The sequence below is a fragment of the Amycolatopsis sp. NPDC049253 genome (genome assembly GCF_040678995.1).
Taxonomy (GTDB): Bacteria; Actinomycetota; Actinomycetes; order Mycobacteriales; family Pseudonocardiaceae; genus Amycolatopsis.
In genome coordinates this window covers 170,302-226,798 of sequence record NZ_JBFAQX010000012.1, presented here as the reverse complement: position 1 = coordinate 226,798, position 56,497 = coordinate 170,302, and the positions used below count along the sequence as shown (strand labels likewise).

Annotated in this window: 52 protein-coding genes (2 of these 52 running past the window's edge); 22 read left to right on the top strand and 30 right to left on the bottom strand. The window is 69.8% G+C overall.

What is annotated here, in order from left to right; genetic code table 11:
• Both ilvN and AB0K15_RS26805 read right to left on the bottom strand, forming a co-directional pair.
• Positions 1-169, bottom strand: the beginning of a protein-coding gene (gene ilvN, locus AB0K15_RS26810; protein ID WP_220237608.1) for an acetolactate synthase small subunit. It extends 338 nt beyond the left edge of the window; 169 of the gene's 507 nt are visible here — the first part of the coding sequence; the start codon lies at positions 167-169; the stop codon falls past the left edge of the window.
• A complete protein-coding gene (locus tag AB0K15_RS26805) occupies positions 166-2,070 on the bottom strand; it encodes an acetolactate synthase large subunit (RefSeq protein ID WP_364055932.1) in 1,905 nt (634 codons plus the stop codon). The genes ilvN and AB0K15_RS26805 overlap by 4 nt, the downstream gene beginning before the upstream one ends.
• Before the next feature lie 333 nt (positions 2,071-2,403).
• On the opposite strand from AB0K15_RS26805, the gene AB0K15_RS26800 reads away from it, so the two are divergent.
• Positions 2,404-2,940, top strand: a complete 537-nt coding sequence (locus tag AB0K15_RS26800) for a PH domain-containing protein (protein ID WP_364055929.1) — start codon at positions 2,404-2,406, stop codon at positions 2,938-2,940.
• Positions 2,941-3,012: 72 nt separating this feature from the next.
• Positions 3,013-4,857, top strand: a complete 1,845-nt coding sequence (gene ilvD, locus AB0K15_RS26795) for a dihydroxy-acid dehydratase (RefSeq protein WP_364055926.1) — start codon at positions 3,013-3,015, stop codon at positions 4,855-4,857.
• Between the two features lie 288 nt (positions 4,858-5,145).
• Here the strand turns inward: ilvD and AB0K15_RS26790 are convergent, their stop codons facing one another.
• Both AB0K15_RS26790 and AB0K15_RS26785 read right to left on the bottom strand, forming a co-directional pair.
• A complete protein-coding gene (locus tag AB0K15_RS26790; RefSeq protein WP_364055923.1) occupies positions 5,146-5,721 on the bottom strand; it encodes a DoxX family protein in 576 nt (191 codons plus the stop codon).
• A gap of 67 nt (positions 5,722-5,788) precedes the next feature.
• Positions 5,789-6,697: a 2-hydroxyacid dehydrogenase gene (locus tag AB0K15_RS26785; protein ID WP_364055920.1), complete on the bottom strand. Its 909-nt coding sequence runs from the start codon at positions 6,695-6,697 to the stop codon at positions 5,789-5,791.
• A gap of 58 nt (positions 6,698-6,755) precedes the next feature.
• Between AB0K15_RS26785 and AB0K15_RS26780 the strand changes: the two genes are divergently transcribed.
• Positions 6,756-7,970, top strand: a complete 1,215-nt coding sequence (locus AB0K15_RS26780) for a PQQ-dependent sugar dehydrogenase (protein ID WP_364055917.1) — start codon at positions 6,756-6,758, stop codon at positions 7,968-7,970.
• Positions 7,971-8,615: 645 nt separating this feature from the next.
• On the opposite strand, the gene AB0K15_RS26775 is transcribed toward AB0K15_RS26780, so the two are convergent.
• The 4 genes from AB0K15_RS26775 to gatC are packed head-to-tail and all read right to left on the bottom strand — an operon-like array spanning position 8,616 to position 12,450.
• Complete coding sequence (locus AB0K15_RS26775) at positions 8,616-9,134, bottom strand: hypothetical protein (protein WP_364055914.1); 519 nt, start codon at positions 9,132-9,134, stop codon at positions 8,616-8,618.
• Complete coding sequence (gene gatB / locus AB0K15_RS26770) at positions 9,135-10,640, bottom strand: Asp-tRNA(Asn)/Glu-tRNA(Gln) amidotransferase subunit GatB (protein ID WP_364055911.1); 1,506 nt, start codon at positions 10,638-10,640, stop codon at positions 9,135-9,137.
• Complete coding sequence (gatA, locus tag AB0K15_RS26765; protein WP_364055908.1) at positions 10,637-12,154, bottom strand: Asp-tRNA(Asn)/Glu-tRNA(Gln) amidotransferase subunit GatA; 1,518 nt, start codon at positions 12,152-12,154, stop codon at positions 10,637-10,639. Before gatA ends, gatB begins: the two co-directional genes overlap by 4 nt.
• Entirely contained in the window at positions 12,151-12,450 is a 300-nt protein-coding gene (gatC, locus tag AB0K15_RS26760) for an Asp-tRNA(Asn)/Glu-tRNA(Gln) amidotransferase subunit GatC (protein WP_364055905.1), read from the bottom strand. The genes gatA and gatC overlap by 4 nt, the downstream gene beginning before the upstream one ends.
• 221 nt (positions 12,451-12,671) lie before the next feature.
• Here gatC and AB0K15_RS26755 point away from each other — a divergent pair, with 221 nt between their 5' ends.
• Positions 12,672-13,325, top strand: coding sequence for an amino acid-binding protein (locus tag AB0K15_RS26755; RefSeq protein WP_364055902.1), 654 nt, complete (start codon positions 12,672-12,674; stop codon positions 13,323-13,325).
• A 435-nt stretch (positions 13,326-13,760) separates the two neighbouring features.
• On the opposite strand, the gene AB0K15_RS26750 is transcribed toward AB0K15_RS26755, so the two are convergent.
• From AB0K15_RS26750 to AB0K15_RS26735, 4 genes are read right to left on the bottom strand one after another with little or no spacing between them, the layout of a single operon-like run.
• Entirely contained in the window at positions 13,761-14,252 is a 492-nt protein-coding gene (locus AB0K15_RS26750) for a GNAT family N-acetyltransferase (protein WP_364055899.1), read from the bottom strand.
• Positions 14,245-16,410, bottom strand: a complete 2,166-nt coding sequence (gene ligA, locus AB0K15_RS26745; RefSeq protein WP_364055897.1) for an NAD-dependent DNA ligase LigA — start codon at positions 16,408-16,410, stop codon at positions 14,245-14,247. Before ligA ends, AB0K15_RS26750 begins: the two co-directional genes overlap by 8 nt.
• A gap of 11 nt (positions 16,411-16,421) precedes the next feature.
• Complete coding sequence (locus AB0K15_RS26740; protein WP_364055895.1) at positions 16,422-17,138, bottom strand: hypothetical protein; 717 nt, start codon at positions 17,136-17,138, stop codon at positions 16,422-16,424.
• Between the two features lie 46 nt (positions 17,139-17,184).
• Positions 17,185-18,222: a methionine synthase gene (locus AB0K15_RS26735; protein WP_364055893.1), complete on the bottom strand. Its 1,038-nt coding sequence runs from the start codon at positions 18,220-18,222 to the stop codon at positions 17,185-17,187.
• Here AB0K15_RS26735 and AB0K15_RS26730 point away from each other — a divergent pair, their 5' ends adjacent.
• The 4 genes from AB0K15_RS26730 (at position 18,223) to AB0K15_RS26715 (ending at position 22,161) form a co-directional block, all read left to right on the top strand.
• Positions 18,223-19,059: a scramblase gene (locus AB0K15_RS26730; protein ID WP_364055890.1), complete on the top strand. Its 837-nt coding sequence runs from the start codon at positions 18,223-18,225 to the stop codon at positions 19,057-19,059.
• Between the two features lie 106 nt (positions 19,060-19,165).
• Entirely contained in the window at positions 19,166-20,209 is a 1,044-nt protein-coding gene (locus tag AB0K15_RS26725; RefSeq protein ID WP_364055887.1) for an MBL fold metallo-hydrolase, read from the top strand.
• A gap of 51 nt (positions 20,210-20,260) precedes the next feature.
• A complete protein-coding gene (locus AB0K15_RS26720) occupies positions 20,261-20,713 on the top strand; it encodes a GNAT family N-acetyltransferase (RefSeq protein WP_364055884.1) in 453 nt (150 codons plus the stop codon).
• Between the two features lie 164 nt (positions 20,714-20,877).
• Positions 20,878-22,161 carry a DUF222 domain-containing protein gene (locus AB0K15_RS26715; RefSeq protein ID WP_364055881.1) on the top strand — a complete coding sequence of 428 codons (1,284 nt, stop codon included), beginning with the start codon at positions 20,878-20,880 and terminating at the stop codon, positions 22,159-22,161.
• Between the two features lie 9 nt (positions 22,162-22,170).
• On the opposite strand, the gene mnmA is transcribed toward AB0K15_RS26715, so the two are convergent.
• The 4 genes from mnmA to AB0K15_RS26695 form a co-directional block, all read right to left on the bottom strand.
• Entirely contained in the window at positions 22,171-23,262 is a 1,092-nt protein-coding gene (gene mnmA, locus AB0K15_RS26710) for a tRNA 2-thiouridine(34) synthase MnmA (RefSeq protein ID WP_364055878.1), read from the bottom strand.
• 3 nt (positions 23,263-23,265) lie between these two features.
• Positions 23,266-24,462, bottom strand: a complete 1,197-nt coding sequence (locus tag AB0K15_RS26705) for a cysteine desulfurase family protein (RefSeq protein ID WP_364055875.1) — start codon at positions 24,460-24,462, stop codon at positions 23,266-23,268.
• A gap of 64 nt (positions 24,463-24,526) precedes the next feature.
• Positions 24,527-25,897, bottom strand: a complete 1,371-nt coding sequence (locus AB0K15_RS26700) for an MFS transporter (protein WP_364055872.1) — start codon at positions 25,895-25,897, stop codon at positions 24,527-24,529.
• Positions 25,898-25,942: 45 nt separating this feature from the next.
• Positions 25,943-27,229 carry a LuxR C-terminal-related transcriptional regulator gene (locus tag AB0K15_RS26695; RefSeq protein WP_364055869.1) on the bottom strand — a complete coding sequence of 429 codons (1,287 nt, stop codon included), beginning with the start codon at positions 27,227-27,229 and terminating at the stop codon, positions 25,943-25,945.
• Between the two features lie 149 nt (positions 27,230-27,378).
• On the opposite strand from AB0K15_RS26695, the gene AB0K15_RS26690 reads away from it, so the two are divergent.
• Positions 27,379-28,284: an NADP-dependent oxidoreductase gene (locus AB0K15_RS26690; RefSeq protein WP_364055866.1), complete on the top strand. Its 906-nt coding sequence runs from the start codon at positions 27,379-27,381 to the stop codon at positions 28,282-28,284.
• A 500-nt stretch (positions 28,285-28,784) separates the two neighbouring features.
• On the opposite strand, the gene AB0K15_RS26685 is transcribed toward AB0K15_RS26690, so the two are convergent.
• From AB0K15_RS26685 to AB0K15_RS26670, 4 genes are all read right to left on the bottom strand, one after another.
• Positions 28,785-29,708 carry a lysophospholipid acyltransferase family protein gene (locus tag AB0K15_RS26685; RefSeq protein ID WP_364055863.1) on the bottom strand — a complete coding sequence of 308 codons (924 nt, stop codon included), beginning with the start codon at positions 29,706-29,708 and terminating at the stop codon, positions 28,785-28,787.
• Positions 29,705-30,487, bottom strand: coding sequence for a GNAT family N-acyltransferase (locus tag AB0K15_RS26680; RefSeq protein WP_364055860.1), 783 nt, complete (start codon positions 30,485-30,487; stop codon positions 29,705-29,707). The genes AB0K15_RS26685 and AB0K15_RS26680 overlap by 4 nt, the downstream gene beginning before the upstream one ends.
• A 163-nt stretch (positions 30,488-30,650) precedes the next feature.
• The gene (locus AB0K15_RS26675; RefSeq protein WP_220237584.1) at positions 30,651-31,610 is read right to left on the bottom strand and encodes an electron transfer flavoprotein subunit alpha/FixB family protein; all 960 of its coding nucleotides are present in this window, start codon (positions 31,608-31,610) and stop codon (positions 30,651-30,653) included.
• 28 nt (positions 31,611-31,638) lie between these two features.
• Positions 31,639-32,424, bottom strand: a complete 786-nt coding sequence (locus AB0K15_RS26670; protein ID WP_364055856.1) for an electron transfer flavoprotein subunit beta/FixA family protein — start codon at positions 32,422-32,424, stop codon at positions 31,639-31,641.
• Positions 32,425-32,667: 243 nt separating this feature from the next.
• Between AB0K15_RS26670 and AB0K15_RS26665 the strand changes: the two genes are divergently transcribed.
• Positions 32,668-33,504: a DegV family protein gene (locus AB0K15_RS26665; RefSeq protein WP_364055853.1), complete on the top strand. Its 837-nt coding sequence runs from the start codon at positions 32,668-32,670 to the stop codon at positions 33,502-33,504.
• On the opposite strand, the gene AB0K15_RS26660 is transcribed toward AB0K15_RS26665, so the two are convergent.
• Positions 33,485-33,910: a hypothetical protein gene (locus AB0K15_RS26660; RefSeq protein ID WP_364055850.1), complete on the bottom strand. Its 426-nt coding sequence runs from the start codon at positions 33,908-33,910 to the stop codon at positions 33,485-33,487. The genes AB0K15_RS26665 and AB0K15_RS26660 overlap by 20 nt on opposite strands.
• Before the next feature lie 53 nt (positions 33,911-33,963).
• Between AB0K15_RS26660 and AB0K15_RS26655 the strand changes: the two genes are divergently transcribed.
• Genes AB0K15_RS26655 through AB0K15_RS26645 form a run of 3 tightly spaced genes read left to right on the top strand, consistent with a single transcriptional unit; the run spans position 33,964 to position 36,770 of the window.
• Positions 33,964-34,737 (top strand): class I SAM-dependent methyltransferase, encoded by a 774-nt coding sequence (locus AB0K15_RS26655; RefSeq protein ID WP_364055847.1) that lies wholly within the window; start codon positions 33,964-33,966, stop codon positions 34,735-34,737.
• Positions 34,734-36,266, top strand: a complete 1,533-nt coding sequence (locus tag AB0K15_RS26650; protein ID WP_364055844.1) for a glycoside hydrolase family 57 protein — start codon at positions 34,734-34,736, stop codon at positions 36,264-36,266. Before AB0K15_RS26655 ends, AB0K15_RS26650 begins: the two co-directional genes overlap by 4 nt.
• 15 nt (positions 36,267-36,281) lie before the next feature.
• Positions 36,282-36,770 (top strand): glutathione peroxidase, encoded by a 489-nt coding sequence (locus AB0K15_RS26645; RefSeq protein WP_364055841.1) that lies wholly within the window; start codon positions 36,282-36,284, stop codon positions 36,768-36,770.
• A 77-nt stretch (positions 36,771-36,847) separates the two neighbouring features.
• Here the strand turns inward: AB0K15_RS26645 and AB0K15_RS26640 are convergent, their stop codons facing one another.
• A complete protein-coding gene (locus AB0K15_RS26640) occupies positions 36,848-38,650 on the bottom strand; it encodes a sugar-binding domain-containing protein (RefSeq protein ID WP_364055838.1) in 1,803 nt (600 codons plus the stop codon).
• Between the two features lie 79 nt (positions 38,651-38,729).
• Here AB0K15_RS26640 and AB0K15_RS26635 point away from each other — a divergent pair, with 79 nt between their 5' ends.
• From AB0K15_RS26635 to AB0K15_RS26625, 3 genes are all read left to right on the top strand, one after another.
• Positions 38,730-39,983, top strand: a complete 1,254-nt coding sequence (locus AB0K15_RS26635; protein ID WP_364055835.1) for a glycosyltransferase family 4 protein — start codon at positions 38,730-38,732, stop codon at positions 39,981-39,983.
• Between the two features lie 434 nt (positions 39,984-40,417).
• On the top strand, positions 40,418-41,047 hold the full coding sequence (locus AB0K15_RS26630) for a phosphoribosyltransferase family protein (RefSeq protein ID WP_364055832.1): 630 nt from the start codon (positions 40,418-40,420) through the stop codon (positions 41,045-41,047).
• A gap of 151 nt (positions 41,048-41,198) precedes the next feature.
• Positions 41,199-41,777, top strand: coding sequence for a metallophosphoesterase family protein (locus AB0K15_RS26625; RefSeq protein WP_364055829.1), 579 nt, complete (start codon positions 41,199-41,201; stop codon positions 41,775-41,777).
• A gap of 51 nt (positions 41,778-41,828) precedes the next feature.
• Here AB0K15_RS26625 and AB0K15_RS26620 read toward each other — a convergent pair whose 3' ends face one another.
• Both AB0K15_RS26620 and AB0K15_RS26615 read right to left on the bottom strand, forming a co-directional pair.
• The gene (locus tag AB0K15_RS26620) at positions 41,829-42,611 is read right to left on the bottom strand and encodes a class I SAM-dependent methyltransferase (RefSeq protein ID WP_364055826.1); all 783 of its coding nucleotides are present in this window, start codon (positions 42,609-42,611) and stop codon (positions 41,829-41,831) included.
• 58 nt (positions 42,612-42,669) lie between these two features.
• Entirely contained in the window at positions 42,670-43,128 is a 459-nt protein-coding gene (locus AB0K15_RS26615) for a nuclear transport factor 2 family protein (protein ID WP_364055823.1), read from the bottom strand.
• 93 nt (positions 43,129-43,221) lie between these two features.
• Between AB0K15_RS26615 and AB0K15_RS26610 the strand changes: the two genes are divergently transcribed.
• Complete coding sequence (locus AB0K15_RS26610; RefSeq protein ID WP_364055820.1) at positions 43,222-43,755, top strand: TetR/AcrR family transcriptional regulator; 534 nt, start codon at positions 43,222-43,224, stop codon at positions 43,753-43,755.
• A 424-nt stretch (positions 43,756-44,179) separates the two neighbouring features.
• On the opposite strand, the gene aceB is transcribed toward AB0K15_RS26610, so the two are convergent.
• Complete coding sequence (gene aceB, locus AB0K15_RS26605) at positions 44,180-45,787, bottom strand: malate synthase A (protein WP_364055817.1); 1,608 nt, start codon at positions 45,785-45,787, stop codon at positions 44,180-44,182.
• A 69-nt stretch (positions 45,788-45,856) separates the two neighbouring features.
• Complete coding sequence (aceA, locus tag AB0K15_RS26600) at positions 45,857-47,146, bottom strand: isocitrate lyase (protein ID WP_285969732.1); 1,290 nt, start codon at positions 47,144-47,146, stop codon at positions 45,857-45,859.
• Between the two features lie 229 nt (positions 47,147-47,375).
• Between aceA and AB0K15_RS26595 the strand changes: the two genes are divergently transcribed.
• Together AB0K15_RS26595 and ilvA are read left to right on the top strand one after the other, a co-directional pair.
• Positions 47,376-48,803, top strand: a complete 1,428-nt coding sequence (locus AB0K15_RS26595) for a short-chain fatty acyl-CoA regulator family protein (protein WP_364055813.1) — start codon at positions 47,376-47,378, stop codon at positions 48,801-48,803.
• A gap of 486 nt (positions 48,804-49,289) precedes the next feature.
• Positions 49,290-50,546, top strand: coding sequence for a threonine ammonia-lyase IlvA (gene ilvA / locus AB0K15_RS26590; RefSeq protein ID WP_364055810.1), 1,257 nt, complete (start codon positions 49,290-49,292; stop codon positions 50,544-50,546).
• Between the two features lie 45 nt (positions 50,547-50,591).
• Here the strand turns inward: ilvA and AB0K15_RS26585 are convergent, their stop codons facing one another.
• The 3 genes from AB0K15_RS26585 to AB0K15_RS26575 form a co-directional block, all read right to left on the bottom strand.
• A complete protein-coding gene (locus tag AB0K15_RS26585; RefSeq protein ID WP_364055807.1) occupies positions 50,592-50,936 on the bottom strand; it encodes a nuclear transport factor 2 family protein in 345 nt (114 codons plus the stop codon).
• A gap of 46 nt (positions 50,937-50,982) precedes the next feature.
• Entirely contained in the window at positions 50,983-52,437 is a 1,455-nt protein-coding gene (locus AB0K15_RS26580; protein WP_364055804.1) for an alpha/beta fold hydrolase, read from the bottom strand.
• A gap of 100 nt (positions 52,438-52,537) precedes the next feature.
• Complete coding sequence (locus tag AB0K15_RS26575) at positions 52,538-53,263, bottom strand: FCD domain-containing protein (RefSeq protein ID WP_364055801.1); 726 nt, start codon at positions 53,261-53,263, stop codon at positions 52,538-52,540.
• Between the two features lie 77 nt (positions 53,264-53,340).
• Between AB0K15_RS26575 and AB0K15_RS26570 the strand changes: the two genes are divergently transcribed.
• Positions 53,341-54,219 carry a carbon-nitrogen hydrolase family protein gene (locus AB0K15_RS26570; RefSeq protein ID WP_364055798.1) on the top strand — a complete coding sequence of 293 codons (879 nt, stop codon included), beginning with the start codon at positions 53,341-53,343 and terminating at the stop codon, positions 54,217-54,219.
• On the top strand, positions 54,219-55,553 hold the full coding sequence (locus tag AB0K15_RS26565) for an APC family permease (RefSeq protein WP_364055795.1): 1,335 nt from the start codon (positions 54,219-54,221) through the stop codon (positions 55,551-55,553). The genes AB0K15_RS26570 and AB0K15_RS26565 overlap by 1 nt, the downstream gene beginning before the upstream one ends.
• Positions 55,554-55,683: 130 nt before the next feature.
• On the opposite strand, the gene AB0K15_RS26560 is transcribed toward AB0K15_RS26565, so the two are convergent.
• Complete coding sequence (locus tag AB0K15_RS26560; RefSeq protein ID WP_364055792.1) at positions 55,684-56,439, bottom strand: acyltransferase; 756 nt, start codon at positions 56,437-56,439, stop codon at positions 55,684-55,686.
• A gap of 53 nt (positions 56,440-56,492) precedes the next feature.
• On the opposite strand from AB0K15_RS26560, the gene AB0K15_RS26555 reads away from it, so the two are divergent.
• Positions 56,493-56,497, top strand: the beginning of a protein-coding gene (locus tag AB0K15_RS26555) for a nucleoside hydrolase (protein ID WP_364055789.1). It continues 943 nt past the right edge of the window; 5 of the gene's 948 nt are visible here — the first part of the coding sequence; its start codon is at positions 56,493-56,495; its stop codon lies off the right edge, out of view.

Sequence of the window (56,497 nt, the reverse complement as noted above, 5' to 3'; positions counted from 1 at the left end):
GTAGCTCTTCAACGGCGACCACGATCGTCATGCGGGACACCTCGGGGTTTTCCGTAGGGCCCACGGCAAGGGACTCGATGTTGAAACCGCGGCGGGAGAACAGGCCGGACACCCGGGCGAGCACGCCGGGCTTGTTCTCGACCAGCACGCTCAACGTGTGGACGGTCATCGGTCTTCTCCTTCCGCAGCGGCTTCGGCGGCTTCGAGGGTCTCGACGGCTTCCTGCGAAACCTCGTCGTCGTCGAACAGCGGCCGGATGCCGCGGACGGCCATGATCTCGTCGTTGCTGGTGCCCGCGGCCACCATCGGCCACACCTGGGCATCCTTCCCCACGACGAAATCGATCACGACGGGGCGGTCGTTGATCTCCATCGCGCGGCGGATCGTCGCGTCGACGTCCTCCTTGGTCTCACAGCGCAGCCCGGCGCAGCCGAGGGCCTCGGCCAGCAGCGTGAAGTCGGGGATGCGGTGCTTGTGAGTACCGAGATCGCTGTTGGAGTACCGCTCCGAGTAGAAGAGGCTCTGCCACTGCCGGATCATGCCGAGGTTGCCGTTGTTGATCACGGCGACCTTGATCGGCGCGCCCTCGATGGCGCAGGTGGCGAGCTCCTGGTTGGTCATCTGGAAGCAGCCGTCACCGTCGATCGCCCACACCTGCGTGTCGGGCAGGCCGAACTGCGCACCCATGGCCGCCGGAACGGCGAAGCCCATGGTGCCGAGGCCACCGGAGTTGATCCACGTACGCGGCTTCTCGTACTTCACGAACTGCGCCGCCCACATCTGGTGCTGGCCGACGCCGGCGGTGAAGACCGCGTCGGGGCCGGCGAGCTCGCCGATGCGCTCGATGACGTACTGCGGCGACAGCGAACCGTCGTCGGGCCACTCGTAGCCGGCCGGGTAGGTGTCGCGCCAGGAGTCGACCTGCGTCCACCAGTCGGTGAGGTCCGGCCGGTGCCCGTGCTCGAACTCGGCCTTCACGGCGGCGATGAGCTCGCCGATGATCTCGTTGCAGTCGCCGACGATCGGCACGTCGGCCTTGCGGTTCTTGGAGATCTCGGCCGGGTCGATGTCGGCGTGGATCACCTTCGCGTCGGGCGCGAACGACGACGTCGCGCCGGTGACGCGGTCGTCGAAGCGGGCACCGAGCGCGATCAGCAGGTCGGCGCGCTGCATCGACGCGACCGCGGCGACGGAGCCGTGCATGCCGGGCATGCCGACGTGCTGGCGGTGCGAGTCGGGGAACGCGCCGCGTGCCATCAGCGTGGTGGCGACCGGGATGCCGGTCAGCTCGGCCAGCTCCAGCAGCTGCTGCGACGCCTCGGCCTTGATCACGCCGCCGCCGACGTAGAGGACGGGCCGGCGCGCGTTCGCGATGAGCTTCGCGGCTTCGCGCACCTGCTTGCCGTGCGGACGCAGCGTCGGGCGGTAGCCCGGGAGACGCATCTCGGGCGGCCAGGAGAACGAGGTCATCTCCTGCAGCACGTCCTTGGGGATGTCCACCAGCACCGGGCCTGGTCGGCCTGTGAGCGCCAGGTGGAACGCCTCGGCGATGGTCCGCGGGATCTCCGCCGGATCGGTGACGAGGAAGTTGTGCTTGGTGATCGGCATGGTGATGCCGCAGATGTCGGCTTCCTGGAACGCGTCGGTGCCGATCAGCGCACGCGACTGCTGCCCCGTGATGGCGACGACCGGCACGGAGTCCATGTTGGCGTCGGCGAGCGGCGTGACGAGGTTCGTGGCGCCCGGGCCCGACGTCGCCATGCAGACGCCGACCTTGCCGGTCGCCTGGGCGTAACCGGTGGCGGCGTGCCCGGCGCCCTGCTCGTGGCGGACGAGGACGTGGCGGACCTTCGTGGAGTCGAGCAGCGGGTCGTACGCCGGGAGGATGGTGCCACCGGGGATGCCGAAGACGACTTCGGCGCCGACGGCCTCGAGCGAGCGGACGAGCGACTGCGCGCCCGTGACCCTTACCGGGGTTCCCGCCGGCGGCGCCGGCTTCGGACGTGCTCCGGGGACACCGGGCGCGGTCGGCCCGGGCTTCGCGTCGCTGCGCGACGTGGCACTGGTCATCGGTTCTGCCTCGTGGGTTCTCGGTGTCACTCGTTCGGGTTGTCTGTGGCCGTACTGCCGGTCGGAAACCGGTTCTACGCAACAAAAAACCCCCGCCGACCGTAAGGTCGCACGAGGGTCGCGCGTCGACGCAGCGGACTCTTCCTAAGCGTCGACGCGCTGAGGAAGTACGAGGCCGGTCTGCGTTGTCACGGCGCTGACGTTAGACCGGCGTCCGCGCGAGTGTCAACTCTGCGGGACGGCGGTTCCGCATGCTGGACCGCCAGTACTGCTCTGCGGGCGGCCCCGCGACCCCGGCGCAAGCACGCCGGAGACGCGGTGCACCATTCATTGGTGGCCGAAAAAGAGCAGGACCAGCGCGCGGACGAAGGCCGGAAGGCCGTGTTCAAGATCCCCAGCACGGCGTACATGGCGATCGCGCTCCTGACCGTGTGTGTGACACCGATCGCACTCGGGGAGATCAACGGGCTGCAATGGCTGTACATCTTCCCGATCGCGCTGTTCGTCTTCGTCGTGCGCACGCGCACCGTCGCGACGCGCGAGGGCCTGGCGGTGCGGACGGTGTTCGGCAAGCGCGACCTCCCGTGGTCGGCGCTGAAGGGGCTCGCCATCACCGGCAAGGCTCGCGTGCGTGCCGTGCTGGGCGACGACACGCAGGTCACGTTGCCCACGGTGCGGACGCGCCACCTTCCGGTGCTCGCCCTCGTGAGCGAGGGGAAGATCAAAGACCCCTCGGGTGTGCTGAGTGACGAAGAACTGAAGCCGGCCGGCGAAAAAGCCGCCGCGAAGCCGGCCGAGAAGGCCCCGGAGCAGACCTCCGAGGCCGCGCCCGCCGAGACCGGCGGTTCAGCGGCCGAACCCAGCGAGTAGAATTGGTAGGACCAGTTTGCGGAGCGGTCTCGTGACTCCGCCTGGACCAGCCTTCTGACCTGGGAGAATGCCGTGCCGCACCTCCGTTCCCGGACCACCACCCACGGCCGCAATGCGGCGGGCGCGCGCTCGCTGTGGCGTGCGACCGGTATGACCGACAGCGACTTCGGCAAGCCGATCGTCGCGATCGCCAACTCCTACACGCAGTTCGTGCCGGGCCACGTGCACCTCAAGGACCTCGGGGAGATCGTCGCCGAGGCGGTGAAGGAGGCCGGGGGCATCGCGCGGGAGTTCCACACGATCGCCGTGGACGACGGCATCGCGATGGGCCACTCGGGCATGCTCTACTCGCTGCCCTCGCGCGAGATCATCGCGGACTCCGTGGAATACATGGTCAACGCGCACCAGGCCGACGCGCTCGTCTGCATCTCCAACTGCGACAAGATCACGCCGGGCATGCTCAACGCCGCCATGCGCCTGAACATCCCCACCGTGTTCGTCTCCGGCGGGCCGATGGAAGCCGGCAAGGCCGTGGTCGTCGGCGGCGTCGCCCAGGCGCCCACCGACCTGATCACCGCCATCGCCGCGTCGGCGAGCAGCGAGGTCGACGAGGACGGACTGACCGAGGTCGAGCGTTCGGCCTGCCCGACCTGCGGATCCTGCTCCGGCATGTTCACCGCGAACTCCATGAACTGCCTCACCGAGGCGCTGGGTCTGTCGCTGCCGGGCAACGGCTCCACTCTGGCCACGCACGCCGCGCGCCGCGAGCTGTTCTCCAACGCCGGCCGCACGGTCATCGACCTGTGCAAGCGCTGGTACGGCGAGGACGACGCCTCGGCGCTGCCGCGGTCGATCGCCACTCGCGAGGCGTTCGAGAATGCGATGGCGCTCGACATGGCCATGGGCGGGTCGACCAACACCGTGCTGCACATCCTCGCCGCCGCCCAGGAGGGCGAGGTCGACTTCACCATCAGCGACATCGACGACATCGGCCGCCGCGTGCCGTGCCTGTCCAAGGTCGCGCCGAACTCCGACTACCACATGGAAGACGTCCACCGGGCCGGCGGCATCCCCGCCATCCTCGGCGAGCTCTACCGCGGCGGGAAGCTGAACACCGGCGTCCACTCGGTCCACTCCCCCGACCTCGACTCGTGGCTGAAGGAGTGGGACATCCGCGCGGAGTCGCCGGCGGAGAAGGCGCTGGAGCTGTTCCACGCGGCGCCCGGCGGGGTGCGCACCACCAAGGCGTTCTCGACGGAGAACCGCTGGTCGTCGCTCGACACCGACGCCGCCGGAGGCTGCATCCGCGACGTCGAGCACGCGTACACGAAGGACGGCGGCCTCGCGATCCTGCGCGGCAACCTCGCCGAGAACGGCGCCGTGATCAAGGCCGCCGGCATCGACGAGGACCTGTGGCACTTCGAGGGCCCCGCGCGGGTGCTCGAGAGCCAGGAAGAGGCCGTGTCGGCGATCCTCAACAAGGAGATCCAGCCGGGTGACGTGCTGGTCATCCGCTACGAAGGCCCCGCCGGCGGGCCGGGCATGCAGGAGATGCTGCACCCCACCGCGTTCCTCAAGGGCTCGGGCCTGGGCAAGAAGTGCGCGCTGATCACGGACGGGCGCTTCTCCGGCGGCTCGTCGGGCATCTCCGTCGGTCACATCTCTCCGGAGGCGGCGGCGGGCGGCCTGATCGGCCTGGTCGAAAACGGCGACCGCATCCTGCTGGACGTCCACGAACGCCGCCTCGAGCTGCTGGTCGACGCCGAGATCCTGGCGGAGCGCCGGTCGAAGATGGAGGCGGCGGAGCGGCCATGGCAGCCGAAGGAGCGCCAGCGCCCGATCACGGCGGCGCTGCGCGCGTACGCCCGGATGGCGACCTCGGCCGACACGGGCGCGGTGCGGGACCCGAACAAGTGAGTCTTCGCTCGCGAGTCTGAAGTGCGGGAGGGCCGTCCACCTGGGGTGGGCGGCCCTTTCGTTTGTCGCCGCGTCGTTTGTCGCCGCGTCGTTTGTCGCCGCGTCGTTTGTCGCCGCGTCGTTGTCGCCGCGTCGTTTGTCGCCGCGTCGTTTGTCGCCGCTCAGTGGCGACGCCGTATTCGCGCAGGTCAGCAGTGGTCTAGGCAGCGTTTTCATCGGCGAGGGCCGTCCACCCGGGTGCGGGTGAACGGCCCTGTCCTCTGTTGCCGCTGAACGGCGATCCGCAGGTCAGCGCGTCAACACGATGACCACGACCGACGCCGCCGCGGCCAGCAGCAGCGAGACGATGCCCAGCGGCAGCGGCCGCTTGCGCCACGGCGTGTTCTTCTCCAGGGAGATGCGGCCGGCGCCGGTGAAAATCAGGGCGAGGGCGACGATGCCGATGAGGAGCTCGAACTCCCAGCCGCGGCCGTCGCCCTCGAAGAAGCCACCGTGGAACTTCGCGTAGACGACGTTCGCGGCGACCCCCAGGATGCCGGCGGCCGCGAGCGGCGTGAAGAGGCCTACGAGCAGCAGGGCGCTGCCGCCGACCTCGACGATGCCGGTGATCCAGGACAGCAGCGTGGTCTGCTTGTGGTAGCCGAACGTCTCGAGCAGGTGGGCGAAACCCGTGATGCCGGGTCCGCCGAACGCTCCGAACAGGTGCTGCAGGCCGTGGGCCCCCACGATCACGGCCAGCCCCACGCGCAGGATCAGCAGACCGAGGCCGAGGCCGCCCTGGCGCACTTCGTCGTCGTTGTTGCTCGTCGAGTCCTCGACCCCGGACAGCAGGCCGGTCTGGTAGTCGTCCCCTTGACTGGTCACGCGCGAAGGGTAGGGGATCCCGACCCCGGCCGCGAGCGAGCGCGCCGAGGTCAGGGGCCCCTTCGCGTCAGTATTCGCCGTGCACGATGTTGTCCGGCAGCTCGCCGCCCGCGTAACGCGCGATCTCGGCCGCGGCGACGGCGTACGAGCGTCGCCGCACACCGGCGACAGCCCCGCCGACGTGCGGCGTGAGCAGCAGACCCGGCGCGTGCCACAGCGGGTGGTCGGCCGGCAGCGGCTCGGGGTCCGTCACATCGAGCGCGGCGCGCAGGCGGCCCGCGGTGAGCTCGGCGAGGAGCGCGTCGGTGCGCACGACCGGTCCCCTCGCGGCGTTGACGAGCACGGCGCCGTCCGGCATCGCGGCGAGGAACTCGGCGTCGACCATGCCCCGCGTGCGTGACGTGAGGGGGACCATCAGCACCACGATGTCGTGGTGCGGCAACAGCTCGGGCAGCTCGGCGACGCCGTGGACCCCGTCGCGCGCCGACATGCCGACCATCGTGCAGCGGACGTCGAACGGTTCGAGCCGGCGCCGCAGCTGCCGGCCGAGGTCCCCGGCGCCGACGATCAGCGCGTGCCGGCCCTGCAGCGTTTCGGCGGAGCGGCGTTCCCAGTGACGTTCGCGGTGGGCGTCGGCGAAGACGTCCAGCTTCCGGTACATCGACAGCAAGACGGCGACGACCCATTCGGCCGTGCTGCCGCCGTGGGCGCCGCGGCAGGTGGAGAGCAGGACGCCGTCGGGGAGCTTGCCGACCCAGTCCTCGGCGCCGGCGGAGAGCAGCTGCACGAGCTTGAGGTTCGGCAGCTCGCGCCACAGCTCGTCGCCCGCCGGGTGCCGGCCGGGGATGAGAACCTCCGCCTTCGCGGCTTCCGGCGGCACGGGGTCGCCCCACTGGTAGCGCACGGCCTGCACCATCGGGAGCTCCGAGAGCGCCTCGACACCCTCGTCGTCGGGGACCAGCACAGTCAGCGTCATGATCGCCACGTTAGCCACTTACTCCGCGCTCACGCGTGGGCACCTAGGCTGGAGCATCATGCGTACCCGGTACCGGTGGTCGGCGCCGCTGGCCCTCCTCGCCGCTGGCGGACTCCTGCTGTCGGGCTGCGCGCGGTTCGACGACACCGCGGCCGGCCAGACGTTCAGCGCCGCCCCGGTGCCCAGTCCCGAGTCGCCGCCGCAGGTGCAGGACCCGAACGACCCTTCCGGCGACGGTCAAGGCGGCGTCGGTCAGGGCGGTCAGCAGCAGTCGCCCACGCCGATCCCGCCGCCGCAGGGGTGCAAGGACTTCGACAAGGCCGTCATCGCCACGTGCCTCGACACGGTCGCGGCCGTCGCCGGCCTCCCGGGCGACGGCTCGACGCCCGCGGCTCTCGCCGGTGAACGGAAATCGGGCCGCGTGGTTCTCGCCACAGCCGGCCGCGACGCGGCGCCGTTCGAGCAGCTCGACGTCGTCGCCACCGGTGACGGCGGCCTGACCTCGCTGGCGCTGTCGCCGAGCTACGTCGAGGACCAGCTGGTGTTCGCGTACATCACCACGGCGACCGACAACCGCGTCGTGCGCTTCGCGAAGGGCCAGCCGCCGAAGCCGGTGCTCACGGGCATCCCGAAGGGCGCGACCGGCAACCGCGGCGCCCTCGTCGGCGACGGCCGCGGCTCCCTGCTCGTCGCAACGGGCGACGCGGGCAACCCCGCGGCCGCGGCCGACCCGAAGTCGCTGGCGGGCAAGGTGCTGCGCATCGACACGTCGGGCAGCCCGGCCGCTGGCAACCCGACCGCGGGCTCCGCCGTGTACGCCTCGGGCCTGCACGCCCCCGGCGGCCTCTGCACCTCCCCCGGCGGCAAGCGCGTGTGGGTCACCGACCAGACCGCCGGCCCCGACGCGCTGTACCGCGTCCAGGCGGGCCAGCCCTTGTCGACGCCCGCGTGGACCTGGCCGGACAAGCCGGGTGTCCGAGGCTGCGCCGACTTCTCCGACCTGGACGGCCTCCTGAGCATCGCGTCGTCCGTCGGCCTGCAGAACCTGCCGGTCAACCCGGACGGCGCCGTCACCGGCCAACCCAACGTCAGCCTCGACGGCAAGGGCAAACCCCCCACGACGTACGGCCGCCTCGCCGCCATGAGCATGATCAGCCCCCAGCTGGCGGTCGCCGGCACCACCAACAAGGACGGCGGCAAACCCGTCTCCAGCGACGACCGCGTCGTCCTCATCACGATCGTCCAAACCGACGGCGGTCCGGGGAAAGACTGAGCCCCGGCTCCGGTCTGACCTGGGGGTTTGTGGTTGTCGCCGTTGAGTGGCGACGGCTTGATTCCGGGCTGATCTTCGCCCGGCTCGCTGCCTCAGCCGACGGCCCGAGCGCGTCGCCATCCTGCGACCAACGTCCGGACTCCACGTCACCTCCCGACCCCGCGAGTCCTTTCGCCGCCCGGCGGTGATTGGGCCCCCGAACCTCGGCACCACAGTGGTTGCCACTTCGCGGCGAATTGTGGTCGCCGTTCCCAGGCGAGCGGGCAGTCGCCGTTGGGAGGCCAATCCCGGTTGCGGTTCCCAGACGAAGCAGCAGTCGCCACCCGGTGGCGAATCGCTTTGCCTTTCCCTGGCGAAGTGGCAGTCGCCTGCACTGGCGAATTGCATTGCCGATCACCAGCGAAGCAGCAGCACTCGCTGCCCAGCGGCGAATCGCGGTTGCCGCACTCAGACGAGCAACTGACAATCGCCGCTCAGTGGCGAATCGCGTTGCTGATCACAGGCCAAGCACCAGCAGTCGCCACCTAGCGGCCAACCCCAGTGCCGCACCCAGACGCGCCGGCTATCGCCGTTCAGAGGCGAATCGCGGCGCCGTTCAGCGGCGAGGTGTCCGTCGCCGTTCAGAGGCGACGGCGGTTTCGCCCCTCAACGGCGAGAGCGCGGAGCCCGGCTTTCGGCGCGGGCCGCCCGGATGTCAAGGATCGACGCGGCGATCGACACCAGCACGGCGAGCAGCGCGATGTACCGGCCAACCCCCGGGTTGATCATCACGCCGGCCGTTTCCAGGAACGCCCGCTGGTCGCTGTCGAAGACCCAGTCCAGGGTCGTCCAGCCGATGACCATGAGCAGCAGCGAGGCGAGGCCCGCGACGAGCCACAGGTGCGGCAGGCCGCTGACCCGGGCCTTCCTGACCTGCCCGAAGAACACCACCACGAGCCCGACCAGAACCAGCACCAGCGGCGGGAACCACGAGAAGAAGTCCGAGTGCCAGGCCGAGCGCACGACGTCGTCGTGGGGCAGGGTGTTGAAGGCGTCGCGGACGTCGGCCGTGGCCGTGTCGGCGGTGAGGACCGTCCAGGGAAGAAACACCGCCACGAGCGCGAGCAGCCCGGCCCCCAGGCCGAGCCACTCGCGCCACGTGACGCGTTTGACGGAGAACGCCACTCAGGAACCGACGCGCTCGATGATGAGCTCGCGCACGCGCTTGGCGTCGGCCTGGCCCTTGGTGGCCTTCATGACCGCGCCGACGATCGCGCCCGCCGCGGCGACCTTGCCGCCGCGGATCTTGTCCGCGACGTCCGGCTGCGCGGCCAGAGCCTCGTCCACGGCGGCGATCAGCGCGGAGTCGTCGGAAACGACCTTCAGCCCGCGCTTGTCCACCACCTCACGCGGCGATCCCTCGCCGGCGAGCACGCCCTGCACGACCTCCTTGGCGAGCTTGTTCGTCAGCTCACCCGAGGACACGAGCGCGATCACCTCGGCCACCTGCACCGGCGTGATCGCCAGCTCCGCGAGTTCGACCTCGCGCGTGTTGGCCTCCTGTACCAGCGTGTTGACCCACCAGCCGCGGGCCTCGTCCGGCGTCGCGCCAGCCTCGACTGTCGCCGCGACGAGGTCGACGGCCCCGACGTTCAGCAGGTCGCGCAACGCTTCGTCCGACAGGTTCCACTCGGTCTGGATCCGCTTGCGCCGCTCGGCGGGCATCTCCGGCAGCGTCTTGCGCAGCTCCTCGACCCACTCGCGCGACGGCGCGATCGGCACCAGGTCGGGCTCCGGGAAGTACCGGTAGTCCTCTGCGGTCTCCTTGGTGCGCCCGCCGGAAGTGGTTCCGTCGGCCTCCTGGAAGTGCCGCGTCTCCTGCTTGATCGAGCCGCCGCCCGCGAGAATCGCCGCCTGGCGCGTCATCTCGTACCGCACGGCGCGCTCGACGCTGCGCAGCGAGTTGACGTTCTTCGTCTCGGTGCGCGTGCCGAACTCGGTGGCGTCCTTGTCCATCAGCGACACGTTGGCGTCACAGCGAAGGGACCCCTGGTCCATGCGGACGTCGGACACCTCGAGCGCCCGCAGCAGATCGCGCAGCGCCGAAACGTACGCGCGCGCCACCTCCGGCGCCCGCGCGCCCGTGCCCTCGATCGGCTTCGTGACGATCTCGATCAGCGGCACGCCCGCGCGATTGTAGTCGAGCAGCGAATAGTCCGCGCCGTGGATCCGGCCGGTCGCGCCGCCCATGTGCAGCGACTTGCCGGTGTCCTCCTCCATGTGCGCGCGCTCGATCTCCACGCGCACGACCTCGCCGTCGTCGAGCGTGACGTCGAGGTAGCCGTTGAAGGCGATCGGCTCGTCGTACTGCGAGGTCTGGAAGTTCTTCGGCTGGTCCGGGTAGAAGTAGTTCTTCCGCGCGAAGCGGCACCACTCGGCGATCTCGCAGTTGAGCGCCAGCCCGATGCGGATCGCGCCCTCCACGGCCTTGCCGTTCACCACGGGCAGCGCGCCGGGCAGCCCAAGGCACGTGGGGCACGTCTTCGTGTTCGGCTCGCCGCCGAACTCGTTGGCGCAGCCGCAGAACATCTTCGTCTTCGTGTTGAGCTCGACGTGGACCTCGAGCCCGAGCACCGGGTCGAAGCGCTCGACGACGTCGGCGTAGTCCATCAACTCGGCCACGGCAGTCACTTCGTTCCTCCCAGCTCCGGGACCTTGTGCACGAGCGACCCGCCGGCGGCGGCGTCGCGTGCGGCCTCGTAGGCGGCGCCGACGCGGTAGAGCCGGTCGTCGGCGAGCGCCGGGGCCATGATCTGCAGGCCGACCGGCAGGCCGTCCTCGTCGGACAGTCCACTCGGGACGCTCATGGCGGCGTTGCCCGCGAGGTTCGACGGGATGGTGCAGAGGTCGGCGAGGTACATCGCCATCGGGTCGTCCACGCGTTCGCCGATCTTGAACGCCGTGGTCGGCGTTGTCGGCGACACGAGCACGTCCACCTGCTCGAACGCGGAGGTGAAGTCCTGCGTGATGAGCGTGCGCACCTTCTGGGCCGAGCCGTAGTAGGCGTCGTAGTAGCCCGACGAAAGCGCGTACGTGCCCAGCATGATCCGGCGCTTCACCTCGGCGCCGAAGCCCTTTTCGCGCGTCAGCGACATGACCTCTTCGGCGCTGTGCGTGCCGTCGTCGGCCACGCGCAGGCCGTAGCGCATCGCGTCGAACCGCGCGAGGTTCGACGACGCCTCACTCGGCGCGATCAGGTAGTACGCGGGCAGCGCGTAGACGAAGTGCGGGCACGAGACCTCGACCACTTCGGCGCCCAGCGCGCGAAGCTGCTCGACGGCGGCCTGGAACGACCGCAGCACACCGGCCTGGTAGCCGTCGCCGGCGAACTCCTTCACCACGCCGACGCGCACGCCCTTGAGGTCGCCACTGGCCCCTTCACGCGCCGCGGCGACGACCGGCGGGACCGGTGCGTCGATCGACGTCGAGTCCATCGGGTCGTAGCCGGCGATGACCTCGTGCAGCAGCGCGGCGTCGAGCACCGTCCGCGCGCACGGGCCGGCCTGGTCGAGCGACGACGAGAAGGCGACGAGGCCGTAGCGCGAAACCCCGCCGTAGGTCGGCTTCACGCCGACCGTGCCCGTGACCGCGCCCGGCTGGCGGATCGAGCCGCCGGTGTCCGTACCGATGGCCAGCGCGGCCTCGAACGCCGCGATCGACGCCGACGAGCCACCACCCGAACCACCGGGGATGCGAGCGTGGTCCCACGGGTTGTGCGTGGGGCCGAAGGCGGAGTTCTCCGTGGACGAGCCCATGGCGAACTCGTCCATGTTCGTCTTGCCGAGGATGACGATGCCGGCCTCGCGCAGCCTGCGCGTGACGGTCGCGTCATACGGCGGGATCCACCCCTCCAGCGTGCGCGAACCGCACGTTGTGGGGACGCCCTCGGTGGTCAGCACGTCCTTCAGCGCCAGCGGCACGCCCGCCAGCGACGACGCGGGCTGCTCCCCCGCTGCCAGCTTCTCGTCGACGGACTTGGCCGCGCCCAGCGCGCCTTCCGTGTCGACGTGCAGGAACGCGTGCACATGGTCGTCAACCTCGGCGATCCGGTCCAGGTGCGCCTGGGTGACCTCGACCGCGGAGACCTCACGCGCGTGGATCTTCGCCGCCAGCTCGGCGGCGGTCAGCTTGACGAGTTCACTCACTGTTCTTCTCCCAGAATCCGCGGCACCCGGAACCGGCCCTCCTCGGCGGCCGGCGCGCCGGCCAGTGCCTGCTGCTGCGTCAGGCAGGGGCGGAGCTCGTCCTCGCGGAAGACGTTCGTCAGCGGCACGGAGTGCGAGGTCGGCGGAACGTCAGCCGCGGCGACCTGGCTCACCTTCGCCACCGAGTCCAGGATCTGGTCGAGCTGGCCCGCGAAGACGTCCAGCTCGTCATCGGTGACGGCCAGCCTGGCCAGCTTGGCGAGGTGCGCGACCTCGTCTCGGGAAATGTTGGGCACGCGGGTGACTCCCGGGGTGTGCTGTGCGGGTGCGGTCGGAAGCTGCAAGTCTATGGTGGCGGCGCCGGACGGCTCGACCGGGTTATGGCCGGACCTGCTGCGACCCGGGGTGTCCCGTTCGCCGGACAGCGGTCCCCAAGAAGTACCCGGTCTGTCACAATCGGCGCCCGGTTACCGCGTTCCGCGACAAGGCGGAACGCCTGAGGCGAGAGGGGCGTGTGGTGTCGTTCCTGCTGCGGGTCCAGCTTCCGGACTCCCCCGGCACCCTCGGCGCCGTCGCGACGGCGCTCGGCACCGTCGGCGCCGACATCCTCAGCGTCGACGTCGTGGAGCGCGGCGGCGGAGTCGCCATCGACGACCTCGTGGTCGAGCTCCCGTCCGGCCGGCTGCCGGACGCCCTCATCACCGCGGCCGAAAGCATCGAAGGCGTCGAGGTCGACGCGGTGCGCCCGTACGCGGGGGTGCTCGACACCCACCGCGAGCTGGAGCTCGTCGAGGAGATCGCGGCCCAGCCGAAGTCCGGGCTCGACCTGCTGGCCGAGGGCGTGCCGAAGATCATCCGCGCCGGCTGGGCCGTGGTTGTGGAGCACCGGGAAACGGGCACGCGCCGACTGGCTTCGTCGAGCGCGGCGCCGGAGAACCCCTTCACGGACCTGCCCTGGCTGCCGCTCGAGCGCGCCACCGTTCTCGACGGTGAAGAGGACTGGATCCCGGAGACGTGGAAGGAGCTGGGCACGGAGCTCGCGGCGACGCCGCTGGGCAAGCCGGGCAAGGCTCTTCTCGTGGCGCGCCCCGGTGGCCCCAACTTCCGTGCCGCGGAGGTCGCCCGCCTGGCCCACTTCGCCGGCATCGTCGCCGTCGTCCTGGACGGGTGACGGGTCCCGGAATCCGCCGCTGAGCTGGGATTCGCCGCGCAACGGCGACGGCTTCCTGCGGCGATTGACGGTTCTCGTCGGGTCGAGGTTCAGACCGTTCGGCGGGGTCGCCGCTGAGGGGCAACGACGCTTCAGCCGAGAAGCTCCGATCGAGCACGTGCGAGCACGGCCGCCCGTCGGTGGCACCTACTTCGGGGTGTCGCCGACGCGCGGCAACGCCCCTAGCCGCCGGCGCACCTCGGCCTCACCGTGCCCAGGCCGCTCGCCCGGACCTTCGCCGTCGCGGGTGCGTTGTCGAGAACCTCAGCACCCCGCCGCTAGGCGAGAGGCGTCGCCACAATCACACCGGCGATCAGGCCCGGCCGATGTCCTTCCAATGCCCAGAGTCGAACCGTCGCCACTCAGCGACTAAAGACCCTGACCAGCAGAAACACCCTACAAATCGTACTCATACGCGATCAAGGTGATGTTCGGAAACGGGTTCCAATCCCGCTCCGGCAACCGGCGAAACCCGATGCGCTCGTACAGCCGATGAGCCGTCCGCATCCGATCGAGGCTGCTCAACACGACTTTCCGCAACCCCAGGTCCCGTGCCCGCTCCAGCACCGCCCGCGTGAGCGCCTCGCCGATCCCCCGCCCACGCGCGGAACCGGCGACAGCCAGCATCCGGAACTCCAGCTCACCCTCACGCGAGATCTCCGCGTACGACGTGCCCGGCCGCACCACCGCGACCGTCCCGACCACCGCGTCGCCATCGACAGCCACCAGCAGCTCGGCGTGCTCGGCCCGGTGCGCGACGTCGCGCAGCTCGTTCTCGTACCCGACCTCGTCGGAAAGCAGACCGTCCAGGCGGTACGCCTCGACCGTCAGCTCCCCCACCGTCGCGAGCTCCTCGGCTCGCGGCGGCCTGATCTCGACGTCACCCATCGGAAGGTTCCTCGGTGGTACCGGTGTCCAACGCCACCTCGGCAGCCGCGTCCGGACCCCGCTCCAGCAGCACGCGGAAGCCGTCCTCGTCGAGCACCGGCACCTTGAGCTGCACGGCCTTCTCGTACTTCGACCCCGGCGCCTCACCCGCCACGACGAACGCCGTCTTCTTCGACACCGACCCCGCCGCCTTGCCGCCGCGGGCCATGATGGCTTCCTTGGCCTCGTCGCGGGAAAACCCGTCGAGCGAGCCGGTGACCACGATCGACAGCCCTTCGAGGTGACGCGGGATCGAGTCGTCGCGTTCCTCTTCCATCCGCACGCCGGCGCGTCGCCATTTTTCGACGATCTCCCGGTGCCAGTCGACCTCGAACCACTCCTGCACGGCGTGGGCGATGGTCGGCCCGACGCCGTCGACGTCGGCGAGCTCCTCCTCACTCGCCTCCTCGACCCGCTGGATCGACCCGAACTCGCGCGCCAGCGCCTGCGCCGCCGTCGGCCCGACGTGGCGGATCGACAGCGCGACGATCACCTTCCACAACGGACGATCCTTCGCCACGTCGAGGTTCGCCAGGAGCTTCCGTGCGTTGGCCGAGAGGTCGCCGGCCTTGGTGCGGAAGAGTTCCACCTCGGACAGCGCGTCCTCGCTGAGGTCGAAGACATCGCCCTCGTCGGCGACCACGCGCGCGTCGAGCAGCGCGACCGCCGCCTCGTACCCGAGCACCTCGATGTCGAACGCGCCGCGCCCCGCCAGGTGGAACAGCCGTTCCCGCAGCTGCGCGGGGCAGAAACGGGTGTTCGGGCAGCGGATGTCCTTGTCGCCTTCCTTCTGGTAGGCGAGTTCCGTGCCGCATTCCGGGCAGTGCGTGGGCATGACGAACTCGCGCTCGTCGCCCGTGCGCGCGTCGACGACCGGTCCCATCACCTCGGGGATGACGTCGCCCGCCTTGCGGATCACGATGCGGTCGCCGATCAGCACGCCCTTGCGCTTGACCTCTTCCGCGTTGTGCAGCGTCGCGCGCGCCACCGTCGACCCCGCGACCTTCACCGGCTCCGTGACGGCGAACGGCGTGACGCGCCCCGTGCGCCCGACGCCCACCTGGATGTCGAGCAACGTCGTGATCGCCTCTTCGGGCGCGTACTTGTAGGCGATCGCCCAACGTGGCGCGCGCGAAGTGGTCCCCAGCCGGCGTTGCAACGCGACCTGGTCGACCTTGATCACCACGCCGTCGATCTCGTGCTCGGCGTCGTGGCGGTGCTCGCCCCAGTACGCGATGTGGTCGGTGAGCTCCTTCGACGTGTGCAGCACGCGCGTGTGCGGCGAAACCGGCAGGCCCCACGCCACCAGCGCGTCATACGCGTGCGACTGCGTGACCGGCTCGAAGCCCTCGCGCTTGCCCAGGCCGTGGCAGATCAGCCGCAGCCGGCGTTCCTTCGTGATGCGCGGGTCCTTCTGCCGCAACGACCCCGCGGCCGTGTTGCGCGGGTTCGCGTACGGCGGCTTCCCCGCTTCGACCATCTTCGCGTTGAGCTCCAGGAAGTCCTCGACGCGGAAGAAGACCTCCCCGCGCACCTCGATGAGCTTCGGCACGGGGAACTCGTCGGTGCCGGTGAGCTGGTCGGGGACCTGCTCCAGCGTGCGGATGTTGAGCGTGACGTCCTCGCCCGTTCGGCCGTCGCCGCGGGTCAGGCCGCGCGTGAGCTTGCCGTCCTCGTAGAGGAGGTTGATGGCCAGGCCGTCGATCTTCAGCTCGGCCAGGTACTCCGTGGAGCCGATCTCCTTCTCGACGCGCTCCACCCAGGTGAGGAACTCGTCGGTGTCGAAGACGTTGTCCAGGCTCAGCATGCGTTCGAGGTGGTCGTACGCGGTGAACTCGGTGGAGAACGTGCCGCCCACGTTCTGCGTCGGCGAATCCGGCGTGACCAGCGCCGGGTACTCGTCCTCGAGCGTCTGCAGCTCGCCGAGGAGCGCGTCGAACTGCCCGTCGGAGACGATGGGCGAGTCCAGCACGTAGTAGCGGAACTGGTGCCCGCGGACGTCCTCGGCGAGGACGCCGTGGCGTTCGCGCACGTCGGCGGGAACGTCGGTGACGTCCTGGGCCGCTACTGCCGGTTCGGCGGGGGCGGCCAACTGGTCGTGGGGAAGGTCACTGCTCACGGGTGGTAACCCTAGCCGGAGGTGCCGACAGTTTCGTCCTCTTGCCCGGTCAGACCCCGGACCAGGTCACGGAGCTCCAGGAGGCCGATCGTGCCCTCCGGTTCGGTCTCCGCGGTCTCGACGCGGCGTAGCCGTTCGGCGGCGACGCGCTCACCGAGCGTGGCGTCCAGCGGGAGGAAGGTCATCGCGGTGCGCGCCGCCGGATCGAGGTCGGCCAGCGCGGGGTGGTAGACGGCCACGTCGACCACCCCCTCGTCCACCTGCGCGACGACACGCACGTCGGCCAGCGAGATGTGGTGGTCGCCGAGGTTCACCGTGACCTCGGTCGGGTCCGGGACCGGCGGCACGGAGTCGTGGTGCTCCCAGATGGCGTCGTCCGGCGGGGCGGCGGCCTTCCAGGCGTCGGTGAACGGCCGCAGCTCCGGGTCTTCCTGACCGGTGACGACGAGGGCGTAGATGGCCTGGCGGCCGCGTTCGAGGGAGAAGTGCAGTCGCGGGTGCAGGGCCTCGACCAGCACGCAGAGATCGTGCTCGACGCGGTGCGGTTCGCGGTCGCCCAAGGCCGCGTTGACCATGGGGAGCAGCTCGAACCAGCCGGCCCAGAACCTCGCCGCGGCCGCCTCGACGTCGGACGGCACGGGCTGGGCCGGCCACGGCGTGCGCGGGTCGGGCGGCGCGGCTTTGGCGTAGGTGTCGGCGCGGGCAGCGCGGCGGCGGAACAGGCCCATGGAACATCCCCCGTTGTCGATCGTTGCCCGACACGCTACCGCGCGCTCACCACGTCTCGGGCGGCTCCACGAAGGCCTTGCCGAGGTCGCGGGTGAGGGCGAGTGCGCGGCGCATCCATTCGTTCGTGGCGCCGGCCATCCCGCAGGTCGGCGTCGGGACGGCACGTTCGGCCAGGATCGACCGGTTGAAGCCGAGGCGGTCCACGAGCCTGAACGCGGGGTCGGCGACGTCCTTCAGCGTCGGGCGCGTGCCGGGATCCGTCGCCGGGACGAGGCCGAGGAACAGCGATGTGCCGCTGTCCCACGTTTCGCCGATCGCGTCCAGCGTCTCGGCCGACGCCTTGCCGAGCAGCGTGACGTCGAACGCGATGGCGTCCGCGCCGGCCGCCCTGAGCAGCGCGAGCGGCGGCTTCGGCGCGCAACAATGCACGACGACGGGCTGATCCGTGATCGCCCGCATGCCCTCGATCATGGTCGCCAGGAGTTCGCGCGCCTCCGGCTCCGGCACGGCCGAGACGTTCCCGTAGCCCGACGGAGTCGACAGGCCCCCGGCAAGCACCGCCGGCAACGACGGCTCGTCGATCTGCACGACGATCGGCGCCCCGATGCGCGCCTTCAGCTCGGCTACGTGCAGGGCGAGGCCGTCCAGCAGCGAAGACGTGAAGTCCCGGAGCGCGCCGCGGTCGGTGAGCACGCGGTGCCCGCGCGGCAGCTCGATGCCGGCGCCGAGCGTCCACGGCCCAGCCACCTGCGTCTTGAACACCGGCGGCACGACGCCGGCTTTTTCACGCGCTTCCTGCACGGCGTCGAGGTCCCACTGCAGGAGGTCTCGCCCTCGCCGGTGATCGTGCCCGGGCCGCCCCGCGACGCGGTACCCGCTCGGCACCACCTCCACGGCCAGGTCCACGAGCAGCGCCGCGGTGCGACCGAGAATGTCTGCCCCCACCCCACGCTCCGGCAACTCCGGCAGGTGCGGGAAGTCGGGCAGCTCGCCGAACACGACGGCGGCCGCCTCCGCCGGGTCCGCCCCGGGCATCGAGCCGATCGCGGTGGCCGCGCCGTCGGGCCAAGCTCGTTCAGTCACGTGCGAATTCTCGCCGAACGCACCCGGATGCCTCCCACCGCCCTCGTCGGGGTCACCCGAGTGAGCCGGACATTCGCCGCATATCCCTTTGCCTGCACCGATTTCGCGGAGACAGCGATACTCTGGATTGCCATGACGAGCTCCTCGCCACCACCGCCGGGCCGGCACCCCGACGAGGTGAGTCCCACCCGGCTCCGCAGGTGGGACGACGAGCCGCGCATCCCTGAGCGCCGCTACCCGGGCCGCTCCTTCGGCGGGACCCTGTTCACCGAAACTGTCCTCATCGTCAGCCGGCGCGCCGAGGTCGTCGAGACCACCGAGGAGTTCAGCGTCTTCGATCGCGACGGCACCCGTGTCGGCGGCGTGGCCGACGTCAGCCAAGGCTTCCTGCACAAGGCCGCGCGCCTGTTGCCGAAATACGACCAGTACGTCACCCACAAGTTCGAAGTCCGCGACGCCAACCACAGCACGGTGCTGAAAGTGGCGAGGCCGGCCAAGGAACTGCGCACGCGCTTCGTCGTCACCCGCGCCGACGAGACCCCGATCGGCGAGATCGTCCCCACCCGCACCCCGGGCGAGACGCGCTTCACCTTCGTCGTCGACGGCCGCACAGTCGGCCGCGTCGCCGCCTCCGGCCAGCAGGCGTGGGACGTGACCATCACCAACCACGCCGACACCGAGGTCGCCCGCGTCAGCAGCCCGCCGTCCGGGCCTTCGCCGATCGCCGGCGACACCTATGTCGTCGAAATCCCGCACCAGCTTCCCGAACCCCTGGCCAGCATGGTCGTCGCCACAACGCTCACGATCGAAACGGCCCTCACCCGCCAGACCGCCTGAGCACGTGACCGTTGTCTCAGGCCGCCCAGGTGGACACCGCGCCGGTGACGGCCCAATGTGAGGCGAAAGGCCGGGACGTCGGAGTCCTGCCTGGACGGAGGTCGCCGTGGAGCCGTTGCCCGAAGACAGCAACCGGAACTGGACAGAACCCGGGGTCTACGAAGTGGCCGCCGGCGTCTACCGGATCCCGTTGCCGTTGCCGAACGACGCCCTCCGCGCAGTGAACGTCTACGCCGTCACCGACGGCACCACCCTCGCCCTCGTCGACTCGGGCTGGGCCCTCACCGAAGCGCGCCAACTTCTAGCCGAGGCGCTCAAGGGCATCGGCGCCGAACTCGGTGACGTGCGTGAGTTCCTCGTCACCCACGTGCACCGCGACCACTACACCCAGGCCGTCGCCCTTCGGCGCGAATTCGGCAACAAGATCTCCTTGGGCCAATTGGAGGAACCTTCGCTGAAGGTCACCGCCGACCCGGACCAGCTGCCGATGCACGCACAGATCGAGCTCCTCCGGCACTCCGGCGCCGACGAAGTCATCGCCGCTCTGGGGCGAATGTTCACCGACGTCCCCCGCCGCACCGACCTCGACCTGTGGGAGGACCCGGACGAGTGGCTCACCCCCGGCCGCCGCCAGGTCCTGCCGAATCGCGAGCTCGAAGTGGTCCACACCCCCGGCCACACCACCGGCCACGTCGTTTTCCTCGACGACGCCGCGGGCCTGTTGTTCTCGGGCGACCACGTCCTCCCCCACATCACGCCGTCGATCGGCTTCCAGCCGGTGCCGGCCGAGTTGCCGCTCAACGACTACCTCGACTCACTTCGTCTCGTCCGCGGCTTGCCCGACCAGCGCATGCTGCCGGCCCACGGCCCGGTCGCGGACAGCGTGCACAAACGCATCGACGAACTACTCGAACACCACCGTCAGCGCCTCGAGACGATGGCCGCCCAGGTCGACGCCGGAGCCAGCACCGCGTTCGAGACCGCCAGCCGGCTCGGCTGGACCCGCCGTGGCCGTAAACTGTCCGAAATGGACGCGTTCAACCAGATGCTCGCCGTCCTCGAAACGGGCGCCCACCTCGACCTCCTCGTGTCGCAGAACAAACTGACGATCCAGCAGATCGACGGAGTTCGCCACTACCGGACGAACTGATCGGCCCCAGCGGCGAGAACTCCAACCGGCCACGCTGGAATACTGATCACCATGCCTGGTATCACCGTGAGGAAAGCCCGCCGCGACGACGTCGGAGCCATCGTGCAAATGCTCGTCGACGACCAACTCGGCGCGACCAGGGATTCAACCGACGACCTCGAGCCTTACCTTCGGGCCTTCGAAGCCATCGACGCCGACCCGCAACAGCTTCTGGTCGTGGCCACGTCGAACGACGAACCCGTGGCGACGCTGCAACTCACGATCATCCCCGGCCTCGCTCGTCGGGGCGCCCTCCGCGGGCAGATCGAAGCGGTGAGGGTCCGCAGCGACCATCGAAGCGCGGGGCTCGGCGGAGACCTCGTCCAATGGGCCATCGACGAGTGCCGCCGGCGCGGATGCGCCCTGGTGCAACTCACCTCCGACACCTCCCGGACCGCAGCGCACCGGTTCTACGAACGACTCGGTTTCGTAGCCAGCCACACCGGTTTCAAACTTCGCCTCTGACCCTTCCTCCGACTGTCCATTCAGCACGGATCGCCCTTGCCCGCCGCACCACCGGACGACTCCACGTTGCCACGAATCCCGGGTGACGCCAAGAAAAAGTGCGCGAACGGCCCGTTCGTGCCGTTTTGATGACCACGCACCGACTGATGCGTATCGTCGCCGCCATGACCAAATCGAAGCCGGCGACGGCAGCCGCCGACGATTCCCATAACGCCCCCGAAACCGCCGATCTCGACTTCCTTCTCCGTGCCATGCAAGCGAACCTCGAGATTTTCGAGCGCTTGCAGACAAAGCAGCTCATGCAGGTGACCAAGGACGCGGGTCACCAGATCGCCCGACTTCAAGCACTTCAACTCCACTGCCTCGCCGGGCTGCGCAGGCGAAGAACGGACGCCCGGGAACTGGCCTCCGAAGTGGCATTGACCTTGCATCTCACGGACAACCGAGCCGGCGCGATGATTTCCGCGGCCGAGGCCCTGGCGAACCGACTCCCTCGGACGTTTCGCCTTATGGACAGCGGGTTTGTCGACCTGTATCGCGCCATGAAGGTCACCGAGGGCACCGGGTGGCTGTCCGATCACCACGCCCGGATCGTCGACACCCTGCTCGAAGACCGCCTGTCCGACAAGAACCCGACGCAGATCCGCAAAGCCACCGCGTACGCCGCGATGAAGACCGACCCCGAAGGAGCAGCGAACCGCGTCACGCAACGGCACGCTGAACGCCGGACCGTCCTGCACCACCAGTCCGAGGGCATCTCACAACTCTCCATCGACAATGCACCCACAGAGAAGGCCACTGCCGCTTATCTCCGTATCGACAAAATCGCCCGAACACTCAAGACAAGCGACGAGAAGCGGACGCTCGACCAGCTACGCGCAGACGTCGCGCTCGACCTCCTGCTGACGGGCAAGGGTGGCGCCGCCGAGCAGGCCGAGGTCTATCTCTACGTCGACCTCCAGACCTATCTGGGGCTCAACGACGACCCAGCTGAGCTGGCCGGGCACGGGCACGTTCCGGCCGAGGTCGCCCGGCACATCGCGACCGGTCCCGACACGACGCTGCGGCGGATCATCACCGACCCGCTCACCGGGCAGGTGATCGAAGTCGGCAAGTTCCGTTACCGGCCGAGCATCGACGTCGAGGAGTTCGTGCGGGTCCGGGACCGCGAGTGCCGTCAGCCCGGTTGCCCGCGGCCCGCGCACAATTGCTTGACCGAGCCGACGCCGACGAAGGCCGGGTCGGCAACCGATACTGACGGAACGCTGAGCTACTGCATCCGCCACCGGCGCCTGAAGAATCGCGCCGATTGGAAGTATCAGGTCCGCGACGACGGAAAGCTCGTCATCACGACACCGACCGGCCACAAGGTCGAGAGCATTCCACCGCCGCTCCACGAGCCCGGCCCGCAGGTCGAGCACCCCGTGGAGACGCGCAAGGGAGCCTGAGCGGCGAGGTCAGCGCGTGCTGGAAATCTTCGCGCTGCCGAGGACGAGATCGCCGGCGCCGGCATCCGGCCGGTACAAGACCACGACCTGACCAGGCGCAACGCCCCGGAGCGGCTCGCGCAGCTGGACGCTGACATGCGCGCCGTCTGCCTCGACGACCGCTTCGGCGATGCCGCCGTGCGCTCGAACCTGCACGACGCATTCGGTCGGACCTTCGAGCGCGCGCCCGCTGGGCCAGATCGCCCGGTCGGCCTCGATCACGTCAACGCCAAGGCCGGTCGACGAGCCGACCTTCACCGTGCCCGAAACAGGCTCGAGCGAAAGCACGTACCTGGGTCGCCCGTCGGTGGCCGGCGCGTCGATACCAAGACCCTTGCGCTGGCCGACGGTGAAGCCGTGCACACCCGTGTGCTGTCCGAGGACAGCTCCGGTCTCGGCGTCGACCAGCTGCCCCGGTCGCTGCCCCAGCCGGTTCTCGAGGAACTGCTTGGTGTCACCGTCGGGGATGAAGCAGATGTCGTGGCTGTCCGGCTTGTTGGCCACCGAAAGGCCACGCTGCTCCGCCTCGGCGCGGACATCCGACTTCCACGAATCGCCCAGCGGGAACATCGCGTGGCTGAGCTGTTCGGGTGTAAGGGACGCCAGCACGTATGACTGGTCCTTGCCCTCATCGGCGCTCCGGCGAAGCTCGAGCTCGCCATCAACCGTGGCTAGGCGCGCGTAGTGGCCGGTGGCCACGGCATCGAAGCCGAGCGCCATTGCCTTCTCCAGCAACGCTTCGAACTTGATCTTCTCGTTGCATGTCACGCACGGGTTCGGCGTCCGACCGGCCGCGTACTCGCCGACGAACGTCTCGACGACCTCTTCGGTGAAGCGTTCGGCGAAATCCCAGATGTAGAAGGGAATCCCGAGGATGTCGGCTGCGCGACGGGCGTCGTGCGAGTCCTCAATGGTGCAGCAGCCGCGCGAACCCGTCCGCAGCGTGCCTGGTTTCGCGGACAGCGCCAGGTGCACGCCGACGACATCGTGGCCGGCGTCAACCGCTCGCGCCGCGGCGACGGCCGAGTCGACTCCTCCACTCATTGCAGCCAGTACCCGCATCGCTTACACCTCTTGCTTCTGGGTCTGCTTGCGCATGCCGGCAAGTCCCGCCTGCCGCGCCCGGGCGACGACCCCGCCGATCTCCCGCGCGAGCGCGCTCACGTCATCCAGTGTCGATGTGTGGCCGAGAGAGAAGCGCAGGGAGCCGCGGGCGGCCGCAGCGTCAGCGCCCATCGCCAGCAACACGTGGCTCGGCTGGGCGACGCCTGCGGTGCAGGCCGAGCCGGTGGAGCATTCGATTCCCTTGGCGTCCAGCAGCATCAGCAGGCTGTCACCGGCACAGCCGGGGAAGGTGAAGTGGGCGTGGCCGGGCAGGCGCTCACCGCGTCCGCCGTTGAGGATCGCGTCGGGGACCTCGCGCTGGACGGCCTCGATGAGCTCGTCGCGGAGCTTCTCCACGCGCGCCGCGTATTCGGCGCGGCTCTCGACCGCCACGCGGACGGCGGTGGCGAAGCTGACGATGGCCGGGACGTCGAGGGTGCCGGAGCGGACACTGCGTTCTTGTCCGCCGCCGTGGAGAACCGGGGTGCACTCGGTGTCGCGGCCGAGGAGGAGGGCGCCGACGCCGTACGGGCCGCCGAGCTTGTGGCCCGTCAGGGTCAGGGCGGCGGCGCCGCTGGCGGCGAAGTCGACCGGGACGGCGCCGACGGCCTGGACGGCGTCGGTGTGCAGCGGGATGTCGTGCTGCGCACAAATGGCGGCGAGCTCGGCGATCGGGTTGATGCTGCCGACCTCGTTGTTGGCCCACATGACCGTTGCGACGGCGACTGTCTCGGGCGAGGACTCGATTGCTGCGCGCAGGGTTGCCGGCGGGACGCGGCCTTGGTCGTCGACCTCGAGCCAAGTGACTTCGGCACCGCACTGGGACTCGAGCCATTCGACGGTGTCGAGGATCGCGTGGTGTTCCACGACGCTGCACAGGATGCGGCGGCGACCGGCGTCAGCGCTCTGGCGGGCCCAGTAGATGCCCTTGACGGCGAGGTTGTCACTCTCCGTGCCACCGCCGGTGAAGATCACCTCGGAGGGCCGGGCGCCCAGGGCTTCGGCGATGATCTCGCGGGATTCCTCCACGACGCGGCGTGCACGACGTCCCGAAGAGTGCAGCGCGGAGGCGTTGCCCACGGTGGACAAAGCCTCGGTCATCGCCGCTACGGCTTCGGGCAGCATCGGGGTGGTCGCCGCATGGTCGAGATAGGTCATCGCCACATCAGGGTAGTCCGCTCCAGCCCGTGACGAAGTGCACCCTGGGCCCTGAAGTGGCCTGTCACACCTTCTGCGGCCACCGGCTGGTCACTCGAACTCCCAGCAAAGCGAGCAGAACGAGGGCGACGGCGAGGATCGCCATCGCCGGCGACGGGTGAAGGGCCGAGGCGACGACGGCCAGCAGGACGCCACCGAGGCCGATGAGCAGGGCCGAGCCGACCCAGTCCGCGAGCTGCATGGCGGAGGTGTTGAAGCCGCGTTCGCCTTCCGGGGAGTAGCGGAGCAGGAGGACGGAGATCGAGGGCATGGCGATACCCATGCCGGCGCCGCCGATGGCGCAGATCACGAAGGCCGGCCATGCGGGGCACCAGGGCTGCGCGACGAAGCCGAAGCCCACCAAGGCCACGGCGACCAGGGCGAAGCCGATGCGGAGCGTTGCCTCGCGGGACCAGTCGAGGAACCTGCCCTGAAGTCCGGAGGCGGCCGACCAGCCGAGGGCGGTGATCGTCAGCGGCAGGCCGGCCAGGGCGGGACCGTAGCCGTGGACGGCACTCATCGTGAGGGGCAGGTAGGCCTCCATCCCGGCGTAGGCGCCCGAAAGCAGGGCGCGCGAGGCGACGACGGTGGGCAGGCCTGGGCGGAACGTCAGAGTGCCTGTCGGGAGGAGCCTCCGCAGTGCCAGACCGAGGGCAACGAGGCCGACGGAGCCGTAGATGAGGGCGAGAGGCGACGGGTGTTGAGCGGCCCACGTCAAGGCGGCGACACCGAGCGCAGCGACGACGGCCGGGACGACGCCGGCGCGGCGCGCCTCCGCGGCCGGGACGTGGTCGGGCAAGCCGCGGACGACGACGACCAGCAGCGCGACACCGATGGCGACCAGCGGAACCAGGCCGAGGAACACCCAGCGCCACCCGATGCTGACGGTGATCAGGCCCGCGACCGAAGGGCCGATCACCGCCGGCAGCACCCAGGCGGCGGCGTTCGCGGCGTAGATGACGGGGCGTTCGCGGTCGGTGAATGTCAGGGCGATGAGCAGGGACACCGCGACCAGCAGGAATCCCGAGCCGAGACCCTGCAGGGCGCGGCCGGCCAGGAGCATCGGCATGGTCGTCGCGGTGCCGGCCACCATCAGGCCCGCGGCGAACAGCGCCGGTCCGGCCAGGAGCGCGGGCGCTGGGCCGCGGCGGTCGCCCATGCGGCCGGACAGCACGGTGGCGACGACGCTGGCGATCAGGAACGTCGTGAACGGCCACGAGTACAGCGCGAGGCCGTGCAGCTCCGCGACGAGCGTGGGCATGGCCGTGGCGACGCCCATGCTTTCGAAGGCCACCAGCGTGACCACGAGCAGCAAACCGATCGTCGTGAGCCGGTGCTCGCGGCTCCACAGCACGCTTCTTCGGGGCTGGGGCTGGGCGTCGAGGATCCGGCTCATGATCGTCAGCCTGCAACCTCCAGCCCTGTGGAGGTCAAGCCGATTTCACGCGGTCCGGTGCACCGCGACCGGATCGAGCCTCAAGTCGCGGGCGAGCGCGGCGGCCTCGCCGCGCGAGCTGACCTCGAGCTTCTCGAGCAGGTTGCGCACGTGGAACTTCACCGTGTGCTCGCTGAGCTGCAGCTGCGCGGCGATCTGCCGATTGCGCAGCCCTTGCGAAATGCCCGACAGCACTTCGAGCTCCCGCGCGTTGAGCCGGTCGAGTGGACGCAGCTCAGGTGGTTCGACGGTGTCCAGCGGCAGTGCGGCGGTGATCGTCGCGCCCCAGCCCGGGACGGCGTCGACTTCCCAGCTGCCGCCCAGGGGCGTGATGCGTTCGGTGAGGCCGGGGTCGAGGACGACGTCGGGGATGTCCGGTGCGTCGTCGCGGACGGTGATGCGGAGGACGGCGCGGTCGAGGCGCCAGGAGGCGCGGATGCGGGTCGTGCCCGGGCGGTCGAGGGCGGCGATGACGAGGCCGCGTGTCACCGTGCGCGCCGTGTGGGCGATGTCCTGCCGCAGCTGGCGGTCGTCGGTGGGGGCGACGAGGTCGACGGCGACGTCGGCGTGGCCGACCACTGGCGAAAGCTGGTCGGCGAGCACGCCGAACGCGCCGCGAGCGGACTCCGCGGAGAGCGCCTGGTCACGGTCCGCCACCGCACGCAGGTCGAGGAGCGCGCGAGCGGCCAGGTCGGTCGCGGTCTGGCGCGCGGCCGCGTCGCCGAGGCGACCCGAGCGCAGGACGGCCAGGAGCGCGACGAGCGTGGCCGCGTGCGTCTGGCCGAGGTCGGTGACGGTCTGGGCGCGCGCGGCCGCGGCGGCGAGGTTGCTCGCGAGGACGTCGGGGCCGGGGTCGACGGCTCGCTGGCCGGCGTCGGTGCTGGTCAGGTGCCAGAGCCGGGCCGCGATTCCCAATGCCTCGACCGTCGGCTCGGCGTCGGACGGCACCAGGGCGATCACCGCGCCGTTGCCGATGGCGGGGCGAGAGGTGAGCAGGACCAGACGACGTTCGGAGCCGGCGAGCACACCGTCGAGGACCACGGCCTCGCCCGGGATGGCGCGCTCGGCGAGATGGTCCAGCTCCGCGCTGGTCACGGCGCCGGTGATGGTCGTGTCGCCGGTGACCTTGAACGGGCTGCGCGGACAGTCGCCCGTCTGCATGGCGGCCGCGCGGTGCGGCAGCACGGCGGAGAGCTCCTGCGAGAAGCGCGGCAGCATCTCGGGCCGCGGCGCGGAGATGACGCGCACGGCGACGTCGAGCACGTGGGCCGGATTCGACCAGGAAGCGTCCATGAGTCCACGGTAGGCGTGTACGACGGGACCGGTCGTGCTCTTCCGGATAGTGAACGCTGCTCGTCCGAGCGGTTCGGATCGCGGCGCGGGAAAGTTGACTCGAGGCAGGACGAACGACCGTCCCGAATCGAAGGAGAGTACGAGGAATCATGCGAGCCATCACCTTCGCCGCGTACGGCGGCCCGGACGTCCTCCAGCTGAGCGACGTCCCGCTGCCCGAACCCGGCCCCGGGCAGGTCCGCGTCGCCGTGCGGCGTGCGGGCGTGAACCCCATCGACTGGAAGGTCCGCAGCGGCGCCATGGCCCAGGGCTCCGCGCCGAAGAGCCCGCAGATCCCGGGCGCCGAGTTCTCCGGCGTCGTGGACGCGGTGGGCGACGGCGCGACGTTGGCCGTCGGCGACGAGGTCTTCGGATGGTCGACCACCGGCGCGTATGCGGAGTACGCGCTGGCCAAGGCCCTCGCCCGCAAGCCGGCGAGCCTGTCGTGGGACGACGCCGCGGCGTTGCCCGTGGCCGGCGAAACGGCGTTGCGCGTCCTGCGGCTGCTGGACGTCAAGGCCGGCGACCTGCTGCTGATCCACGGCGCGAGCGGCACCGTCGGGCGCTTCGCCACGCAGGCGGCCGTTGCGCTCGGGGCGACTGTCATCGGCACGGCGGGGCAACGCAGCCTCGACGACGTGAAGTCGCTCGGCGCCATCCCCGTCCTCTACGGCGACGGCTGGCCGGAGCGTGTCCGCGCGGCGGCGGACCGGCCTGTGGACGCGGTGTTCGACGCGTCGGGTCACGGCGTGCTGCCGGAGTCCGTGGAGTTGCGCGGGTCGAAGGAGCGCGTGGTGACCATCGCGGACGGGGCTGCGTTCGAACTCGGGCTACCGTTCTCCGCCGGTGGTGCCGACGACCAGAAGCCCGAGGTGCTGGAGGAGATCCTCGAGTACGCGGGACGCGGGCTGCACATCGCGCAGGGCAAGAGCTACCCGTTGGAGGAGGCCGCGGCCGCGCAGGAGGAGAGCCAGGCGGGGCATCCGGGAGGGAAGATCACGATCGTCGTTTCCTGACGATCCGCAGGGCCAGCCGTCTCAACCGGAGAGTGGTTCGGTTGAGACGAGCTCCACCTGATCGTGTGGAGGTCTTCGATCATCAGGCCGGTTTCTTGGCATAATTACCTGGTCAGAGAGTTTTGCCGTTGAAAGACGACGGCGCCTGGTTTGTTGGTGAGGTCTTCTCCGGAGGCTGACTGGAGGGGTGCTCGCCGGCGTTGCCGCTGAGTGGCGACGCACGGGAAAGGCCGTCCCGCGAGGATCTGAAGCCCGCGCCGGGATTCGCCGCTCAGTGGCAACGACGCGCATACGGCGACCAGTCGGCATCAGCGAGGTAGGTCAGTGGCGGCCGGAGTTTCGACGTCCAGCGGCCGGTACTTGAGGTCGATCGAACGTCCTTGCCGGGTTTCGCCACTCAGCGGCGACACCCGGTGGCGGCAGCAACGCGAATGACGCATCGGAACAGAAAGGGGTTCGCGGGTGTCGCCGCTCAGTGGCGAAACCCGCGAACCCGCAGGTCAAGCGACAGAACCGGCGCGGTGGACCTGGTGTGCCTCGACCGTCTCGACGGAAGCCTTGGCAGCAGGAGCCGGAGACACCCGCCGGCGCCCTTGGGCTGGGATCCGGACCGTCCCGAGAGCCGAGTGCACCGATGCCTCCGCCAGGGCCGCCAGCGAGCGGCGGTCCTCCGCGCGACCCGGGGCGATCTCCGGGCAGACGTGCGCCTCGAGGACCAGGCCGCGCAAGGAAGCCACTCGCCGCAGGGAAGCGATGAGGGACTCCGGTCCGATGAAGGCAGGCATGCTCGTCTCGCGCCCGTCGGCGAGGCGGTAGCGGAGGGCGATCGGCCGGACGGGCACGCCGCCGTCGATGGCGGCCTGGAACGTGGCCGAGGTGAAGCGGCCCGAGGCGAGGCCGCACCACGTGGTGCCTTCGGGGGTGACGTTGACGAGTGAGCCCGAACGCAGGGCGTCGGCGAGCTCGGTCATGGTGGCGGGCAGCGTCCGGAGGCGTTCGCGGTCTAGGAAGATGCTGCCGCCGCGGCGGACGAGGGTGCCGAGGACCGGCCAGGAGCCGATCTCGACCTTGGCGAGGGCGCGCATGGGGCGAAGGGCGTTGATGGCGACGATGTCCAGCCACGAGATGTGGTTGTTCACCACCAGCGCGCCGCGGCCGGCGGGCGCGGCGAGGAAGTCGGCACCGCCGACGACGACCAGCTTCACGCCGAACGCGCGGAGCACCGAGCGGAAAATGGTCCGGACCAGGCGTCCCCGGCCCCGGCCGCGCAGCACGAACAACAGCGGCGCCGTCAGCAAGGCCGCCAGGACCACGCCGATCGCCGACGCGAAGCGCAGCACGCGACGCAGGAACGAGACCGTGGCGGCGCCTTCGGTGAGGCAGTCGTCGCCGCAGGGAGACGTCGGCATCCAGGCGTGGCTCATACCTGCACTCCGAGGAAGAACTTGAGGTAACGCTCGTCGATCTTGTGCAGGTCGAGCAGCACGAAGAAGTCGGCGACGCCGAAGTCGTCGTCGAGCGCCGGTGGGCCGCAGACCTCGGCACCGAGCCGCACGTAGCCCTTGATCAACGGCGGCAGCATGGCGCGGTCGGGACGGACGACGGCGCCGAAATCCCACGGGTGCAGCGGCGAAACGCGGCGCGACTCGTCGGCGTAGTGCTTGGCGCGCAACACATCCCAGACGCCCGCGGCGTAGCTGCCGCCGTCGCTGAGGGGCACGGACGCGCAGCCGGCGAGGTAGCGGTGGCCGGAAAGCAGCATGTACCGCGCTATCCCCGCCCACACCAGGCTGACGACCGCGCCGCTGCGGTGGTCCGGGTGCACGCAGGAGCGGCCGGTCTCGACGAGCGTCGAGCGCAGATCGGAAAGGGCCGTCAGGTCGAATTCGCTGTCGGAGTAAAGGCTGCCGGCCTGCGAGGCGCGCTCCGGCGGCAACATGCGGTAGCAGCCGACGATGTCGCCGGTCTTGTCGTCGCGAACCACGAGGTGGTCGCAGAACTCGTCGAAGTAGTCGACGTCGAGGCCGGGTTTCAGGGAATTGAGGTGGGCCCCCATCTCCTCGGCGAAAACCTGGTGCCGCAGCTTCTGCGCGGCGAGCACTTCTTCGTTCGCGTGGGCCACGAGCAGGGAGTACCTCGGCGCATCGGCCGGGAGCTCGACACCCGCCTGATCAGTGCTGACGAGGAGCTGAGACGACGTCATGAACACTGTGTACCTGCGACCTGGAAACCGCGGAGAGTGCCAATCGATGACCGATTAGTGCACGTTGAGTTAATTGCAGGTTCTCAGGCTTTTCTCAGGGTCCGACACACACCGAAGGCCGCTGAGCGGTACCTCGCCCAGCGGCCTTCGGTGCGGGAAAACGTCAGCCCTTGCGCTTGTCCACGGCCTCCGTCAGCTGCGGCGCGACGTTGAACAGGTCGCCCACGATGCCGAAGTCGGCGATCTCGAAGATGGGAGCCTCGGCGTCCTTGTTGACGGCGATGATCGTCTTCGACGTCTGCATGCCGGCGCGGTGCTGGATCGCGCCGGAGATGCCGAGCGCGATGTACAGCTGCGGCGACACCGTCTTGCCGGTCTGGCCCACCTGGAACTGCGCCGGGTAGTAGCCGGAGTCGACGGCCGCACGCGAAGCGCCGACAGCCGCGCCGAGCGAGTCGGCCAGCTTCTCGACGACGTCGAACTTCTCGGCCGAACCGACACCACGGCCGCCCGAGACGACGATCGACGCCTCGGTGAGCTCCGGACGGTCGCCACCGACGATCGGCTCGATACCGGTCACCTTGGCGGACTTCGCGGCGTCCTGCGCCGGGATCTCGACGGTCTCCTCGGCGGCAGCACCGTCGGCGGCCTCGGCCTCGACAGCGCCCGGACGCACCGAGATCACCGGCGTGCCCTTGGCAGCCTTGGACTTCACGGAGAACGCGCCACCGAAGATGGACTGGTCCACCGAACCGTCGGCGTTCACGCCCACCGCGTCGTAGAGCAGACCGGAGCCCAGCCGCACGGCGACGCGCGCGGCCACCTCCTTACCCTCGGCGCTGGCGGCGACGAGCACGGCAGCCGGCGAAGCCTGCTCCGCGAGCTTCGTCAGCACGTCGACCTTCGGGGTCACCAGGTAGCTCGTGGCGTCGTCGCCCTCGGCGACGTAGACCTTCGCGGCGCCGTGGCCGGCGAGCGCTTCCTTGGCCTTGGCCGCGGTGCCCGTGGGGCCCACGACGACGGCCGAGGGCTCACCCAGCGCGCGGGCGGCGGTCAGCAGCTCGAGCGTGACCTTCTTGACATCACCGTCGACGTGGTCGACGAGGACGAGTACTTCAGCCATTTTTCGTGATCCTCCTCGAAACCGTGTCTCAGATGAGCTTCTGCGCGACCAGGTACTCGGCGACCTTGGTGCCGCCGTCGCCCTCGTCCTCCACCTTCTCGCCGGCGGTGCGCGGCGGCTTCGGGGACGACTCGAGCACGGTGGACCACGCGTTGGCGAGACCGACCTCGCCCGCGTCGATGCCGAGGTCGGCGACGGTGAACGTCTCGACCGGCTTCTTCTTCGCGGCCATGATGCCCTTGAACGACGGGTAACGCGGCTCGTTGATCTTCTCGCCGACGCTCACGAGCGCGGGCAGGTTCGCCTCGAGGTGGGTGATGCCGTCCTCGGTCTCGCGGTCGGCCTTCACGCTGGTGCCCTCGACGGTCAGCTGGCGCACGTAGGTCAGCTGCGGCAGGCCGAGCAGCTCGGCGACGATCGCCGGCACGGCGGCGCCGCGGCCGTCGGACGCCTCGTTGCCGGCGATGATCAGGTCGTACCCCTCGACCTTGCCGATCGCGGCGGCCAGCACCTTGGCGGTTGCGATGGCGTCGGAGCCGTGCAACGCCTCGTCGGAGACGTGGATGGCCTTGTCGGCGCCCATGGACAGCGCTTTGCGGATGGCGTCGGTGGCGCGGTCGGGGCCGACGGAGATCACGGTGACCTCGCCCTCGCCCGCCTCCTTGATCTTCAGCGCCTCTTCGACGGCCTTCTCGTTGATCTCGTCGAGCACGGCGTCTGCGGATTCGCGGTCAAGCGTGTTGTCGGCACCGGAGAGCTTCCGCTCCGAGTAGGTGTCCGGTACCTGCTTGACCAGGACAACGATGTTCGTCATGGGTCTTCTTCGACCTCCCGGTTGGGGCCGGCTCTCGGCCGCGGGACAGTGCTCTACTGGCCGGTAGATTAGGGCCATTCAGGCGAGGAGACCCGCCGAGGTGACGGCATTCACCTGGATGAGCAATCTTTTGAGACCATCGTCCCGGTAGTCCGCCGGTTAACCCGTCCAGCACACCGCTCGCCCGATCGGACCAACGGTGGGCTACTGGCAGTAGGCCGACAGGCGTTAACCTCCCGCACCATGCCCGCGCACATCGCCGTAGTCACGGACTCGACCTCGTGCCTGCCCGACAAACTCGCCGCCCGTTGGGGCATCGGCGTGGTGCAGGTCCAGCTGCACGTCGGGGATCAAATGGACGACGAACTCCGGTTCGACCGCAACGAGCTCATCGCCGCCATGAAGTCCGGCCACGGCGTCACCACTTCGCCGCCCGACCCGGGTGCGTTCTTCTGGACGTACCAGGACGCCGCCGCACGCGGCGCGTCCGCCATCGTCAGCCTGCACATCTCCGGTCGCCTCTCGGAGACCGTGCAGGCGGCGCGCGAGGCGGCGCAGCAGGTCCGGATCCCCGTGCACATCATCGACAGCGGAACAGCCAGCATGAGCCTCGGATACGCAGCGGTGTCGGCCGCGCGCGTCGCCGGCGCCGGGGGTCAGCTCGCGCGCGTGCTCGAAGCCGCCGAGCGCCGCGTGCGCGCCGCCACCGAGCTGATCTACGTGGACACGCTCGAGTACCTCCGGCGCACGGGACGCGTCGGAGCCGCCCAGTCGTTGGTGGGCACGGCGTTCTCGATCAAGCCGCTGCTCACTGTCCGTAACGGTGAAGTCTCGCCACTGGCGCGCGTTCCCGGCACGAAACGCGCCATGAACCGGCTCGTGGACCTCGCGGTGAAGGCCGCGGGCGACCAGCGCGTGGACATCGCCGTGACGCGCTTCGGCTCCGACGAGACCGAGGTCGTGCGGCGGCTGCGAGACCGGATCCCCGGGATCACGGACGTCGTGGTCGGCGATGCGAGCACGGTGATCGGCGCGCATGTCGGCCCGGGCGCGCTGAGCATCACGGTGTCGCCGACCTGACCGGCCGCCGTTCCGGGACGAACAGCACGACGAGCGGCACCAGCACGCCCAGCGCGAGCGTTGAGAGGATCATTGCTTGGTCGACCGCCGCGAAGTGGCCGACGTGCCCGAGGTGGTAGACGAAGTGCGGCACGGCGAACAGCAGGGCCGCCACGGCCGCCAGGCGCGCGACGGCTGTGGTGCCGATCACGGCGGCGCCGATCAGCGTCGCCGCCAGCGCCAGGTTGAGGGCGCCGAAGTCTCGGATGAGGTGTTCGTCGAACGCTCCGTCCATGCTGACCCAGCCGTGGCGGAAACCGGGAAAGTCCTGGTAGAAGCCCAGGGGCGACAGGAGCGGCCACAGTCCCGTCGCCGCTGTGACGACGCCGAGCAGCACCAGCAGTACGCGTGTGAGGGTCCGTTGCATGGGGCTGGAACGAGACGGCGGTCAGGAACGTGACACGCGCTAGGGTCGCGCAGGTGACCAACGCAGCCACCCGGGCCGAGGCACTGCACCTCACCGGCGAACGGACCATCCCCGGCATCCCCGAGGAGAACTACTGGTTCCGTCGCCACGAAGCCGCCTACGTCGCCCTGCTCCCCCACTGCGCCGGCGCGACGGTGCTGGAGGCAGGCTGCGGCGAGGGATACGGCGCGGGGCTGATCGCGAAGACGGCGCGGCGAGTACTGGCGCTGGACTACGACGTGCCGACCACGGAACACGTCGCGCGCCGGTACCCCGACGTCGCGGTGGCGCGCGCGAATCTCGCGTATTTGCCGTTGAGCGGCGAATCCGTGGACGTGGTCGCGAACTTCCAGGTGATCGAGCACCTGTGGGACCAGGACGGGTTCCTCGCCGAATGCTTCCGCGTGCTGCGGCCAGGCGGGAAGCTGCTGGTCACGACCCCGAACCGGCTCACGTTCACGCCGGATTCCGACACGCCGCTCAACCCGTACCACACGCGGGAGCTGGCACCGTCCGAATTGGACGGTCTACTGCGTGCGGCCGGGTTCGCCGTCCAATCGCTACACGGGTTGCATCACGGGGCACGCCTGCGGGAGCTGGAACGCGCGTACAGCGGCTCGATCATCAACGCGCAGCTCGAGGTGGTGATGGGCTCGCTGCCCGGGCAGGCCGTATGGCCGGCGGGGTTGCTCGCCGACGTCGCGGCGATCGGGGCGGAGGACTTCTCCGTCCGCGGTAACGACCTGGACGCGAGCCTCGATCTGGTCGCGGTGGCGGTGCGCCCGTGACTCCGCCCGCCTCGGAAGGCACCTTTTGCCTCGTCCTGCACAGCCACCTGCCCTGGCTGCCGCACCACGGCAGCTGGCCCGTCGGCGAGGAGTGGCTCTACCAGGCGTGGGCGCACTCGTACCTGCCGGTCGTCGACCTGCTGCAGCGTTTCGCCGCTGAGGGGCGACGTGACGTCCTGACGCTCGGCATGACACCCGTGCTCGCGGCGCAGCTCGACGACCCGTACGCGATACGCGCCTGCCACGACTGGCTCGGGCACTGGCAGCTGCGCGCGCAGCACGCGTCGACGCTGTGGGGCGGCGACCCGCTCCTGCGCGACCTGGCCGCCGCCGAGCACCAGACCGCCGTGCGCGCGACGGAGGAGCTGGAGACACGCTGGCGCCACGGGTTCTCGCCGATCCTGCGGTCACTTGTGGACAGTGACACGGTCGAGCTGCTGGGGGGACCGCTCGCGCACCCGTTCCAGCCGTTGCTGGACGAGGACGTCCGCGCGTTCGCCCTGCGCGAAGGCCTAGCCGACACGCAGCTGCGCCTCGGGCGGCGACCGGAGGGCATCTGGGCGCCGGAATGCGGCTACGAGCCCGGGATGGAGCGGGGTTACGCGGCCGCGGGCGTGCAGCGTTTTCTGGTCGACGGGCCGTCGCTGCACGGCGACACGTCGGCGGCGCGCACGGTCAGCTCGTCGGACGTGGTCTGTTTCGGGCGAGACCTCGAGGTGACGTACCGCGTCTGGTCGCCGAAAGCCGGCTACCCCGGCCACGCCGCATACCGCGATTTCCACACGTGGGCGCACGAAGTGGGGCTCAAGGCTTCGCGCGTCACCGGCAAGCAGGTGCCGCCGCACGAGAAGGCGCCGTACGACCCTGCGCTCGCGGCCGACGTGCTCGGTACGCACGTGAAGGACTTCGTCGACACCGTCGTCGCGCGGCTGCGTTCGCTGCGGGCGCAGCACGGGCGCGAGTCGCTCGTGGTCGCGGCGTACGACACGGAGCTGTTCGGGCACTGGTGGCACGAGGGTCCCGCATGGCTTGAGGGGGTTCTGCGCGCGTTGCCCGAGGCGGGCGTTCGCGTGACGACGCTGAAGGGCGCGCTGGAGGCCGGCCACGTGGGGGCGCCGATCGACCTGCCGGCGTCTTCGTGGGGCTCGGGCAAGGACTGGCGCGTGTGGGACGGCGAGCAGGTGGCCGACATGGTGCAGGACAACACGGCGTTGCAGAAACGCTTGCTGGACCTCGTTTCCGGGCACTTCGGGGAGCGCGGAGGGACCGCTCGCGACACCGTGGCCGACCAAGCCGTCGCGGAGGCGATGCTGGCGTTGTCGAGTGACTGGGCGTTCATGGTCACCAAGGACTCCGCCGCGGATTACGCGCGCCGGCGCGCCCGCGTGCACACCTCGCGTTTCGACGAGCTCGCCGGGCTGCTGCGCGCCGGCGACCGCACCCGAGCGCACGAGCTCGCGGCGGAGTACCGCCGCGCCGACGGACCGTTCGGACAGCTGGACGCACGACAGCTGCTGCCACACAAGTGAAAGGGACACCGAGGAATGAGCATTCGCGACATCCCGCTGAAGACGCTCTCGGGTGAGGACACCACCCTGGGCGCGCTCGGCGACAAGGCGCTGCTGGTGGTCAACGTCGCCTCGAAGTGCGGCCTGACCCCGCAGTACACCGGCCTGGAGCGGCTGCAGGAACGCTACGGCGACAAGGGCTTCTCCGTCGTCGGGTTCCCGTGCAACCAGTTCGCCGGCCAGGAGCCCGGGACGGCCGACGAGATCCAGACGTTCTGCTCCACCACCTACGGCGTCACCTTCCCGCTGTTCGAGAAGGTCGAGGTGAACGGCGACGACCGTCACCCGCTGTACACCACGCTCACCCAGACCGCCGACGCCGAGGGTGAAGCCGGCGACGTGCAGTGGAACTTCGAGAAGTTCCTGATCAACTCCGAAGGTGAGGTCGTGGGCCGGTTCCGGCCGCGGACCGAGCCCGAGGACGACACCGTGGTGAAGGCGATCGAGGCCGTGCTGCCGGCCTGATTTTCACAACCGGCGATGGGCGGGGACTCCGTGGGGTGCCCGCCCTTTTCGTGTCGCCGTTCAGTGGCGAAACGGCTTTAGCTGGGGTTTTGTGGTTCGTGCGCGGCTTCGACGACCGGGGACGAGCCGCGGGCGATGACCGCGCGATTGTGGGCCGCCGCGACGTCCGCGTCCAGTTTGGTCACGCGGCGGTCGTAGGTGAGGAGGCCGTTGACCTCGTTTTCGACGTCGGTGGTCTGGGTGTAGATCGCCCCCGAGAGGCCCAATTCGTCCACGAGGGACTCCAATCGGGTGCTGATCTCCGCGTAACGGCGCGTGAGGTGATCGGCGTCAGCGGTCATCTCGTACGCGTTGGGCGGGCCGGGCCAGCGGTGGTCGTCGAGGACGAGCCCGAGGCCGCCGTACTCGCCGTTCACGAGCGCACGGTGGTCCTGCACGCGCGGCTCACCGGGGCCGACGTAGGTGTGGTCGTCGTAGACGTCGCCGGCGCCGGTGTCCGTGCGGGAGAAGCAGCAGTTGACGCCGCTGTTCGCCACGACGAGGCGAGTCGGATCGAGCTCCTTCACGAGTTCGGCGATCCGCGCCGTGTCGAACTCGCCCCAGCCCTCGTTGAACGGCACCCACGCGATGATCGACGGCACGTTCCGCAGCTGCCGCACCATTTCCCGCAGCTCGGTCTCGAAACGTTCCTTGCCTTCGGGCACCGGGTCCGGCGCCGGCCCGGGCGGCCCGTCGAATGACACCACCAACGACGGCATGTCCTGCCAGACGAGCAGGCCCAACCGGTCGGCCCACTGGTACCAGCGCGCGGGCTCGACCTTCACGTGCTTGCGGACGAAGTTGAAGCCGAGCTCTTTCGTCTGTTCGAGGTCGAAACGGAGGGCGTCGTCGGTCGGCGCGGTGTAGCCGCCGTCGGGCCAATAACCCTGGTCGAGCGGGCCGTGGAGGAAGGTGATCCGGCCGTTGAGGGCGATGCGGGGGCGTCCGGCGGAATCCGGGACGAGCTCCACGGTGCGCAGTCCCCCGTAGCTCGTGACCTCGTCGAGCACGTCGCCGTGGCGGTCGAGCAGGCGCACGGTGAGGTCGTAGAGATACGGATCGTCGGGAGTCCACCAGTGGGGCTCCGGGACGTCCGCCCGCAGCCTCGCGCCGGCGGCCCCTCGGACGCTGACGATCTCGTCGCCGCTGGGTGGCGAAACGCTCAGCTCGACTTGAGCACCTCCCTTGACCTGGGGAAACACGGTGAAACCGGCGAGGTCCGGAGTGACCTCGAGGTCCTCGACGCGGTTCACCGGCACCGACTCGAGCCACACCGTCTGCCAAATCCCGGACGTCGGCGTGTAGCAGATCCCGCCCGGCGCGTTGCGCTGCTTGCCGAGCGGGAACGGCGAAATGTCGGTGCGGTCCTCGGCGCGAACGGTCAGCTCCTGCGGCCCGGACGCACGCAGCGCATCGGTGACGTCCGCCTCGAACGCCGTGTAGCCACCCTCGTGGGTGAGCACGAGCTGGTTGTTCACCCAGACCTTCGCCGTCTGCTCGACCGCGCCGAAATGCAGCAGCACGCGTTCGCCACGCCAGTCGCCGGGAATCTCGAACAGCCGCCGGTACCAGAGGACCTCGTCGCGCCGGTTGATTCCGGAGAGTGCCGACTCCGGTGCGAAGGGGACCAAGATGCGCTCGCCGTAGCCACCAGGCCGCGGTTCTTCGGGCGAAGACGGCCACCCCGCGTAGTCCCAGACGCCGTTGAGGTTCAGCCATCGCGGCCGACTCATCTGCGGTCTGGGGTACTCGGGGAGCACGTCGGAGAGGCTGACGAGGTCGGTCCACGGCGTCGTCAGGGGCGGGTCCGCACGTTGCCACTCGGGCTGGCTGGAAGTCATCACCTCCGATGGTGACAGAGATCGAGGGCCGCGACAGCCGGGCCGCCCGACGGAAGCGACTGGCGAGTAACCTCTGCCCATGCGCGTGCTGATGCTGTCGTGGGAGTACCCGCCCGTGGTCATCGGAGGGCTCGCCCGGCACGTGCACGCGCTGGCCCGGCACCTCGCCAAGCAGGGTCATGACGTGGTGGTTCTCTGCCGCCACCAGGCCGGCACCGACGCGTCGACGCACCCGCGCAGCGACCGCGATGTCGAGGGCGTGCGGCTGATCCGTGTGGCCGAGGACCCGATGCACCTGACGTTCGAGCGTGACCTCGTCGCGTGGACGCTCGCCATGGGGCACGCCATGATCCGCGCCGCGCAGGACCTGCTGCGCACGTGGCAGCCCGACGTCGTCCACGCGCACGACTGGCTCGTGACGCACCCCGCGATCGCCATCGCCGAGGCCGCGCGTGTGCCGCTGGTCGGCACCGTCCACGCGACCGAAGCCGGCCGGCACTCCGGGTGGCTTTCGCACCCGCTCAACCAGCAGGTGCACTCGGTCGAATGGTGGCTGGCCAACCGCGCCGACGCCGTGATCACGTGCTCGCAGGCCATGCGCAGGGAAGTGGCGCACCTGTTCGAGATCGAGGCCGCCGACGTCACCGTGATCCACAACGGCATCGAAGAACGCAGCTGGCGCGTCTCGGCCGCCGAGGTGGCGAAGATGCGTGAACGGCACAGCCCCGACGGGGCGCCGTTCCTGCTGTTCTTCGGCCGGCTGGAGTGGGAGAAGGGCGTGCAGGACCTGCTGGCGGCGCTCCCCCGCATCCGTCGCCAGTTCCCGGGCACGCGGGTTGTCGTCGCCGGTAAGGGGCGACACCACGACGAGCTGGTCGCGCAGGCGCGCAAGCTGCGGATTCGCCGCGCGGTGGACTTCGTCGGGCACCTGCCCGACCGCGACCTGCGGGCGCTGCTGGCCGCGGCCGACGCCGTGGTGCTGCCGAGCCGGTACGAACCGTTCGGGATCGTCGCTCTGGAGGCCGCGGCCGCGAAGGCACCGCTCGTCGCGTCCACGGCGGGCGGCCTCGGCGAGGTGGTCGTCGACGGGGAGACGGGCCTGGCGTTCGAACCGGGCGACGTCGCGGGTCTGGCCGCGGCGGTCACGACCGTCCTCGGCGACGCCGCCGCAGCGACCCGGCGCGCACGAGCGGCCCAGTCGCGCCTCGCGGCGGACTTCGACTGGGGACGCATCGCCGAAGCGACCGCGGACGTCTACCGGCGCGCGCGCATGGGTGAACCGATCGAGCTGGGACGCCCGAAGATCGCGACGGGCAACGCGTTCGAGCTCTGAGCGGGCCCGCCGTCAGAAGTGGCAGGGCCGGAGGCAGGCGGCGGGCGCCTGCGCGGGCGCCGAAACCGTCGGCGCAGCGGTGAGAGTAAGCGCGAAAACGGCGAGCAAAACAGCGACGGCGGCCCTGGATCTGCTGGTCATGACGGCTCCCTGGATATTCGGTGGGTGTTCGAAGCATCCGTCGGTCGCCGCGCGCGAAACAATAGGGGAAGCAGTAGGTAGGCCTACCTGAACGCGGCGGGTGACCGGTTCACCCGGCTTCGTCGCGGGAATCGGGAACGCATGGTGTTGCCGTTCGTCGACCACGAGGCCGGGCTCGTTCCGGCTGTCGTCGGGATGCGCTGTGCGGCAGGGTTTCGCCGTTTTCCGACCCATGGATTGTTCAACGATCCGCGGGCCACGGGCGTCGCGTCTTGGCGGGTGGTGCGGCCGTGATGAGGACGTTGTTCTTCGATCGAATCGACGCCGGGCGGCAGCTCGGGCGGATCCTGGCCAGGCAGCCGTGGGTCGAGCCCGTCGTGCTCGGGTTGCCGCGCGGCGGCGTGCCGGTGGCGGCCGAGGTCGCCCAGGCGCTCGGGGCTCCGCTGGACGTCGTGGTCGCGCGGAAGATCGGGGCGCCCGGGCGGCGCGAGTTCGGCGTCGGCGCGGTGACGGCGGAGGGGCCGCCTTACTACTCGACGCCGGCGTTGCGCGCGTTCGGGCTCACGCCGAAGGCGATGGAGCCCGCGTGTGCGCGCGAGCGGGCCGAGGCTCGTCGCCGTCTGGCCGCCTATCGCGACGGGCGCCCGGAGGTCGCGGTGGCCGGCCACGACGTGCTCGTGATCGACGACGGACTGGCGACCGGCGTGACCGCGATGGCCGCCGTCCGCGACCTCCACGACGCGCGGCGCGTGGTGCTGGCGGTGCCGGTGTGCGCGCCCGATGCCATCGCCGAGTTCGAAGGCGAGGTGGACCAGTTCATCGCCGTCGCCGCGCCGAGGCGATTCAGCGCCGTGGGTCGCTGGTACGCCGACTTCACCCAGGTGTCGGACGCGACCGTGATGCGGCTCCTCAGGAAGGGATGAAGGGGACCTTCATCCCACTATCCACAACGGACAGTGACGAGCGCCGCCGAATGGTGAATTCCCTGGCGCGAGGGGAGGCCCGGGGCGCAAGGTATGCCTGCGTCGCCACCCCGGCGATGGGCCGATGTCGACGACGAGGAGAAGCCCGATCATGGACGTCTGGTTCACCGCCGACACCCACTTCGACCACCAGCTCGTGGCCGGCCTGCGCGGGTTCGAGACGCCGCCAGAGCACGACGCGTTCGTGGTCGAGCAGTGGAACGCCACCGTCCGGCCGGGCGACCAGGTGTGGCACCTGGGTGACGTCGGCATGGGCCGGCTGGCACGGTTCGCCGACACGCTTCGGCAGCTGAACGGCGAGATCCACCTCATCACCGGCAACCACGACGAGCCGTGGCCGGGGCTGCGCCAGGCGCACCGGCACCAACGCGCGTGGCTGGAGCACTTCGCGACGGTGCAAGCGTTTGCGCGCCGCCGGATCGCCGGGCAGAACGTGTTGCTCAGCCATTTTCCGTACGAAGGCGACCACGTCGGCGAAGACCGCGGGTCGCAGTACCGCCTGCCCGACGAGGGGCTGTGGCTGCTGCACGGTCACGTCCACAGCGCGTGGCGCAAGCGGGGCCGACAGCTGAACGTCGGGATGGACGTCAACGACCTTCGCCCCCTCCACCTCGACGCCGTCACCACCGAGCTGACCGAGCTCGGAAGTCCGGTCGAAACCAGCCGCTGAACAGCCAAAACCCGCCGCTGGCCTGGTGTTGCCACTCAGTGGCGACGAGACTCAGGGCACGCGACCGGCCAGGATCGTCACGCGCACCGGTTCGCGGAACGGCGCGTGTGGCTCGATCGCCGAACGGATGCGGTTTTCGAAAGCCGGCCGTTCGCCGCTGGGTGGCAATGCGTCCTCGCCCATGGCGGAGTAGACGCCGCCGATGATCTCGCCCGCGGTGAGGTCGCCGGTGTAGTCGATGGTGCGGAGGCCGACTTCGTAGCCGGCGCCGGCCAGCGCGGCGCGGTAGCGGTCCTGGCTGGCGCCGTCCGTTCCGCAGGCCGCGGTGAGGGGATGCCCGAACCAGTCGGACAGCACGTCGAGCAGCGCGCGTGACCAGTCGCTGTCCTGGAGCCACAGCGGCATGCCGTTGGTGACCACCGCGATGCCGCCGCCCGGCCGGAGCATCGGCTTCACGGCGGAGAACAGCGTCACGTGGTCCATCCAGTGCAATGCCTGCCCGATGGTGACGGCGCCGAGCCCGTCGAGCAGGGAATTCAGCGCGGTGATGTCGGTGTCGCCACCCAGGAGCCACGACGCGTTGGTCACGCCGGCTTCGGCCGCGGCGCGGCGGGCGCGCGAAAGCATGTCGGGCGAGGGGTCCATGCCCGCGACCGCCCCGACCCGCGCGGCCATCGGCACGGCGAGCTGTCCCGTGCCGCACCCGAGGTCGAGGACCACGTCGTCCCCGGCCAGGGCGAACTCGGCGGCGATCGCGTCGAACACCGCCGTCGGATAACCGCGGCGATAGCGGTGGTAGAACTCCGTGACTTCTCCGCTGAATCCCAGGCTCATCTCTGGATCCTGGCGGGCCGTCAGGGGGAAATCACGCGCGTTCGCTCACGGCCGAGACTCAGAAGATGGGGAACTCCTTGCCGTACTCGGATTCCGGGCGCTTGCCGAAGATCCACCGTTCGCTTTCCGCGATCGGGCGGTCGTTGATGCTCGCCTCGCGGCGGCGCATGAGGCCTTCGTCACTGAACTCCCACAGCTCGTTGCCGTAGCTGCGGAACCACTGGCCCTCGGCGTTGTGGGACTCGTACTGGAACCGCACGCCGATGCGGTTGCCGCGGAAGCCCCACAGTTCCTTGCGCAGCGCGTAGTCGAGCTCGCGCTCCCACTTCTGTGTCAGGAACTTGACGATCTCCGCGCGGCCCACGACGTGCTGGTCGCGGTTTCGCCACACGGAGTCCTCGGTGTAGGCGAGGGAGACCTTCTCGGGGTCGCGCGTGTTCCAGGCATCCTCGGCAGCCTGGACCTTCTGGCGGGCGGTGTCCTCGTCGAACGGCGGGAACGGCGGACGCGGTGTCATGGCGGGCTCCTGCGCAGATCACGGGAGAACGTTCGTTCTCTCTGGTTCGGCTAGCATAGAGAACGTTGATTCTCCACACCAGAGGGGCACGACGTGAACACCGCGGAAGCCACCGAACGGCTACTTGAGGCCGCCGAAGACCTGTTCTACGCCCAGGGCGTGCAGTCCGTGGGCATGGACGCCGTGCGCAGCCGCTCCGGCGTCTCGCTCAAGCGGCTCTACCAAGTGTTCCCGTCCAAGGACGACCTCGTGGCCGCTTACCTGAACACGCGCGACGAACGCTGGCGCCGGTCGTTGCGCGAGTTCGTCGCCGCGCGGGCCGACGACCCGCTGGCCGTTTTCGACTGGCTGCACGAGTGGTTCAGCGAGCCCGACTTCCGGGGCTGCGCGTTCGTGAACTCGTTCGGCGAGTTCGGGACGCTCGCGCCCGGCGTGGCCGCGGCCATCCACAACCACAAGGACGAAGTGCGCGCGTACCTGCGCCGGCTCGTCGCCGACGACGACCTCGCCGACCAGCTCTTCTCCCTGATGGAGGGCGCCACGGTGCTCGCCGCGATCAAGGGCGACCCCGGCGAGGCCGGCACGGCCCGCGCGGCCGCGGCAACGCTGATGGCCGCGAGGGGCTGATCCGGCGGCCCCGGATTCGCCGTTGAACGGTCAGTCGAGCCGTCGTGAATTCGCCGGTGAAGCCGCCGGCCGGGCCGTCGCCGTTGAAACGGCAACTGGCCCGTCCATCGACGAATCGCCCCTTAACGGCGAGCCGCACGTGTACCGGCGGGGCCGAAGAACGATCACCGGCGATCTCCGCCGGGACGGCCCCATGGCGACGCCGAAAGTGTGTCGCCGTTCAGAGGCGACAGACGCGTCGTGACCCACGGCCGACAAGCAAAAAACGCCAACCACCAGCACCTAGCCACTGGACGGCGACAGCCGAAAACCCGGGTCCGGTGGCGGGGAGCCTCCGCCACCGGACCCGTCTCGCCGCACCGTCCCAAAAGCGGTGCGGGTAAACCGGCCGCCCCCGGTCAGGTCAGGGGCGGCCGGAGCGTGGTCACCGCGCGTCGCACAGGTGACGGGCGTAGGCGCTCGTCGTGAGGAAGCTCGGGAGCTTCTCGCCCAGGGCGGTCTCGGTGAAGATGGCGCGGGCGTCGTCGAGGCGGTGGCCGGCGGGCAGGTCGCCGCGGACCGACTCGAACTCCTCGTCCAGGAACTCCACGGCGAGCTCGCGCGTCAACGCGGTGCCGTCGGCGAACTTCGTTCCGTTGCGGATCCACTGCCACACCTGGCACCGCGCGATCTCGGCCGTCGCGGCGTCTTCCATGAGGTTGTGGATCGCAGCGGCGCCCGTGCCGCGCAGCCAGGAGTCGATGTAGCGCAGGGCGACGTTGATGTTGGCGCGAACGCCGGCCTCAGTCACCTCGCCGCCGGCCGACGCGACGTCGAGCAGGTCCGCGGCGGTGACGTCGACGTCGTCACGCAGCCGGCCCAGCTGGTTGGGCCAGCCACCCAGCACGCTGTCGAAGACCTCACGGCAGACGGGGACCAGGCCGGGGTGGGCGACCCACGAGCCGTCGAACCCGTCGCCCGCCTCGCGTTCCTTGTCCTGGCGGACCTTCTCGAACGCCGTCGCGTTGGCGTCAGGATCCTTGCTCGGGATGAACGCCGCCATCCCGCCGATCGCGTGCGCACCGCGGCGGTGGCACGTGCGGACCAGCAGTTCGGTGTAGGCGCGCATGAAGGGGACCGTCATCGTCACCTGCGCGCGGTCCGGCAGCACGAAGTCGGCGCCGTGCTCGGAGAAGTTCTTGATGACGCTGAAGATGTAGTCCCAGCGGCCCGCGTTGAGGCCGGCGGCGTGCTCGCGCAGCTCGAAGAGGATCTCGTCCATTTCGAACGCCGCGGTGATCGTCTCGATCAGGACGGTCGCCCGGACCGTGCCGCGCGGGATGCCGAGTTCGTTCTGCGCGAACAGGAAAACGTCGTTCCACAGGCGGGCCTCGATGTGGTTCTCGAGCTTCGGCAGGTAGAAGTACGGGCCGCTGCCGCGGGCGATCAGCTGGCGCGCGTTATGGAAGAAGTACAGGCCGAAGTCGACCAGGCTCGCCGACAGGGGACGACCGTCGATGCGGATGTGCTTCTCCACCAGGTGCCAGCCGCGCGGGCGGGCGACGATCGTCGCCGGGTCCTCGCCGATCGTGTAGCGCTTGCCCGACTCGGTGGTGAAGTCGATGTTGCGGCGGATGGCGTCGAACAGGTTCAGCTGGCCGTCGACGATGTTGTGCCACGTCGGCGAAGTCGCGTCCTCGAAGTCCGCGAGCCAGACCTTCGCGCCGGAGTTCAGGGCGTTGACGGTCATCTTGCGGTCGGTCGGGCCGGTGATCTCCACGCGACGGTCCTCGAGACCGGGCGCCGGCGGCGCGATGTGCCAGCTGTCGTCGGCGCGGATGCGGCGCGTCTCGGGCAGGAAGTCCAGCTGCTCCTCCCCCGACTGCACGCGCTCGCGACGGCGACGGCGCTCGTCGAGCAACTCGCGGCGGCGTCCGGCGAAGGCGTTGTCGAGCTTGGCCACGAACTCCAGCGCGGCCGGGGTCAGGATCTCGGCGAACCGGTCACCGGCGGGACCGGTGATTTCGATGCGGTAGTTCAGCTTCTCGGCCATCTCGTACCTCCGCGAGGGAAAGAAAGGGGTGCGGGCCGGCGACCGGAGCCGCCGGCCCGCGGGGGTGGGTCAGTGGAACTGGTCTTCTTCGGTCGAGCCCTTGAGCGCGGTGGTCGAGCTCTCCGGGTTCAGGGCCGTGGACACCAGGTCGAAGAAGCCGGTGCCGACCTCGCGCTGGTGCTTGGTTGCGGTGTAGCCGCGCTCCTCGGAGGCGAACTCGCGCTCCTGCAGGCCGACATACGCGGTCATGCCTTCACGGGCATAGCCGTGGGCCAGGTCGAACATCGAGTAGTTGAGCGCGTGGAAGCCGGCGAGGGTGATGAACTGGAACTTGTAGCCCATGGCGCCGAGCTCGCGCTGGAACCGCGCGATGGTGTCGTCGTCGAGGTGCTTCTTCCAGTTGAACGACGGAGAGCAGTTGTAGGCCAGCATCTGGTCCGGGTACTCGGCCTTGATCGCCTCGGCGTACTTGCGGGCGATCTCGAGGTCCGGAGTGGACGTTTCCATCCACAGCAGGTCGGCGTACTGCGCGTAGGCGAGGCCGCGGTCGATGCACGGCTCGATGCCGTTGTTGACCTCGTAGAAACCCTCGGCCGTGCGACCGCCGGTCAGGTACTTCTGGTCACGCTCGTCGACGTCGCTGGTCAGCAGCGTCGCGGCCTGCGCGTCGGTGCGGGCGACGACGAGGGTCGGCACGTTCAGCACGTCCGCGGCGAGGCGAGCGGCGTTGAGCGTGCGCTCGTGCTGCTTGGTCGGGATCAGCACCTTGCCGCCGAGGTGGCCGCACTTCTTCTCGGACGCGAGCTGGTCCTCCCAGTGCACGCCCGCGGCGCCGGCGGCGATCATGCCCTTCATCAGCTCGAACGCGTTCAGCGGGCCGCCGAAGCCGGCCTCGGCGTCGGCGACGATCGGCGCGAACCAGTCGATGTCGGTGTTGCCCTCGGCCCAGTTGATCTGGTCGGCGCGGCCCAGCGCGTTGTTGATGCGGCGGACGACGGCCGGGACCGAGTTGGCCGGGTAGAGGCTCTGGTCCGGGTAGGTCTGGCCGGCCAGGTTGGCGTCGGCCGCGACCTGCCAGCCGGACAGGTAGATCGCCTTGAGGCCCGCGCGGACCTGCTGCACGGCCTGGTTACCGGTGAGCGCGCCCAGCGAGTGGACGTAGTCCTCGGTGTGCAGCAGCTCCCACAGCCGCTCCGCACCGCGACGGGCGAGCGTGTGCTCTTCGACGACGGAGCCACGCAGCTTCACCACGTCGGCGGCCGAGTAGGTCCGCTGGACGCCCGCCCAGCGGGGGTCGGTCTTCCACTGCTCGGCCAGCTCGGCCGCCGCCTGGTCGAGCTGCTTGGCCTGCTCGGTCATCGGACTCTCCCGTGTTGCGAAGTTTGCGATTGCTCGCCTTGCCTGGTTACGACCCTGACACGAGCACGAAAAGGCGGTCCATAGCTCCAATTTGCCAATTTATGTGAAGGATGCGTAGCATCTTGCAAAGCTTGCGAATCATCGGTTGGCAAGCTGGGTGAAAATCCACGGCCTTGATCGTTCACGTAATCGTTCAGGGCCGGAAACCTTCCGGCCGATCGGAGGAGCGATGGACAAAACTTTCGCCGGGGCGCGGCTACGGCATCTCCGCGAGAGCCGTTCGATGAGTCAGGCCGACCTCGCTCGTGTGCTCGAGATCTCACCCAGCTACCTGAATCAGATCGAGCACAACTCGCGGCCGTTGACGGTGCCGGTGCTGCTGCGGATCACGCAGGCGTTCGGCGTCGACACGGAGTTCTTCGCGAACAACGACACGTCTCGCCTGGTCGCGGACGTGAAAGAGGCGCTGCTCGACGAGGTCGTCGGCGTCGAAGTGACCACGAGCGAGCTCAACGAGCTGGCCTCCAACCTGCCGTCGATCGCCCAGGCGCTGGTGAAGCTGCACCGCAGCTACCGCAACGCCGTGGAGAGCACGGTCGCGCTGACCACGGAAAACGGCCTCGGCCTGCACGGCAGCGCGGCCGCGCCGTTGCCGCACGAAGAGGTGCGCGACTTCTTCTACGAACGGGAGAACTACGTCGCGGAGCTCGACGAGCGGGCGGAACGCATGGCCGCGGAGATCCCGTTGCGTCGAGGTTCGGCGCTGACCTCGCTGAAGGATCGCCTCTGGCAGCGCTACGGCGTGGAGGTCACAAGCGAAGGATTGAACGAAGCCGCAGGTCAGCAGCACCGCTACGAGCCGGCGACGCGCGTGTTGCGGCTCGCGCCGAGCTTGCGCGTGGGGCAACAGGCGTTCCGGATGGCTTCGCAGATCGCGTTGCTGGAGTACGACGACCTGATCACCGAGCTGGCCGACTCCTGGGCGTTCTCGGGGTCGGCCGCGCGGACGCTCGCGCGCGTGGGCCTGGCGAACTACTTCGCCGGCGCGCTGGTCCTGCCGTATGGCCCGTTTCTGGCCACGGCGGAGAAGTTCCGCTACGACATCGAGCGGCTGTGCGACCACTTCGGCGTCGGCTTCGAGACCGTGTGCCACCGGCTGTCGACGCTCCAGCGGCCGAAGCAGCGGGGCATCCCGTTCTCCTTCGTGCGCGTGGACCGGGCGGGGAACATGTCCAAACGCCAGTCGGCCGCGGGGTTCCACTTCTCGCGCGTGGGCGGCGCGTGTCCGTTGTGGAACATCTACGAGGCGTTCGCTTCGCCTGGCAAAATCCTGACACAGATCGCGGCCCTGCCCGACGGCAAACGCTACTTCTGGGTCGCGCGCACGGTCTCGCGCAACATCGGCGGTTTCGGCAGCCCGGGCAAGACGTTCACCGTCGGCCTCGGCTGCGAGCTCCGGCACGCGGGCCGGCTCGTCTACTCCACCGGCCTCGACCTGGACGAGCCCGCCGCGGCGACGCCGATCGGGATGGGCTGCAAAGTCTGTGAACGCCCGGCCTGCTCGCAGCGCGCGTTCCCGGCGATCGGCAAGCCGCTGACGGTCGACGAGAACACCAGCACGTTCGTCCCGTACCCGGCGGTGCCGAAGAGTCCATGAGCGGCGGAGGCGGACGTAGGTGTTGGAGGCCGGCAGGTAGGTGAGCACGAGGCCGGTGAGCGACAACGCGCCGAGCATGAGGCCGAGGACACCGATGGTCGGCAGGGCGTGGCCGTCCACCGGGGCGCTCACCGCCGCGTAGCCGGGCACCGGCGAGACGACAGTGAGCAGGGTGAGCGTGATCCGGCCCCAACGCCCGCCCCCCAGCCCAGAGCCGCAGCACCGAATGCGCCCGTACCAGGCACCAGCGGGACCGCCAGCAAACCGACGCCACCGGACGACGGCGGTTGTGCGTCCCTGGCCAGCGCCACCGCGGTCTGGCCGATGAAGAAGGCGCGCGCGACCGAGACGGCCGGCCCGGCTCGTCCGAAACGTTTATGACCGCGCAAATTAAGCCGTTCGCACAACACTCGGTGACGGCTGACCGCAAGCTGCCGCCCGCACCGCCTCGGACGTCACGATGAGCGGGAAGTACATTCAACGATCGTGCAACGGATCGATACCGTCAGTGCCCAGATGGTGGAACAGGCCGCCGAGCGGCTCACGGGTGTGGTCACCCGGACGCCGCTCGAGCCGAACGCTCGGCTGTCGTCCCGCGTGGACGCGCGGGTGTGGCTCAAGCGGGAGGACCAGCAGACGGTCCGCTCGTACAAGATCCGCGGCGCCTACAACTTCATCGTGCAGCTCGACGAGGCGACGCGCTCGCGTGGCGTCGTGTGCGCGAGCGCCGGCAACCACGCGCAGGGCGTGGCGTACGCGTGTCGCCGTTTGGGGGCGAATGGCCGCGTGTACGTGCCGGGCACCACGCCGCGGCAGAAGCGCGAGCGCATCGCGACGCTGGGCGGCGCGCACATCGAAGTGATCGTGGTCGGCGAGACGTACGAAGACGCGTTCGCCGCTGCCCACGACGACGCCCAGCGCACGGGCGCGACACTCGTGCCCGCGTTCGACGACCCCCGCACCGTCGCCGGCCAGGGCACGGTGGCGCTGGAGGTCGTGGAGCAGCTCGGCTTCGTGCCGGACGTGCTCGTGGTCCCCGTCGGCGGCGGCGGCCTGCTGGCCGGCATCGCGACGTGGGTGCGCGAGCGGCACCCGGAGATCCGCGTCGTGGGCGTGGAGCCGGCCGGCGCGATGTGCATGGCCGCGGCGCTGGAGGCCGGCGAGCCGGTGCGGATCGACGCGGTGGACTCGTTCGTGGACGGCGCCGCGGTCCGTGAAGCCGGCGGCGTGACCTACCCGCTCGTGCGCGACAGCGGCGCCGAGCTCACGTCCGTGCCCGAAGGCGCCGTGTGCACGGAGATGCTGGCGATGTACCAGGCCGACGGCGTGATCGCCGAGCCCGCGGGCGCGCTGGCCTCGGCCGCACTCGGGACCACGGTGCTGGTCGAACCCGAGCAGACGGTGGTCTGCATCGTCTCGGGTGGCAACAACGACGTCAGCCGCTACAGCGAGATCCTCGAGCGCTCGCTGATGCACGAAGGGCTGAAGCACTACTTCCTCGTCAGCTTCCCCCAGGAGCCGGGCGCGCTGCGGCGCTTCCTCGACGAGATCCTCGGGCCGGAGGACGACGTCACGCGCTTCGAGTACGTGAAACGCAACAACCGCGAGCTCGGGCCGGCGCTGATCGGCATCGAGATCCCGCGGCCGGGCGAGCTGCCCGGCCTGCTCAAGCGGCTGGAGGCGAGCCCGCTGCAGGTCGAGCAGGTGGAGCCGGGAAGCCCGCTGTTCCACTTCCTGCTCTGACGTTTCCGCTGGTCAGAGGCATTCGCCACTGAACGGCAACGGCGTTCAGCCGAGTTCGGCGCTGCCCTCGCGATAGATCTTGGCGGAGGCGATGCGGCCGTCGCGAAGGTGGTAGAAGCCGGCGATCGGGAACGTGTGCTCCTCGCCGCCGTGGGTGAGCCGCTCGGTCAGCCGGGCGGCCACGCGGTCGCCGTCGATCAGGATCTCTTCGATGGTCAGCGTCGGCAGGAGCCGGGTCATGGCGTTCTCCAAAAGGTCGGCCAGCTCGGCGCGGCCACGGGCAACCGTCGTGCCCGTGATCCAGACGGCGTCGTCGGTGAAGCCCGCGAGCAGAGCGGTGAGGTCGCGGTTGTTGAACGCGGCCACGTGACGCCGCAGGATCTCGCTCACGAGGTGAGGCTATCCGCGGCGTCACGTGAGTTTCGCCGTTCAGTGGCTACGCCTTCGGTGCCGGGATCGGCTCGCCGGGGCAGGACTGCGTGGTCGGCTGGCCGGTGTCGAAGAACGTCACGGCCGCGGCGGCGCACGGCAGGCTCGAGAGCGAGCCGTGTGCGTCGTCCTCGACGGTCATGAGGGAGCCACCGATTCGCCGCTGCATGGCGAGGGCCCAGCCGATGGGTGTGACCGGCTCGAAGGCGTGGCCGACGAGCTGCAGCGGGCTCTTGCCGGCACTGAACTGCCACTGCGTCGCGGGCACGGGCCAGCCGACGCACATTTGCTCGTAGCTGCCGAACGACCCCGCGACCGGGTTGGCCTTGATGCGGTCGACGCGGTGCTGCCAGACGGTGTCGAAATCGCGGGGGCTGGGTGATTCGTTGCAGAGCAGGGCGTTCTGCTGGAAGAAGTTGCCCCCGGTCCGTTCGGTGTCCCAGCCGAAGCCGGTTTTCGAGGCGGCGGCGGGCTGTCCAGCCGGAGCGCCGCCGTCGCGGATGGCGGCGAGCCGGCCGGCGGCCTCCACCCACTGTCGCCGCGGGTAGGCGAAGAACTGGTTGACGGTTTCGCCGTTGAGCGGCGAACCGTCGGCGCCGGTGCGCGGGTGCGCGGCGAGCTCGGCGCGCAGGTCGAGCAAAGCCTTCTCGACCTGGGGTTCGATGCCGCCGAAGTGGTACACCGAGTCGTAGCGCGCGACCCACGCGGCGAACTCCCGGAACGTGTTCTCCCCCGCGGCGGCCTGGTCGTCGTCCATCGTCGTGACGCTCAGCTCGGGCGGCATGACGGAGTCGAGCAGCATCTTGTCGACGTGGCTGTCGAAGAGCGTGCGGTACTCGGCGCCGAGGGCCGTGCCCCAGGAGACGCCGTAGTAACCGATCTTCTGCTCCCCCAGCGCCTCGCGGATGCGGTCGACGTCGCGGGCGATGTTGGGCGTGGTGAACGACTTCACGAGCGCGGGGTCCTTCGCGAAGCACGCCGCGTTGGCCGCGGCCTTGTGGTCGGCGAGGAACCGTGCCTGGTCCTTTTCGGACCACGACGGGTCGGGCTGGGCGTCGTCCTCGTCGCAGGGGAGGCTCGCGCTGTAGTCGACTCCGCGCGGGTCGAAGCCGATGAGGTCGTGGTGCTCCAGCAGTCCGGACGCCTTGCTCGCCGACATGGTGAGCGGCATCTTCATGCCCGACTGACCGGGGCCGCCGGGGTTGAAGACGATCGCGCCGGTGCGCGTGCCCGTCGCGCGGATTCGGCTGACGGCGATGTCGATCGTGCGGCCACCGGAGTCGGAGTAGTCGAGCGGCACGGTCACCAGCGTGCACTCGGTGCGCTGGTCGTCGGCGTCCCAGCCCTTCGCGATGGACACGCAGGGTTTCCAGTCCAGCCCTTGCGCGGCCGCGAGCGCCGGCACGAGGGGGACCATCGCGACGGCTGCGACAACCGGGACGAGTAAACGGAACTTCGGCATGCTCATGATCATCAGGCCCGTGCGTGATGACCCGGATCAGCCGATCGGCTGATGTGCGTCACCGATGAGCCGAGATCAGTCCGTAGTGGACTGTCGCGCGTCAGGAACCTGACACGTCCGGCAGGCCGACGAACATCGTCCGGTGCAGATCCCCGACGTGGGCGCGGGTCATGATCGCCGCCTCGTCGGGATTGCGCGTGGCGATGGCGCGGACGAGCACCTCGTGCTCCCGGTTCGAGGCTCGCAGCGCCGACATCCGGTACGGCAGGTAGAACCGGTACAGCTCCCGCAGCACGAGCTCGTACTGTCGCACCGCCGCAGCCGGCGCACCCGAGGCGGCCACGGCGAGGTGGAACTCGGCGTCGAGCTCGTGGAACTCGGCCCACCCGGCGGCGTCGTCCATGCGGCGGACGAGGTCCTGCAGCCGTTCGACGTCCTCGTCGGTTCGCCGCGTGGCGACGAGCTGGACCAGCCCCGCCTCGATCACCAGCCGGTGGTCGATCAGGTCGTGGACCTCGTCCGACGACTCGCGGTACGCGGTCACCGCACCCACCCGGCCCGCCGGTGCGTCGGGGGCCACGTGCGTGCCGCCGTTGCGTCCGCGGCGCCGTACCAGGACGCCGTCTTCGCACAGCGAGACCAGCGCCCGGCGCACGGTGATGTCACCGACGCCCAGCGCGCGGGCGATTTCGCCGTTGGGCGGCAACCGCTCCCCCGGGCCCAGCAAGCCGAGCTCGATCGCGAGGGCGATGCGGGCCCGCACGGTGTCGAGCGCGGACAGGCGCCGGATGCCCGTCAGCGCCGGCGAACCCAGGTCGGCAGTCATGCGGAGACGATACCCAACAAAACATCTCAAAGTGAACACTATTGTTTAAGTGAGCAAGATGGACTATTTTTCGGCGCATGCCCCGCCCCCTGCCGATCGCGCTGGCGCAGCTGCCACCGCGGCCGTACACCGACTCCGTCGCGGCGTTCGCGGACCAGGTCAGGACTGTGCTGGCCCAGCACCCCGGAACCCGTCTCGTCGCCTTTCCCGAGCTACACCTCTGCGGGGTCGAAGGGACCCCTGACGAACGCACTGAGCAGCTCAACGCCGCCGCGCAGCCCCTCGACGGCCCGCGAACCCGTGAACTGGCCGAGCTGGCCGGCGACCTCGGCGTGTGGCTTTCGCCGGGCAGCGTCTGCGAGCGCGGCGACAACGGCGAGCTGTTCAACACCGCCCTCGTCTTCTCCCCCGAAGGCGAGCTGGCCGGCAGCTACCGCAAGGTGTTCCCGTGGCGGCCGTATGAGCCTTATGACCCGGGTGACCGTTTCGTCGTCGCCGATCTCGCCGATGAGGGGCGAATCGGCTTCTCGATCTGCTACGACGCCTGGTTCCCCGAGGCCACGCGCCACCTCGCGTGGCTCGGCGCGGAGCTCGTGCTCAACCCGGTGCAGACCACGACGCCCGACCGCGCGCAGGAGCTCGTGCTCGCACGCGCCAACGCGATCACCAACCAGGTTTTCGTGGCAAGCGTGAATACGGCCGGGCCCGTCGGGGTAGGAGACAGCATCCTGGTCGACCCCGAGGGCACCGTGCTCGGCGAGCTGCCGGGCGCCGTGTCCGGCGTGCTCGCGAGCACGGTCGACCTGGACGAGGTGGCCCGCGTCCGTCGCGAAGGGACCACCGGCGTCAACCGGATGTGGGATCAGTTCACGCCGGGTGACAAACCGCTGGAACTCCCCCTGTACGGGGGCCGGATCGAGCCGGACCGGTGGCGTCCGCGAGGAGAAGGAGCCTGATGAGCACCACGAAGGTGACCGCCGGAGCCAAGCTCGAACGACGGCTCGGGCTGCCCGGCGTCGTCCTTTTCGGACTCGCGTACATGGCGCCGCTGATCGTGCTGGGCACGTTCGGCGTCGTGGCGACGACGACCGAGGGCACGGTGCCGTCGGCGTACGTCGTCGCGCTGGTCGCGATGCTTTTCACCGCCGCGAGCTACGGCAAGATGGCCGCGACTCACCCCGTCGCCGGCTCCGCGTACACGTATGTGCGCAAGGCCATCGACTCCCGGCTCGGCTTCCTCGTCGGCTGGGCGGTGCTGCTCGACTACTTCTTCCTGCCGATGGTGATCTGGCTGATCGGCGGCGCGTACCTGTCGGCGCAGTTCCCGGACGTGCCGAGCTGGCTGTGGCTGATCGCGTTCATCGTGCTGACGACACTGCTCAACGTGCTGGGCATCAAGATCGCCGAGAAGGCCAACTTCGTCCTCATGGCCTTCCAGGTGCTGGTGATCGTGTTCTTCGTCGTCCTGTCGCTCAAGCAAGTGCTCGCCGATGGCCACTCAGTGGCGAGCAGTGACCCGTTCTTCCACCTGGGCAGCACGTTCGGCACGATCTCGGGCGGCGCCGCGGTGGCGACGTACTCGTTCCTCGGCTTCGACGCCGTGACGACGCTGACCGAGGAAGCCGTGGAGCCGAAGCGGACGATCCCGCGCGCGATCCTGCTGACGGCCCTCATCGGCGGCGGCGTATTCATCGTGCTCGCGTACGTCACGCAGCTCGTGCACCCCGGTTTCCAGTTCGACGACGAGTCGTCGGCCGCGTTCGAGATCGCGCGCCACATCGGGGGCTCATTGTTCGGGGCGTTCTTCCTGTCGGGGCTGGTGGTGGCGCAGTTCGCGTCGGGCATCGCCGCGCAGGCCAGCGCGTCACGGCTGATGTTCGCGATGGGCCGAGACGGAGTGCTGCCGCGGGTCTTCGGCCGGTTGCAGCCGAAGCTGAACACGCCGGCGTTCGCGATCGGGCTGACGGGCGTCGTCGGGCTGATCGCGCTGGCGCTGGACGTGACCACGTCGACGTCGTTCATCAACTTCGGTGCGTTCACGGCCTTCACGATGGTCAACGTGAGCGTGATCGCGACCTGGATCCGCACGCGACACACGACTTCGCGCAACGTCCTGACGTGGCTGGTCGCTCCGGTGATCGGCGCGCTGATCGACCTGTGGCTGCTGGTGAACCTCGACGGGCTCGCCCTGACCTTCGGCCTGGTGTGGCTGGGGATCGGGATCGTGTACCTCGTCGTGCTGACGCGCGGGTTCCGCCGGCCGCCGCCGGAGATGTCGTTCGAGGAGTGACGGGTTTCGCCGCTGGATGGCTACGAGTTGCCGTTCAGCGGCGACAGGCCGTTGCTGGGTCTGCGGCGACGGCTGGGGCGTTGCCGTTCAGCGGCGAGGGCCAGGTCGTCGCCGCTGAACGGCGAAAGCTTCAGCCTTCGCCGAGCGTCTTCTGCAGGGCCTTGTTCGCCTTGCGCGCCATGTCGGCGACGGCTTCGCGACGAGCGGCGTCGGCGGCGTAGTCGTCCTGGCGGTTGCGCACCACGCGCGCGGGCGAGCCCACCGCGATGGAGTACTCCGGGATGTCGCCGCGCACCACGGCGTGCGCGCCGAGCACGCAGCCGCGGCCGACGCGCGTTCCCTTGAGGACACTGACCTTCGTGCCGAGCCAGGTGTCCGGACCGATGCGCACCGGCGACTTCACGATGCCCTGGTCCTTGATGGGCACGTGGATGTCGGCCGTCACGTGGTCGAAGTCGCAGATGTACACCCAGTCGGCGACGAGGGTGGCGGCGCCGAGCTCGATGTCGAGGTAGCAGTTGATCACGTTCTGCCGCCCGAACACGGACTTGTCGCCGATGCGAAGGGACCCCTCGTGGCAGCGGATCGCGTTTCCGTCACCGATGTGGACCCAGCGGCCGATCTCGAGCCGGCCGTAGCCGGGACGGCAGTGAATCTCCACGTTCTTCCCGAGGAACACCATGCCGCGCAGGATGATGTGCGGGTTGGCGAGCCGGAACTTGAGGAGGCGGAAGTACCGCACGAGGTACCACGGCGTGTACGCCCGATTGCGCAAAACCCAACGCAGCGAGTCGCGGGTCAGGAACTTCGCCTGGTGCGGGTCGCGCCGGGCCCGCCGCCAAGCACGCACGCGGGACAACGCGGGCGCACCCCACATCGACGTCATGCCGTTGACCGTAACCTGTGCGGGGACGCCCGCCACAGGCAAGGGGAGCACGGATGGG

Excerpts from the sequence above, each read along its gene's own strand:
- AB0K15_RS26805 (WP_364055932.1), bottom strand. The coding sequence starts at position 2,070 with ATGACCAGTGCCACGTCGCGCAGCGACGCGAAGCCCGGGCCGACCGCG.
- AB0K15_RS26785 (WP_364055920.1), bottom strand. The coding sequence starts at position 6,697 with ATGACGCTGACTGTGCTGGTCCCCGACGACGAGGGTGTCGAGGCGCTC.
- AB0K15_RS26780 (WP_364055917.1), top strand. The coding sequence starts at position 6,756 with ATGCGTACCCGGTACCGGTGGTCGGCGCCGCTGGCCCTCCTCGCCGCT.
- AB0K15_RS26750 (WP_364055899.1), bottom strand. The coding sequence starts at position 14,252 with ATGGGTGACGTCGAGATCAGGCCGCCGCGAGCCGAGGAGCTCGCGACG.
- AB0K15_RS26740 (WP_364055895.1), bottom strand. The coding sequence starts at position 17,138 with ATGGGCCTGTTCCGCCGCCGCGCTGCCCGCGCCGACACCTACGCCAAA.
- AB0K15_RS26720 (WP_364055884.1), top strand. The coding sequence starts at position 20,261 with ATGCCTGGTATCACCGTGAGGAAAGCCCGCCGCGACGACGTCGGAGCC.
- AB0K15_RS26715 (WP_364055881.1), top strand. The coding sequence starts at position 20,878 with ATGACCAAATCGAAGCCGGCGACGGCAGCCGCCGACGATTCCCATAAC.
- mnmA (WP_364055878.1), bottom strand. The coding sequence starts at position 23,262 with ATGCGGGTACTGGCTGCAATGAGTGGAGGAGTCGACTCGGCCGTCGCC.
- AB0K15_RS26705 (WP_364055875.1), bottom strand. The coding sequence starts at position 24,462 with ATGACCTATCTCGACCATGCGGCGACCACCCCGATGCTGCCCGAAGCC.
- AB0K15_RS26700 (WP_364055872.1), bottom strand. The coding sequence starts at position 25,897 with ATGAGCCGGATCCTCGACGCCCAGCCCCAGCCCCGAAGAAGCGTGCTG.
- AB0K15_RS26695 (WP_364055869.1), bottom strand. The coding sequence starts at position 27,229 with ATGGACGCTTCCTGGTCGAATCCGGCCCACGTGCTCGACGTCGCCGTG.
- AB0K15_RS26690 (WP_364055866.1), top strand. The coding sequence starts at position 27,379 with ATGCGAGCCATCACCTTCGCCGCGTACGGCGGCCCGGACGTCCTCCAG.
- AB0K15_RS26685 (WP_364055863.1), bottom strand. The coding sequence starts at position 29,708 with ATGAGCCACGCCTGGATGCCGACGTCTCCCTGCGGCGACGACTGCCTC.
- AB0K15_RS26680 (WP_364055860.1), bottom strand. The coding sequence starts at position 30,487 with ATGACGTCGTCTCAGCTCCTCGTCAGCACTGATCAGGCGGGTGTCGAG.
- AB0K15_RS26675 (WP_220237584.1), bottom strand. The coding sequence starts at position 31,610 with ATGGCTGAAGTACTCGTCCTCGTCGACCACGTCGACGGTGATGTCAAG.
- AB0K15_RS26670 (WP_364055856.1), bottom strand. The coding sequence starts at position 32,424 with ATGACGAACATCGTTGTCCTGGTCAAGCAGGTACCGGACACCTACTCG.
- AB0K15_RS26665 (WP_364055853.1), top strand. The coding sequence starts at position 32,668 with ATGCCCGCGCACATCGCCGTAGTCACGGACTCGACCTCGTGCCTGCCC.
- AB0K15_RS26660 (WP_364055850.1), bottom strand. The coding sequence starts at position 33,910 with ATGCAACGGACCCTCACACGCGTACTGCTGGTGCTGCTCGGCGTCGTC.
- AB0K15_RS26645 (WP_364055841.1), top strand. The coding sequence starts at position 36,282 with ATGAGCATTCGCGACATCCCGCTGAAGACGCTCTCGGGTGAGGACACC.
- AB0K15_RS26640 (WP_364055838.1), bottom strand. The coding sequence starts at position 38,650 with ATGACTTCCAGCCAGCCCGAGTGGCAACGTGCGGACCCGCCCCTGACG.
- AB0K15_RS26635 (WP_364055835.1), top strand. The coding sequence starts at position 38,730 with ATGCGCGTGCTGATGCTGTCGTGGGAGTACCCGCCCGTGGTCATCGGA.
- AB0K15_RS26630 (WP_364055832.1), top strand. The coding sequence starts at position 40,418 with ATGAGGACGTTGTTCTTCGATCGAATCGACGCCGGGCGGCAGCTCGGG.
- AB0K15_RS26625 (WP_364055829.1), top strand. The coding sequence starts at position 41,199 with ATGGACGTCTGGTTCACCGCCGACACCCACTTCGACCACCAGCTCGTG.
- AB0K15_RS26620 (WP_364055826.1), bottom strand. The coding sequence starts at position 42,611 with ATGAGCCTGGGATTCAGCGGAGAAGTCACGGAGTTCTACCACCGCTAT.
- AB0K15_RS26615 (WP_364055823.1), bottom strand. The coding sequence starts at position 43,128 with ATGACACCGCGTCCGCCGTTCCCGCCGTTCGACGAGGACACCGCCCGC.
- aceB (WP_364055817.1), bottom strand. The coding sequence starts at position 45,787 with ATGGCCGAGAAGCTGAACTACCGCATCGAAATCACCGGTCCCGCCGGT.
- aceA (WP_285969732.1), bottom strand. The coding sequence starts at position 47,146 with ATGACCGAGCAGGCCAAGCAGCTCGACCAGGCGGCGGCCGAGCTGGCC.
- AB0K15_RS26595 (WP_364055813.1), top strand. The coding sequence starts at position 47,376 with ATGGACAAAACTTTCGCCGGGGCGCGGCTACGGCATCTCCGCGAGAGC.
- AB0K15_RS26580 (WP_364055804.1), bottom strand. The coding sequence starts at position 52,437 with ATGCCGAAGTTCCGTTTACTCGTCCCGGTTGTCGCAGCCGTCGCGATG.
- AB0K15_RS26575 (WP_364055801.1), bottom strand. The coding sequence starts at position 53,263 with ATGACTGCCGACCTGGGTTCGCCGGCGCTGACGGGCATCCGGCGCCTG.
- AB0K15_RS26570 (WP_364055798.1), top strand. The coding sequence starts at position 53,341 with ATGCCCCGCCCCCTGCCGATCGCGCTGGCGCAGCTGCCACCGCGGCCG.
- AB0K15_RS26565 (WP_364055795.1), top strand. The coding sequence starts at position 54,219 with ATGAGCACCACGAAGGTGACCGCCGGAGCCAAGCTCGAACGACGGCTC.
- AB0K15_RS26560 (WP_364055792.1), bottom strand. The coding sequence starts at position 56,439 with ATGACGTCGATGTGGGGTGCGCCCGCGTTGTCCCGCGTGCGTGCTTGG.